Source organism: Pseudomonas sp. B21_DOA (genome assembly GCA_030544685.1).
GTDB lineage: Bacteria > Pseudomonadota > Gammaproteobacteria > Pseudomonadales > Pseudomonadaceae > Aquipseudomonas > Aquipseudomonas fluorescens_AO.
On sequence record CP086683.1, the window covers coordinates 749729 to 807399 of the forward strand.

At 60.4% G+C, this 57671-nt stretch carries 48 protein-coding genes and 9 pseudogenes (2 of these 57 running past the window's edge); 31 read left to right on the forward strand and 26 right to left on the reverse strand.

Going from position 1 to position 57671, the window contains the following annotated elements; all coding sequences use genetic code 11:
* A protein-coding gene (locus LJU32_03595; GenBank protein ID WKV89495.1) for an ammonium transporter crosses the window boundary here: on the reverse strand, positions 1-989 show its 5' portion. It extends 349 nt beyond the left edge of the window; 989 of the gene's 1338 nt are visible here — the first part of the coding sequence; its start codon is at positions 987-989; its stop codon lies off the left edge, out of view.
* 37 nt (positions 990-1026) lie between these two features.
* Positions 1027-1365: a P-II family nitrogen regulator gene (gene glnK / locus LJU32_03600; protein ID WKV89496.1), complete on the reverse strand. Its 339-nt coding sequence runs from the start codon at positions 1363-1365 to the stop codon at positions 1027-1029.
* 392 nt (positions 1366-1757) lie between these two features.
* Between glnK and LJU32_03605 the strand changes: the two genes are divergently transcribed.
* On the forward strand, positions 1758-2018 hold the full coding sequence (locus LJU32_03605) for an accessory factor UbiK family protein (protein WKV89497.1): 261 nt from the start codon (positions 1758-1760) through the stop codon (positions 2016-2018).
* A gap of 113 nt (positions 2019-2131) precedes the next feature.
* Here the strand turns inward: LJU32_03605 and LJU32_03610 are convergent, their stop codons facing one another.
* Together LJU32_03610 and LJU32_03615 are read right to left on the reverse strand one after the other, a co-directional pair.
* Positions 2132-2437: a HigA family addiction module antitoxin gene (locus LJU32_03610; GenBank protein WKV89498.1), complete on the reverse strand. Its 306-nt coding sequence runs from the start codon at positions 2435-2437 to the stop codon at positions 2132-2134.
* Between the two features lie 7 nt (positions 2438-2444).
* Positions 2445-2723, reverse strand: a complete 279-nt coding sequence (locus tag LJU32_03615; GenBank protein WKV89499.1) for a type II toxin-antitoxin system RelE/ParE family toxin — start codon at positions 2721-2723, stop codon at positions 2445-2447.
* A gap of 325 nt (positions 2724-3048) precedes the next feature.
* Here LJU32_03615 and LJU32_03620 point away from each other — a divergent pair, with 325 nt between their 5' ends.
* Entirely contained in the window at positions 3049-4542 is a 1494-nt protein-coding gene (locus LJU32_03620; protein ID WKV89500.1) for a YifB family Mg chelatase-like AAA ATPase, read from the forward strand.
* Here LJU32_03620 and LJU32_03625 read toward each other — a convergent pair.
* The 3 genes from LJU32_03625 to LJU32_03635 form a co-directional block, all read right to left on the reverse strand.
* A complete protein-coding gene (locus tag LJU32_03625; GenBank protein ID WKV89501.1) occupies positions 4539-5753 on the reverse strand; it encodes an aldose 1-epimerase family protein in 1215 nt (404 codons plus the stop codon). The two genes, LJU32_03620 and LJU32_03625, sit on opposite strands and share 4 nt — an antisense overlap.
* A gap of 195 nt (positions 5754-5948) precedes the next feature.
* Complete coding sequence (locus LJU32_03630) at positions 5949-7925, reverse strand: methyl-accepting chemotaxis protein (protein WKV89502.1); 1977 nt, start codon at positions 7923-7925, stop codon at positions 5949-5951.
* Positions 7926-8112: 187 nt separating this feature from the next.
* A complete protein-coding gene (locus LJU32_03635; protein ID WKV89503.1) occupies positions 8113-9033 on the reverse strand; it encodes a LysR family transcriptional regulator in 921 nt (306 codons plus the stop codon).
* Between the two features lie 159 nt (positions 9034-9192).
* Here LJU32_03635 and LJU32_03640 point away from each other — a divergent pair, with 159 nt between their 5' ends.
* Complete coding sequence (locus LJU32_03640; protein ID WKV89504.1) at positions 9193-10587, forward strand: NorM family multidrug efflux MATE transporter; 1395 nt, start codon at positions 9193-9195, stop codon at positions 10585-10587.
* A gap of 76 nt (positions 10588-10663) precedes the next feature.
* Here LJU32_03640 and LJU32_03645 read toward each other — a convergent pair whose 3' ends face one another.
* Positions 10664-12334: a bifunctional diguanylate cyclase/phosphodiesterase gene (locus LJU32_03645; GenBank protein WKV89505.1), complete on the reverse strand. Its 1671-nt coding sequence runs from the start codon at positions 12332-12334 to the stop codon at positions 10664-10666.
* Between the two features lie 271 nt (positions 12335-12605).
* On the opposite strand from LJU32_03645, the gene rep reads away from it, so the two are divergent.
* Positions 12606-14615, forward strand: coding sequence for a DNA helicase Rep (gene rep, locus LJU32_03650; GenBank protein WKV89506.1), 2010 nt, complete (start codon positions 12606-12608; stop codon positions 14613-14615).
* 77 nt (positions 14616-14692) lie between these two features.
* Positions 14693-15243, forward strand: a pseudogene (locus tag LJU32_03655) (xanthine phosphoribosyltransferase).
* Between the two features lie 122 nt (positions 15244-15365).
* Here the strand turns inward: LJU32_03655 and LJU32_03660 are convergent.
* The 6 genes and pseudogenes from LJU32_03660 to dadA form a co-directional block, all read right to left on the reverse strand.
* Positions 15366-17287: pseudogene (locus LJU32_03660) on the reverse strand (acetyl-CoA hydrolase).
* 167 nt (positions 17288-17454) lie between these two features.
* Positions 17455-17862 carry a c-type cytochrome gene (locus tag LJU32_03665; GenBank protein WKV91034.1) on the reverse strand — a complete coding sequence of 136 codons (408 nt, stop codon included), beginning with the start codon at positions 17860-17862 and terminating at the stop codon, positions 17455-17457.
* Between the two features lie 187 nt (positions 17863-18049).
* Positions 18050-18598, reverse strand: coding sequence for a cupin domain-containing protein (locus LJU32_03670; protein ID WKV89507.1), 549 nt, complete (start codon positions 18596-18598; stop codon positions 18050-18052).
* 88 nt (positions 18599-18686) lie between these two features.
* Positions 18687-19760, reverse strand: coding sequence for an alanine racemase (alr, locus tag LJU32_03675; GenBank protein ID WKV91035.1), 1074 nt, complete (start codon positions 19758-19760; stop codon positions 18687-18689).
* 93 nt (positions 19761-19853) lie between these two features.
* Entirely contained in the window at positions 19854-20207 is a 354-nt protein-coding gene (locus LJU32_03680; protein WKV89508.1) for a RidA family protein, read from the reverse strand.
* On the reverse strand, positions 20179-21483 hold the full coding sequence (dadA, locus tag LJU32_03685; GenBank protein WKV89509.1) for a D-amino acid dehydrogenase: 1305 nt from the start codon (positions 21481-21483) through the stop codon (positions 20179-20181). The genes LJU32_03680 and dadA overlap by 29 nt, the downstream gene beginning before the upstream one ends.
* 152 nt (positions 21484-21635) lie before the next feature.
* Here dadA and LJU32_03690 point away from each other — a divergent pair, with 152 nt between their 5' ends.
* On the forward strand, positions 21636-22124 hold the full coding sequence (locus LJU32_03690) for an Lrp/AsnC ligand binding domain-containing protein (protein ID WKV89510.1): 489 nt from the start codon (positions 21636-21638) through the stop codon (positions 22122-22124).
* Between the two features lie 111 nt (positions 22125-22235).
* Here the strand turns inward: LJU32_03690 and LJU32_03695 are convergent, their stop codons facing one another.
* Complete coding sequence (locus LJU32_03695) at positions 22236-22589, reverse strand: YkgJ family cysteine cluster protein (GenBank protein ID WKV89511.1); 354 nt, start codon at positions 22587-22589, stop codon at positions 22236-22238.
* Between the two features lie 146 nt (positions 22590-22735).
* Between LJU32_03695 and LJU32_03700 the strand changes: the two genes are divergently transcribed.
* Entirely contained in the window at positions 22736-24046 is a 1311-nt protein-coding gene (locus LJU32_03700) for an FAD-binding oxidoreductase (protein WKV89512.1), read from the forward strand.
* A gap of 119 nt (positions 24047-24165) precedes the next feature.
* On the opposite strand, the gene LJU32_03705 is transcribed toward LJU32_03700, so the two are convergent.
* Positions 24166-24408 (reverse strand): DUF1127 domain-containing protein, encoded by a 243-nt coding sequence (locus LJU32_03705; protein WKV89513.1) that lies wholly within the window; start codon positions 24406-24408, stop codon positions 24166-24168.
* 175 nt (positions 24409-24583) lie between these two features.
* Between LJU32_03705 and LJU32_03710 the strand changes: the two genes are divergently transcribed.
* Both LJU32_03710 and LJU32_03715 read left to right on the forward strand, forming a co-directional pair.
* On the forward strand, positions 24584-26005 hold the full coding sequence (locus LJU32_03710) for a PLP-dependent aminotransferase family protein (protein WKV89514.1): 1422 nt from the start codon (positions 24584-24586) through the stop codon (positions 26003-26005).
* Between the two features lie 61 nt (positions 26006-26066).
* The gene (locus tag LJU32_03715) at positions 26067-27635 is read left to right on the forward strand and encodes a phospholipase D family protein (GenBank protein ID WKV89515.1); all 1569 of its coding nucleotides are present in this window, start codon (positions 26067-26069) and stop codon (positions 27633-27635) included.
* Positions 27636-27668: 33 nt separating this feature from the next.
* Here the strand turns inward: LJU32_03715 and LJU32_03720 are convergent, their stop codons facing one another.
* Positions 27669-28814 (reverse strand): MFS transporter, encoded by a 1146-nt coding sequence (locus LJU32_03720; protein ID WKV89516.1) that lies wholly within the window; start codon positions 28812-28814, stop codon positions 27669-27671.
* A 262-nt stretch (positions 28815-29076) separates the two neighbouring features.
* Entirely contained in the window at positions 29077-30570 is a 1494-nt protein-coding gene (locus LJU32_03725; protein ID WKV89517.1) for an aldehyde dehydrogenase, read from the reverse strand.
* A 236-nt stretch (positions 30571-30806) separates the two neighbouring features.
* Here LJU32_03725 and LJU32_03730 point away from each other — a divergent pair.
* A pseudogene (locus tag LJU32_03730) lies at positions 30807-31168 on the forward strand (cupin domain-containing protein).
* A 205-nt stretch (positions 31169-31373) separates the two neighbouring features.
* Here the strand turns inward: LJU32_03730 and rpmG are convergent.
* A complete protein-coding gene (gene rpmG / locus LJU32_03735; protein WKV89518.1) occupies positions 31374-31529 on the reverse strand; it encodes a 50S ribosomal protein L33 in 156 nt (51 codons plus the stop codon).
* An 11-nt stretch (positions 31530-31540) separates the two neighbouring features.
* A complete protein-coding gene (rpmB, locus tag LJU32_03740) occupies positions 31541-31774 on the reverse strand; it encodes a 50S ribosomal protein L28 (GenBank protein ID WKV89519.1) in 234 nt (77 codons plus the stop codon).
* A gap of 446 nt (positions 31775-32220) precedes the next feature.
* On the opposite strand from rpmB, the pseudogene LJU32_03745 reads away from it, so the two are divergent.
* Positions 32221-33808, forward strand: a pseudogene (locus LJU32_03745) (ABC transporter substrate-binding protein).
* A gap of 91 nt (positions 33809-33899) precedes the next feature.
* On the opposite strand, the pseudogene radC reads toward LJU32_03745, so the two are convergent.
* Positions 33900-34575 (reverse strand): annotated as a pseudogene (gene radC / locus LJU32_03750) (DNA repair protein RadC).
* A gap of 132 nt (positions 34576-34707) precedes the next feature.
* Here radC and coaBC point away from each other — a divergent pair.
* From coaBC to LJU32_03785, 7 genes and pseudogenes are all read left to right on the forward strand, one after another.
* Positions 34708-35916, forward strand: a complete 1209-nt coding sequence (coaBC, locus tag LJU32_03755) for a bifunctional phosphopantothenoylcysteine decarboxylase/phosphopantothenate--cysteine ligase CoaBC (GenBank protein ID WKV89520.1) — start codon at positions 34708-34710, stop codon at positions 35914-35916.
* Positions 35917-35921: 5 nt separating this feature from the next.
* Positions 35922-36377, forward strand: coding sequence for a dUTP diphosphatase (dut, locus tag LJU32_03760; GenBank protein WKV89521.1), 456 nt, complete (start codon positions 35922-35924; stop codon positions 36375-36377).
* A gap of 308 nt (positions 36378-36685) precedes the next feature.
* A pseudogene (locus LJU32_03765) lies at positions 36686-38089 on the forward strand (phosphomannomutase/phosphoglucomutase).
* Positions 38090-38106: 17 nt separating this feature from the next.
* Positions 38107-39012: an acetylglutamate kinase gene (gene argB / locus LJU32_03770; GenBank protein WKV89522.1), complete on the forward strand. Its 906-nt coding sequence runs from the start codon at positions 38107-38109 to the stop codon at positions 39010-39012.
* A 208-nt stretch (positions 39013-39220) separates the two neighbouring features.
* On the forward strand, positions 39221-39451 hold the full coding sequence (locus tag LJU32_03775; GenBank protein WKV89523.1) for a hypothetical protein: 231 nt from the start codon (positions 39221-39223) through the stop codon (positions 39449-39451).
* A gap of 18 nt (positions 39452-39469) precedes the next feature.
* Complete coding sequence (locus tag LJU32_03780; protein WKV89524.1) at positions 39470-40042, forward strand: hypothetical protein; 573 nt, start codon at positions 39470-39472, stop codon at positions 40040-40042.
* Complete coding sequence (locus tag LJU32_03785; GenBank protein WKV89525.1) at positions 40029-40412, forward strand: hypothetical protein; 384 nt, start codon at positions 40029-40031, stop codon at positions 40410-40412. Before LJU32_03780 ends, LJU32_03785 begins: the two co-directional genes overlap by 14 nt.
* Before the next feature lie 136 nt (positions 40413-40548).
* Here LJU32_03785 and pyrE read toward each other — a convergent pair whose 3' ends face one another.
* The gene (gene pyrE / locus LJU32_03790) at positions 40549-41193 is read right to left on the reverse strand and encodes an orotate phosphoribosyltransferase (GenBank protein ID WKV89526.1); all 645 of its coding nucleotides are present in this window, start codon (positions 41191-41193) and stop codon (positions 40549-40551) included.
* An 81-nt stretch (positions 41194-41274) separates the two neighbouring features.
* Between pyrE and crc the strand changes: the two genes are divergently transcribed.
* The gene (gene crc, locus LJU32_03795) at positions 41275-42054 is read left to right on the forward strand and encodes a catabolite repression control protein Crc (GenBank protein WKV89527.1); all 780 of its coding nucleotides are present in this window, start codon (positions 41275-41277) and stop codon (positions 42052-42054) included.
* 69 nt (positions 42055-42123) lie between these two features.
* On the opposite strand, the gene gltS is transcribed toward crc, so the two are convergent.
* The 3 genes and pseudogenes from gltS to rph all read right to left on the reverse strand — a co-directional run bounded on the left by gltS (position 42124) and on the right by rph (position 44818).
* A complete protein-coding gene (gene gltS, locus LJU32_03800) occupies positions 42124-43332 on the reverse strand; it encodes a sodium/glutamate symporter (GenBank protein WKV89528.1) in 1209 nt (402 codons plus the stop codon).
* 370 nt (positions 43333-43702) lie between these two features.
* Positions 43703-44070, reverse strand: a pseudogene (locus tag LJU32_03805) (DUF4870 domain-containing protein).
* Positions 44071-44095: 25 nt separating this feature from the next.
* Positions 44096-44818, reverse strand: a complete 723-nt coding sequence (rph, locus tag LJU32_03810) for a ribonuclease PH (protein ID WKV89529.1) — start codon at positions 44816-44818, stop codon at positions 44096-44098.
* A 268-nt stretch (positions 44819-45086) separates the two neighbouring features.
* Here rph and LJU32_03815 point away from each other — a divergent pair, with 268 nt between their 5' ends.
* The 6 genes from LJU32_03815 (at position 45087) to LJU32_03840 (ending at position 50388) form a co-directional block, all read left to right on the forward strand.
* Positions 45087-45950, forward strand: coding sequence for a YicC family protein (locus LJU32_03815; GenBank protein WKV89530.1), 864 nt, complete (start codon positions 45087-45089; stop codon positions 45948-45950).
* A 12-nt stretch (positions 45951-45962) separates the two neighbouring features.
* On the forward strand, positions 45963-46583 hold the full coding sequence (gene gmk / locus LJU32_03820; protein ID WKV89531.1) for a guanylate kinase: 621 nt from the start codon (positions 45963-45965) through the stop codon (positions 46581-46583).
* A gap of 167 nt (positions 46584-46750) precedes the next feature.
* Complete coding sequence (gene rpoZ / locus LJU32_03825) at positions 46751-47014, forward strand: DNA-directed RNA polymerase subunit omega (protein WKV89532.1); 264 nt, start codon at positions 46751-46753, stop codon at positions 47012-47014.
* Between the two features lie 57 nt (positions 47015-47071).
* The gene (spoT, locus tag LJU32_03830; GenBank protein WKV89533.1) at positions 47072-49177 is read left to right on the forward strand and encodes a bifunctional GTP diphosphokinase/guanosine-3',5'-bis pyrophosphate 3'-pyrophosphohydrolase; all 2106 of its coding nucleotides are present in this window, start codon (positions 47072-47074) and stop codon (positions 49175-49177) included.
* Between the two features lie 24 nt (positions 49178-49201).
* Entirely contained in the window at positions 49202-49582 is a 381-nt protein-coding gene (locus tag LJU32_03835; GenBank protein ID WKV89534.1) for a RidA family protein, read from the forward strand.
* Between the two features lie 65 nt (positions 49583-49647).
* Entirely contained in the window at positions 49648-50388 is a 741-nt protein-coding gene (locus tag LJU32_03840) for a hypothetical protein (protein ID WKV89535.1), read from the forward strand.
* Between the two features lie 138 nt (positions 50389-50526).
* On the opposite strand, the gene LJU32_03845 is transcribed toward LJU32_03840, so the two are convergent.
* On the reverse strand, positions 50527-51384 hold the full coding sequence (locus LJU32_03845; protein WKV89536.1) for an SDR family oxidoreductase: 858 nt from the start codon (positions 51382-51384) through the stop codon (positions 50527-50529).
* A 187-nt stretch (positions 51385-51571) separates the two neighbouring features.
* Here LJU32_03845 and exbB point away from each other — a divergent pair.
* The 6 genes and pseudogenes from exbB to LJU32_03875 all read left to right on the forward strand — a co-directional run.
* Positions 51572-52524, forward strand: a pseudogene (exbB, locus tag LJU32_03850) (tonB-system energizer ExbB).
* Positions 52525-52530: 6 nt separating this feature from the next.
* Positions 52531-52959 (forward strand): TonB system transport protein ExbD, encoded by a 429-nt coding sequence (exbD, locus tag LJU32_03855; GenBank protein WKV89537.1) that lies wholly within the window; start codon positions 52531-52533, stop codon positions 52957-52959.
* The gene (locus LJU32_03860; GenBank protein ID WKV89538.1) at positions 52956-53702 is read left to right on the forward strand and encodes an energy transducer TonB; all 747 of its coding nucleotides are present in this window, start codon (positions 52956-52958) and stop codon (positions 53700-53702) included. The genes exbD and LJU32_03860 overlap by 4 nt, the downstream gene beginning before the upstream one ends.
* A 275-nt stretch (positions 53703-53977) precedes the next feature.
* Positions 53978-54907 carry a LysR family transcriptional regulator gene (locus LJU32_03865; GenBank protein ID WKV89539.1) on the forward strand — a complete coding sequence of 310 codons (930 nt, stop codon included), beginning with the start codon at positions 53978-53980 and terminating at the stop codon, positions 54905-54907.
* Between the two features lie 9 nt (positions 54908-54916).
* Entirely contained in the window at positions 54917-56992 is a 2076-nt protein-coding gene (recG, locus tag LJU32_03870; GenBank protein ID WKV89540.1) for an ATP-dependent DNA helicase RecG, read from the forward strand.
* A 79-nt stretch (positions 56993-57071) separates the two neighbouring features.
* Positions 57072-57671, forward strand: a pseudogene (locus tag LJU32_03875) (HDOD domain-containing protein) (it continues 800 nt past the right edge of the window).

The window sequence follows — 57671 nt, forward strand, 5'->3', positions numbered from 1 at the left end:
AGACCGATCACCAGTGCACCCATCGGGCCTACGGTGCCAGCGGCCGGAGTGATCGCGACCAGACCGGCGACCACGCCCGAAGCGATGCCCAGTGCACTTGGCTTGCCGTGGGTGACCCACTCGGCAAACATCCAGCCCAGTGCGGCAGCGGCAGTGGCGATCTGGGTAACCAGCATCGCCATACCGGCAGTGCCGTTGGCAGCAGCAGCGGAACCGGCGTTGAAGCCGAACCAGCCGACCCACAGCATCGCCGCGCCCATCAGCGTGTAGCCGAGGTTATGCGGAGCCATTGGTGTGGTCGGGAAGCCTTTGCGCTTGCCCAATACCAGGCACGCGACCAGGCCGGCGATACCGGCGTTGATGTGCACCACGGTGCCGCCAGCGAAGTCGAGCACGCCCCAGTCCCACATCAGGCCGCCGTTACCGGACCAGACCATGTGCGCGATCGGTGCATAAACCAGAGTGAACCAGACGCCCATGAAGATCAGCATCGCGGAGAACTTCATGCGCTCGGCGAACGCGCCGACGATCAGCGCTGGAGTAATGATCGCGAAGGTCATCTGGAAGGTGATGAATACCGCCTCAGGGAACAGCGCCGCCGGGCCGGTGATGCTCGAAGGCGTGACACCGGCGAGGAACGCCTTGCCCATGCCGCCGAAGAATGAATTGAAGTTGACGACGCCCTGCTCCATGCCGGTAGTGTCGAAGGCAATGCTGTAGCCATAAATGACCCACAGGATGCTGATCAGACCGGTAATGGCGAAGCACTGCATCAGCACGGAAAGAATGTTTTTCGAGCGAACCATACCGCCGTAGAACAGCGCCAGGCCGGGAATGGTCATGAACAGCACGAGCGCTGTCGAGGTGAGCATCCAGGCGGTGTCGCCGGAATTGAGGACTGGCGCTGCCACTTCGTCTGCCGCCATGGCGATGCCGGGCATTACGATGGACAACAGGGCGCCTAGCCCTGCGAATTTACGCAGAGTCATATAGTTTTCTCCTGGGGCGTTGGGTTTGTGGCGGCGCTTAGATCGCGTCGGTATCGGTTTCGCCGGTACGGATGCGGATCGCCTGTTCCAGATTGACCACGAAGATCTTGCCGTCACCGATCTTGCCGGTGTTGGCCGCTTTGGTTATCGCCTCGATAACCCGATCCAGATCCTTGTCGTCGATGGCCACGTCGATTTTCACCTTGGGCAGAAAATCGACCACATATTCCGCGCCGCGATACAGCTCGGTGTGACCCTTCTGCCGGCCGAAGCCTTTGACTTCAGTGACGGTAATGCCCTGCACGCCGATTTCGGACAGCGACTCGCGCACGTCGTCCAACTTGAACGGCTTGATGATGGCAGTGACTAGCTTCATGAAACTCTCTCCCGAATTGGTGGACTTGCCCCAGGAAAACAAACCCGTCTCAAGTCTAAGCGCAGTGCCTGGCTTTGTAACGCATCGTTGACGCCAGCTAACCGCATCAGACGAAACTCCCGCTTCGTCTGCCGCACTGCATTCGTCACAGCGACTGCATCAGTGCATGGGTCGAGGGTGACTAAGCAGAAACCTTGCCAGCTCGGCAAAAACCCTGCATTTCAATCTCTTGGCGCCTGTTGCACGCGCTCGGGCAGAACAGCGTTTGCCGATACGCACAACAACGGTGCGCCACCGTCCGCCCCCTGCGCGAAAAGCGTGCATCCGTGCAACGGGATTGACTATAGACACTGCGTGATACACTGCCGGCCATTGTTTCCAGGACATTTCCCATGCTCGCGCCCAAAGACTTCCTCGACGCCCTGAGCGGCACCGCCTCCCGCCTCTTCAGCGGCGATACCCCGCTGCCGAAAGCCGAAATCGAAAGCCAGTTCAAAATGCTGCTGCAAAGTGCCTTCAGCAAACTCGATCTGGTCAGCCGGGAAGAGTTCGATAGTCAGATGGTGGTGTTGGCGCGCACGCGGGCACGGCTTGAGAGTCTTGAAGCGAAGGTGGCGGAGATGGAGGCGAAACTGAATCCGCCGGCTGAATAGCATCACTACTGACAGTGAAGGTTGGGCACGCTCTTCAGCTTTAAAGGCGTCGAAAAAACACCTTCAAACGTTTTCCTTCAAGCAGCCTTCAGCTCCACTGCCTAGATTCACTATCAAGCGCAATGTGCCAGCCGCTCGACCTGATCACGGATTGCAGCTCCTCTTTCAATTTCGGCTTTTCGCAGATCGTAAGTCGATTGGAGGTTCAGCCAAAACTCAGGAGTGGTGTCCAGACAGATTGAAAGTCTTAAAGCCATGTCAGCGCTGATGCCCCGGCGCTGTAGAACGATATCGTTCACCGTCGGAGTAGACACGCTCAATGCTCTCGCCAACGCAGCGGCTGTGAGGCTCAAAGGCTCCAGATACTCCTCTTTGAGGATCTCGCCGGGATGGACCGGACGCATACCATTCTTGGTCATACTCACCTCAGTGATAATCGACGATTTCAACATCCTCGGGCCCATTCAGGCCCCAGACGAAGCAAATTCGCCATTGGGCGTTGATACGAATACTGTATTGCCCCTTCCGATCGCCTCCCAGAGACTCGAGCCGATTTCCGGGAGGAGATCGGAGATCAGCCAACGCAGCTGCCGCATCAAGCATCGTCAGCTTACGTTCCGCGACACTCAATATGGCTGACCAGAAACGGGTTTTACCACTTCGGAACAGGTATTCGGTTTCAGGACATCTGAAGCTAACGATCATAGTTTAAAGCTTAACGTTATGCATTAACGCTGAGTTTATTCGTGAAAATCATTAGCGCAAACAGATGATCTTGCGATTTGGGTGTTCTCTCAGGACTTTCAGAAACGGACTACGCATGCTTGCTGGTTCTTACTGAACCCGTTGCTATCTCCTACACAAACTCTCCCCTATTCCCGTTTGCCATGGCCTGGCAAGTTCCTGGCATTTCTTGCGGCAACATCCTGCGAAATTTTTGCGCTCCACTCACCCCACTAAAATGGCTTCGCCCTACTACCCTTCAAAAACCCGCAGGAAGCGGCTCCCCGATTCAGCTCAAGGAACGACCATGTCCCTCTCCATTGTCCACAGTCGCGCCCAGATTGGCGTGGAAGCCCCCGCTGTTACCGTCGAAGTCCATCTGGCCAACGGTCTGCCGTCGCTGACCATGGTCGGCCTGCCCGAAGCGGCGGTGAAGGAGAGCAAGGATCGGGTACGCAGCGCGATCATCAATTCCGGGCTGCAATTTCCGGCGCGGCGGATCACCTTGAATCTGGCGCCGGCGGATCTGCCCAAGGATGGCGGGCGCTTCGATCTGGCGATTGCCTTGGGGATTCTGTCGGCCAGTGTGCAGGTGCCCTGCCTGACCCTGGATGAGGTGGAATGTCTGGGTGAGTTGGCGCTGTCGGGTGCCGTGCGGCCGGTGCGTGGCGTGCTGCCGGCAGCATTGGCGGCGCGCAAGGCCGGGCGGGCGTTGGTGGTGCCTCGGGCTAATGCGGAAGAGGCGTGCCTGGCCTCGGGCCTCAAGGTATTTGCGGTCGATCATTTGCTGGAAGCGGTGGCGCATTTCAATGGGCACACGCCGGTCGAGCCTTACGTTTCCGATGGTTTGATGCACGCTGCCAAACCCTATCCCGACCTCAACGAGGTGCAGGGTCAGACAGCCGCCAAGCGCGCACTGCTGATTGCCGCCGCGGGGGCGCATAACCTGTTGTTCAGCGGGCCGCCGGGCACTGGCAAGACATTGCTGGCCAGTCGTTTGCCGGGGTTGCTGCCACCGCTTTCCGAATGCGAGGCGCTGGAAGTGGCAGCGATTCAGTCGGTCGCCAGCGGGGTGCCTCTGACTCACTGGCCGCAACGGCCCTTCCGCCAACCGCACCATTCGGCTTCAGGGCCGGCATTGGTCGGTGGCAGTTCGAAGCCGCAACCCGGTGAAATCACCCTCGCCCATCACGGCGTGCTGTTTCTTGATGAATTGCCGGAGTTTGATCGCAAGGTTCTCGAGGTGTTGCGCGAGCCCCTGGAGTCCGGGCATATCGTCATCGCCCGGGCCAAGGACCGCGTGCGTTTCCCCGCGCGGTTTCAGCTGGTGGCAGCAATGAATCCGTGCCCCTGTGGATATCTTGGCGAGCCCAGCGGCAAATGCTCGTGCACGCCGGACATGGTCCAGCGCTATCGCAACAAACTGTCAGGACCGCTGCTGGACCGGATCGATCTGCACCTGACTGTGGCGCGTGAAGCGACCGCATTGAATCCGGCAGCCAAGCCCGGCGAGGACAGCGCCAGCGCCGCAGCACTTGTGGCCGAAGCGCGGGAGCGCCAGCAGAAACGTCAGCGCTGTGCCAATGCGTTTCTGGATTTGCCGGAATTGAAGCGTCATTGCAAGTTATCCACAGCCGACGAAAAATGGCTGGAAGCGGCCTGCGAGCGATTGATCCTGTCGCTGCGCTCGGCGCATCGCCTGCTCAAGGTCGCGCGCACGCTGGCGGATCTTGAACAGGCCGATGCGATTACCCGCGAGCATCTGGCCGAGGCACTGCAATACCGGCCGGCGACACCTTAATGCTCAGTCAGATCAACCAGCGGTGCCTGGCGCACTTCGGTGTCGCGCCCGGCCTGAATCTCGGTCACGCGCTTCAAAGCGTTATCCACAGCCACCTTGTCCGCGAGGAGGGTGTAGCTGATCTGGAACTGTTTATGTTCTTTCGGGGCAATGGTCGGCACCAGGTTCAATGGCCGCTGATAGCGACGGTTGTAGGAAAAACTTGTCCCCGGCTCCAGTCCGGTGACGTAGCCCTGCCCTTGGGTATCAGTGTTTTTCCACAGCGAAAATACTGGCAACTGCTGAGTATTGAAGCCAACGGACACGCCGAGGCTGCCGGCCTTGTTGTGCAGCACGGTCAGCGTCTGCCCTTTGGCATCGGCATACGGCACGACGTTATAGACCGTTTCGTCGTAATCCTTGGTTGGCGCGCGATAGGTCTGCCAGTCGGGCAGATCGCCCTTGGCCTTGTCGTTGAACGGCGACACCTGCTTCACCGGCGCAGCGAATTTCGCGCCCTGCTCGAGAAACGGCGTGCTGAAATTGCTGTGATACAGCGCCTGATATTCCTTCGCATAATCGCCGTTGTTGGTCAGGGTGTCGTTGAGGGCGAAGCTTGCGCTGCCCGGTTCGGTGACCAGTTCGGTCGCTACCGAGAAATCGACTTTCTTGAATGCCTGCTCTTTCAGCTCGCCACGCAGCGTAATGGCATAGGGCGGCTTCTCGTCGATGTGCAGAGTAACGGCGCTGGCCGGTATGTTGGCGGCACGACCATGCAGAGTCAGCAGTTCACCGTTGTCCATACCGGGATGGCCAACCCACTCGTAGCCGCAACGGGTGACCAGTTCATTGAAGCCTTCCAGCCAACCCAGGCCACCGCGACCGTTGAGTTCGATGAACGCCGGGTTGACCACCTCTTTGACCGGCGAATCCCAGCCCATCCGAACGTCGCCCACCGAAGCCTGCAACACGTTCATGCCACGGGTCGGCACTACCGACAGCTTCATCGTGCCGTTATCGATATCGACAATGCTGACGCCCTCCTGACGACCGCCATGCAGAGTACGCAGGGTCACGGAAAACGCTTTGGCGGTTTTTACGCCGAGTTGCTCACTGGTGATCGTCCAGTTCTTTGCCGGAGTATTGGCGTCGAGCAGGACATAGTCCCAGGCCATGGCGTGGGAAGCGGCAGAGAACGCGCCGAGGGCGACGAGGAGTTTGAGCGGGGTCATGGCAGCAGCCTTTATTGGAGTTGTGCCATTTTTATAGCGCTGCGGAAACGTTTCAGCAAGTCCAAAGAAGCGGTGGGAGGAAAGCATTCGCAAGCAGGCTCGCTCCCACAGGGACATCTGGCCTTCACAATATTTGTGAATTACGCCGACTACTGTGGGAGCGAGCCTGCTCGCGATAGCTGTTTCAAAGATGCATCAACGGAAGCGGTCAACCTCGGAACGCAGATCCGCCGCCAGCTTCTCCAGCTCTTTAGCGGTGACAGCCAGGTTAGACACCACCTCACGCTGCTCGCTGTTGGCCATGGCAATGCTCTGCAAGTTGCTGCTCAGCAACGTTGCCGTGCTGCTTTGTTCCTGAGTGGCAGTGGTGATCGCGGCAAACTGCTGCCCTGCCGAACGGCTCTGCTCGTCGATCCGCGCCAGCGCCGAGGCGACATTGGCGTTGCGCGACAGGCCTTCCTGCATCAGCACGTTGCCCTGCTCCATGGTGCTGATCGCGTTGCCGGTTTCCTGCTGGATGCTGTGGATCATGCTGGAGATTTCATCAGTGGCCTGACGGGTACGCGAGGCGAGGCTGCGCACTTCGTCCGCGACCACGGCGAAACCGCGACCTTGCTCACCGGCACGAGCGGCTTCGATGGCAGCGTTGAGCGCCAGCAGGTTGGTTTGTTCGGCGATCGAGGTGATCACGCCGACGATGCCGCCGATTTCCTGCGAGCGTTGGCCGAGGGTGTTGATCACCGTGGCAGTGCTGTTCAGCGCACCGGCGATCTGCTCCAGCGACGACGATGCTTCTTCCATCGAGCTGCGGCCAATCTGCGTTTGCTGAGCGTTTTCCTGCGCCAGGCGCTGCGTCGCACCCATGTTGTCGGCAATGTTCAGCGACGTCGCGCTGAACTCTTCCACGGCGCCGGCCATGCTGGTGATTTCGCCCGACTGTTGCTCCATGCCTTCGTAAGCACCACCGGACAGACCGGACAGCGCCTGCGCACGGCTGTTGACCTCTTCCGAAGCGCGGCGGATGTGCTCGACCATGGTCGACAGCGCCTGGCTCATCTGGTTGAACGCACGGGACAGCTGACCGATTTCATCGTGGCTCGATACGTTCAGCCGCACACTCAGATCGCCCGCGCCCAACGCCTCGGCCTGACGCACCAGATCGCCCAGCGGGGCGAGTTTGCTGCGCAGCAGCCAGACCACGGAACCGACCGCGAGCAACATCGCCAGCAGGCTGCCGATCGCCAGTTGCGTACCGACGCTCCAGGTCACCGCGCGGATCTCGGCTTTCGGCATGCTCGCCACCACCGACCACGGGCCACCTTCGAACGGCACAGCGATGCTATAGAAGTCTTCGCCCTTGTCGCTCCAGAACTCACCTTTGCCCGGGGTTTTCACCAGGTTGTTGATGGTCGGTACTGCTTGGTCCAGAGCTTCGACGCCGGCAATCGGCACCAGCCATTTGTTCTGCTCGTCGAGGAGCGCCAGCGAGCCGGTCTGGCCGATGCGGAAGCGCTTGAGATTGGCGAACTGCGCGTTCTGCGCGTCGGTGTAGTCGAAGCCGACGTACAGCACCGCGATAATCTTGCCGCCTGCATCGCGTACCGGGGTGTACTGCGACATGTAGTAACGCTCGAACAGCAGCGAGCGGCCGACATAACTCTGCCCCGCCATCAGCTTTGCGTACGCCGGGTTGGCATGATCGAGCACGGTGCCAATGGCACGGGTGCCGTCCTGCTTGCTGACGTTGGTGCTGACACGAATGAAGTCTTCGCCGCTGCGCACGAATACCGTGGCCACACCGGCGGTCATCTGCTTGAACTCGTCAACTTCCTTGAAGTTGTTGTTCAGCACCTCGTTGCCCAGGTGCAGGCCCGGGGTCTGCACGCCGGCCACGGTCACTGGCTGATCCGGGTGCACACTCAAACCACTGCCGAAGCGCTTTTCGAACAGACCGCTCAAGCGCAGGGTGCTTTCGCGCAGCGTACCGTGGAAGGTACTCAGCTGATCGGCCAGCAGCCGGGCCTCACTGGCCAGATGCTCTTCACGGGTGGCGAGGTTGGCGGAATCCAGCGAACGCAAGGCGAACACCGTACTGCCGCTGATGACTATCGCCAGTATCACAGCAAGGGCGAGGCCCAACTGCGAGGCGATCCGAGCACGAGGTTGAGACATGAACAGCTCCTGGCCGAGCCACCGAATCCTCCTTGATCGCGGTAATTGCCCGGAAAATATTCTAATAATGGGGGTAGCGCAGAACCGGCACGACGGTTCCACATGCTCGTAGTCGGCGGTAAAACCGAATACTTGAGCACTTTGCGTGGGTATGGCGCAGTAGTGGCATTGTGCCGGCTCGAACGTTTCAGCTCAAGCGCTCTACCGTCGGCAGTTGCATGGCACGGACCTCGCCTTGCAGAAAGTCGCTGAGGCGGCGCAAACGTTCACCTCCCGGGCGTGGCTTTGGCCATACCAGGTAATAATTCAGGCCACTGGCGACGGCGGTCGGCCACGGCAGACTCAGGCGCCCCTGCGCGACATCTTCGGCAACCATCAGCAAATCGCCCATGGAGACACCGTAACCACGCGCCGCCGCAATCATGCCCAGCTCCAGCGTATCGAACACTTGTCCGCCCTTGAGCGAGACCTGATCGGACAGCCCCATGCGCTCCAGCCAACTGCGCCAGTCGCGGCGATCCGGGGTCGGGTGCAGCAGTTCAGCGCTCGCCAGGCGCGCCACGTCCCAAGGTTGATCATTGAGCAGGTTCGGCGCGCCGACCGGAATCAGTTCCTCGGGAAACAGCAGGCTCGCTTCCCAGTCCGGCGGGAAATGCCCGTCACTGAGCAACACCGCGCAATCGAATGGTTCGTTGTTGAAGTCCACCGAATCGATATCCATCCACGCACTGGTCAGTTGCACCTCATTGCCCGGCTGTAAATGGCGGAAGCGACTCAGCCGCGCCAACAGCCAACGCATGGTCAGGGTTGAAGGCGCCTTCATGCGCAGGATGTCGTCCTCGGCGCGCAAGGTATTGCAGGCGCGTTCAAGGGCGGCAAAGCCTTCGCGGATGCCGGGTAACAGCAGCCGCGCCGACTCGGTCAGTTGCAGGTTGCGCCCGCTGCGATGGAACAGCCGGCAGGCGAAATGTTCTTCAAGGGTGCGGATGTGCCGACTGACCGCGCTCTGAGTGATCGACAGTTCTTCCGCCGCGCGCGTGAACGAGCTGTGTCGCGCTGCCGCTTCGAATGCGCGCAGGGCATACAACGGAGGAAGGCGTCGGGACATACACAAAGCTCCAGTAGCGGGGATATAGCCAATCCGGCGGGTACGTTTCAGGATGAGTATTAATCATGCCACCCATCCTTTTTATCCCTTTGTGCAACGCCTGCCAAGCGCCGAGAATCGACGCTCTTCTGTTCCCTCTGAAATCAGGTGGTGATGACCATGCGGCATCCTGTGCGTACCGAACTCTGGGCCATCCTGCGGCTGGCGGGGCCGCTGATTGCTTCGCAGTTGGCGCACATGCTGATGGTGCTGACCGACACCCTGATGATGGCGCGCCTGAGTCCAGAAGCGCTGGCCGGAGGTGGCCTCGGTGCGGCGAGTTACTCGTTCGTGTCGATTTTCTGCATCGGCGTGATTGCAGCGGTCGGCACATTGGTGGCGATCCGTCAGGGTGCCGGTGACATCCTCGGCGCCGCGCGCCTGACCCAGGCCGGGTTGTGGCTGGCCTGGCTGATGGCCCTCGGCGCCGGGCTGCTGTTGTGGAACCTGAAACCGGTGTTGCTGCTGTTCGGCCAGACCGAAACCAACGTCAACGCCGCCGGGCAGTTTCTCATCGCCCTGCCCTTCGCCCTGCCCAGTTACTTGAGCTTCATGGCCCTGCGCGGTTTTACCAGTGCAATCGGCCGGGCGACGCCGGTGATGGTCATCAGCCTCGCCGGCACCGTGGCCAATTTCCTCCTCAACTACGCGCTGATCACCGGCATGTTCGGCCTGCCGCAATTGGGTTTGACCGGCATCGGTCTGGTCACGGCGATTGTCGCCAATTGCATGGCACTGGCGCTGGCCTGGCACATTCGCCGGCATCCGGCCTATGACGCTTATCCGCTGCGCGCCGGTCTGTCGCGGCCGAACCGGCAATACCTGAAAGAGTTGTGGCGCCTGGGTCTGCCGATTGGCGGCACCTATGCGGTGGAAGTCGGGCTGTTTGCCTTTGCCGCGTTGTGCATGGGCACCATGGGCAGTACGCAAATGGGTGCGCATCAGATTGCACTGCAGATCGTGTCGGTGGCCTTCATGGTCCCGGCCGGGATGTCCTATGCCATCACCATGCGCGTCGGCCAACACTACGGCGCCGGGCAACTGATCGACGCACGCATGTCCGGGCGTGTCGGCATCGCCTTCGGAGCAGTAGTAATGCTCGGCTTCGCCCTGGTGTTCTGGCTGTGGCCGAATCAGTTGGTCGGCCTGTTCCTCGACCACAACGACCCGGCGTTTGCCGAGGTGATCCGTCTGGCGGTGAGCCTGTTGGCGGTGGCGGCGTGGTTCGAGTTGTTCGACGGCACGCAGACGATTGCCATGGGCTGCATTCGTGGACTCAAGGATGCCAAAACCACATTTCTCGTGGGGCTCGCTTGCTATTGGCTGATTGGCGCACCGGCGGCGTGGTGGATGGCGTTCCACCTCAATTGGGGGCCGACGGGCGTGTGGTGGGGCCTGGCGCTGGGGCTGGCATGCGCGGCGGTGAGCCTGACGCTGGCGTTTGAATGGAAGATGCAGCGGATGATTCGGCGCGAGCCAGTTGCAGAGAGGTTCGAGGCCATCGGCGCGGATTAAGATCAAAGATCGCAGCCTTCGGCGGCTCCGACAAGGGAACACATTCCAAGGTAGGAACTGCCGAAGGCTGCGATCTTTAAATGGCTTCCACCGAAGCCTGCTGACTGGCTCCAAAGATCAGATATTCCACCAGATCCTCCAACGGCAACGGCCGGCTGATCAGATAGCCCTGCACCTGATCGCAACCGAACCCGCGCAACAAATCCAGCTGCTCTGGCGTCTCGACCCCTTCGGCAACCACTTCCAGATGCAGGTTGTGCGCGAGGTTGATCATCGCGTGTACCAGTTTGCGGTTCTCTTCGCGCTGTTCCATGCCGCCGACGAAACTCTTGTCGATCTTCAGCAAGGTGATCGGCAGGCTGTTGAGGTGCACGAACGACGAAAACCCGGTGCCGAAATCGTCCAGCGAGAAGCGCACGCCGAGGCGGCCGAGGGCGTCCATGGTCTGTTTGACCAGATCGCTGCGCCGCATCACCGCGGTTTCGGTCAGTTCGAACTCGAGCCACTGCGCCTCGACGCCGCGTTCGGCAATCAGACGGCTGAGCGTCGGCAGCAACTGGCTGTCCTGAAACTGCCGGAACGACAGGTTGATCGCCATGTGCAGCGGCGCCAGACCCTGTTCGCGCAACGCCTGCATGTCACGCAGCGCGCGAGCGATCACCCAGTAACCCAGCGGCACGATCAGACCGCTCTGTTCGGCCAGTGGCACGAATTCGCTCGGCGGCAACAGACCGCGTTCGCCATGACGCCAGCGCACCAGCGCTTCAAGGCCGACAATCTGGCCGTCCGCAAGATTCAGGCGTGGCTGGTAATGCAGTTCCAGTTCATCGCGGCGCAAGGCCCGGCGCAGTTCACTTTCGAGGTCGGCCATGCTGCGCGCGTTGCGGTTGATGCGTTCGTTGAAGATATGAAAAGTGCAACCCTGTGTGCTCTTGGCCTGCTGCATGGCGATGTGCGCGTGCCACATCAGCGGATCGGCGCCGCCATTGGCGCGGGCATGGGCGATGCCGAGGCTGGAACCGATCAGCAGACTCTCGCCGTCGACCCAATAAGGTTCGGCCAAGGCTTCGGTGATGCGTTCAGCCATCCACTCGGCGCGTTGCGGCGCGCGGCGGGTGTCGATCAGCAAAGCGAATTCATCACTGCCCAGCCGCGCCAGTTGATCGCCGGCCTCCAGCTGACTTTTCAGCCGCGCAACAACTTGCAGAATCAAGCGATCGCCAGCCTGATGACCAAGGGCGTCGTTGGCATGGCGGAAATTGTCGAGATCGAGGTGGCCGAGAGCGAGACCGCGACCGTCGCCTTCGGCAAGACGCGCGGTGAGCAAGGTCTGAAAGCCCTGACGGTTGGCGATGCCGGTCAGCGGGTCCTGTTCGGCCAGGCGCTGCAAAGTGTTTTCCAGCACGCCGCGTTCGCGCACATGGCGCAGGCAACGCTGGAGCATGCCGGCATCGAGGGCGTCGAACACCAGCCAGTCGCTGACACCGATCGGCGCGGTGGCCGGTTCGTGCTCCAGCAGCAGAACGGTCGGCAGGCTGCAGCGCCCGGGCGGCGGTTGCAACGCCGGCAGGGTCAGCAACACCGCGTGACGGTTGTCTTCGAACAGGCGGCTGACTGAATCCCAGTTCGGCGCGCTGATCAGCACCGCCGCGCTCCCCATCGGAGCCAGACACTCACGCAACAACGCTGTCCACGCCGGCTCTTCGGCCAGTAGCAGCAAACGCAAGGGTTCGACAGGCGTAGACAAGCTGACTCCCTAGACTCTGCAATGATGTAGGCGGGGCATTATGCCGTTGTGCTGAACAATGACCAATGTGTTGTCTGATGACAACGGCATCAAAACGTTATTTTGCGTCAGAAGGAGAACATTAGCCGCAAAATCCCCGCGCATCCTGCGTGAAAGTAACAAAACCGGCAAATCTGAATCGCGTGCTGCGTCACAAGTCGGACAGAGCAGCAGAAATCGCTGAGCCTGTTAAAATGCCGGCCCATTTCGTCAACGACTCCCGAATTTTCGTATGTCCCGACTCAATCCCCGGCAGCAAGAAGCCGTGAACTACGTCGGCGGCCCTCTATTGGTGCTCGCCGGTGCTGGCTCCGGCAAGACCAGCGTGATCACGCGCAAGATCGCGCACCTGATCCAGAACTGCGGCATCCGCGCCCAGTACATCGTCGCCATGACCTTTACCAACAAGGCCGCGCGCGAAATGAAAGAGCGGGTCGGCACCCTGTTACGTGCCGGCGAAGGGCGCGGCCTGACGGTCTGCACCTTCCACAACCTGGGCCTGAACATCATCCGCAAGGAGCATGCGCGGCTGGGCTACAAACCCGGTTTCTCGATCTTCGACGAGACCGACGTCAAAGCCCTGATGACCGACATCATGCAGAAGGAATACGCAGGCGACGACGGCGTCGACGAAATCAAGAACATGATCGGCGCCTGGAAAAATGACCTGATCCTGCCCGCTCAGGCCCTGGAGAATGCGCGCAATCCCAAGGAACAGACTGCCGCCATCGTCTACACCCACTATCAGCGCACGCTCAAGGCGTTCAACGCGGTGGACTTCGACGACCTGATCCTGCTGCCGGTAAAGCTCTTCGAGGAACACGCCGACATTCTCGAAAAGTGGCAGAACAAGGTGCGCTACCTGCTCGTCGACGAATACCAGGACACCAACGCCAGCCAGTACCTGTTGGTGAAGATGCTGATCGGCAAGCGCAACCAGTTCACCGTGGTGGGTGACGACGACCAGTCGATCTACGCCTGGCGTGGCGCGCGCCCGGAAAACCTGATGCTGCTCAAGGACGACTATCCGTCGTTGAAAGTGGTGATGCTCGAGCAGAACTACCGCTCCACCAGCCGCATCCTGCGATGCGCCAACGTGCTGATTTCGAACAACCCGCACGAATTCGAAAAGCAGCTGTGGAGCGAGATGGGCCACGGCGACGAGATCCGCGTGATCCGCTGCCGCAACGAGGATGCCGAAGCCGAGCGCGTGGCCATGGAAATCCTCAGCCTGCACTTGCGCACCGATCGTCCGTACAGCGATTTTGCGATTCTCTATCGCGGCAACTATCAGGCCAAGCTGATCGAATTGAAGCTGCAGCACCATCAGGTGCCGTATCGCCTGAGCGGCGGCAACAGCTTCTTCGGTCGCCAGGAAGTGAAGGACTTGATGGCCTACTTCCGCCTGATCGTCAACCCGGATGACGACAACGCCTTCCTGCGTGTGATCAACGTGCCGCGCCGCGAGATCGGCTCGACCACCCTGGAAAAGCTCGGCAACTACGCCACCGAGCGCAAGATCTCGATGTACGCTGCCACCGACGAAATTGGCCTCGGCGAACATCTCGACAGCCGCTTTACTGATCGCCTGGCGCGCTTCAAGCGCTTCATGGACAAGGTCCGCGAGCAGTGCGCCGGCGAAGATCCGATCTCGGCGCTGCGCAGCATGGTCATGGACATCGACTACGAGAACTGGCTGCGTACCAACAGCTCCAGCGACAAGGCCGCCGACTACCGCATGGGCAACGTCTGGTTCTTGATCGAGGCGTTGAAAAACACCCTCGAGAAAGACGAAGACGGCGAGATGACCGTCGAGGACGCCATCGGCAAACTGGTGCTGCGCGACATGCTCGAGCGCCAGCAGGAAGAAGAGGACGGCGCCGAAGGCGTGCAAATGATGACGCTGCACGCCTCCAAGGGCCTGGAATTCCCCTACGTGTTCATCATGGGCATGGAAGAGGAAATCCTCCCGCACCGCTCCAGCATCGAAGCCGACACAATCGAAGAAGAACGCCGCCTGGCCTACGTGGGCATCACGCGCGCCCGCCAGACCCTGGCCTTCACCTTCGCTGCCAAGCGCAAGCAGTACGGTGAAATCATCGACTGCGCGCCGAGCCGCTTTCTGGATGAGCTGCCGCCGGACGATCTGGCCTGGGAAGGCAACGACGACACCCCGACTGAGGTCAAAGCCGTGCGTGGCAATAGCGCATTGGCCGATATACGCGCGATGTTAAAGCGCTAGAATCGACTACTTTTTAATCTACCTTCGGCGCCCATCGCGCCAACAGAGGAAGCTGTTGTGGAAGCACTGCACAAAAAATCCGCGAAGAAGGCATCGTGCTTTCCGATCAAGTCCTGAAAGTCGACGCTTTCCTGAACCACCAGATCGACCCGGCCCTGATGAAGCTGATCGGTGACGAATTCGCAGCGCTGTTCAAGGATTCGGGGATCACCAAGATCGTCACCATCGAAGCCTCGGGCATCGCCCCGGCGATCATGACCGGGCTGAACCTCGGCGTGCCGGTGATCTTCGCCCGCAAGCAACAGTCCCTGACCCTGACTGAAAACCTGCTCTCGGCGACCGTATACTCGTTCACCAAGAAGACCGAAAGCACCGTGGCCATTTCCCGCGCCACCTGACCAGCAGCGATCGCGTGCTGATCATCGACGACTTCCTGGCCAACGGTAAGGCCTCGCAAGCGCTGATTTCGATCATCAAACAGGCCGGCGCCACCGTGGCCGGTCTGGGCATTGTCATCGAGAAGTCGTTCCAGGGCGGCCGCGCCGAACTGGACTCGCAGGGCTACCGCGTTGAATCGCTGGCTCGCGTGCAATCGCTGAAGGATGGCGTCGTTACCTTCATCGAGTAACCATGCAATATCCTTGTGGGAGCGGGCTTGCTCGCGAAGGCATTGTCTCAGTCACCCTGTTGAGTGAATGACACACCGCTTTCGCGAGCAGGCTCGCTCCCACATTGGGTTCTGGGGTGGAGTTATTGCGCGGTGGCTTTGAGGCCGGTGAGCAGCAGGCGCTGAAACAGGTCCTCCTTCAAGCCTTCCGGGTTCGTCAGCTGCATCCGCTCAAGGTGTTCCGGGAACGCCGACGCCTCCGGCGCATCCAGCGCTGCCTTGCCCAATTCCAGAATCTCGGTCAGCTTGAACTTGCTCTTCAGCCAGTTCAGCGCGCGCAGCAGATCTCGTTCGATCGCGGTGAAATCACAGCCCAGCGGATACTCCGGAAACAGGTTCGGATGCCGTGCGGCAATCGCCTGCAAGCGCTGCGGTGTGTTGTCGGCGAAACGTGGATCGAGGCGAAAATCCTTCGGCAGCTTGCCAACTTTTTGCGCCTGTTCGATCAGTCCCGGCTGGAAGCGTGAATCACTGATATTGAGCAGCGCTTCGATCACCGCTGCGTCGGATTTGCCGCGCAGGTCGGCGATGCCGTACTCGGTAACGACGATGTCACGCAGATGCCGCGGAATCGTGCAGTGGCCGTAATCCCAGACGATGTTGGAGCTGACCTCGCCGCCCGACTCACGCCAGCTGCGCAGGATCAACATCGATCTCGCGCCCTCCAGCGCGTGACCCTGGGCAACGAAGTTGTACTGCCCACCGACACCGCTGAGCACGCGTCCGTCTGCCAATTGATCAGCCACGCCGGCGCCGAGCAGAGTCATGGTGAACACGGTGTTGATGAAGCGCGCATCGATGCGCTGCAAGCGCTTGAGCTCTTCCTGGCCGTACAGCTCGTTGATATAGCTGATGCGGGTCATGTTGAATTCCAGCAGCTTGCTTTGCGGCAACTCGCGCAGCCGCTCGTAGAAACTGCGCGGGCCAAGGAAGAAGCCGCCGTGCACCGAGATACCGTCGGGCTGCGCGGCTTCGTCGAGGGTACCGGCGTTGGCCTGCTCCTGGGTCGGCACATCCGGATAGACCTTGCGCCGAATGATCCCGGCATCCGCCAATACCAACAGCCCGTTGACGAACATCTCGCTGCAACCGTAAAGGCCTTTGGCAAATGGCGCGGTGCCGCCCTCGCGCTGAATCAATTGCGCCCATTGGCTGAGGTTGATGTCATCGAGCAACGCCTGATAGCCGGCGTTATCGGCCTGCCGCGCGAGTAACGCGGCGGTCAACGCATCGCCCATCGAACCGATGCCGATCTGCAACGTGCCGCCATCGCGCACCAGCGTGCTCGCATGCAAGCCAATGAAATGATCCTGAAACCCCACCGGCATGTTCGGCGTTGAAAACAGCGTGCTGCTGTCCTTCTCGTCGATCAGCAGATCAAAGGTGTCGATGTCGACTTCCGCATCGCCGGGCATGTACGGCAGATCCGTATGCACCTGGCCGACCAGCACGATGGTCTCCCCGCCTCACGGCGCTTGGCGATCATCGGCAACAGGTCGAGGGTGATGTCCGGGTTGCAGCTCAGGCTCAGACGATCGGGATGTTCGCTGCTGCTGGCCAGTAATTGCGCCACCAGGTTCAGGCCCGCGGCGTTGATGTCGCGGGCGGCATGGCTGTAATTGCTGCTGACGTAATCCTGCTGCGCCGGCGCGCTGTTGAGCAGACTGCCCGGCTGCATGAAGAACTGTTGGATGCGGATGTTGGCGGGCAGGCTGTCGCGCTGCAGATCAGCGAGGAAATCGAACTCAGGATAGTCACCAAACACGCGCTCGACGAAGGGCTCGATAAAACGCTTCTGCAAGCCATCGCCCAGATTCGGCCGACCGAGGCACAACGCGGTATAGATCGTTAGCTGCCGTTCGGGCAGCTCCTTGATCCGCCGGTACAGCGCGTTGACGAAGTGATTCGGCTTGCCCAGCCCCAGCGGCAGGCCCATGTGGATGTGCGCCGGCAAACGCGCCAGCACATCGTCCACCGCCTGTTCGATCGAACACAACTGCACCATCTGAAGCCTCCCGCCCGTTCCGTTGATAGGGGTAGACCGAGATTGCCTTGAGTTTGCTGCAAAGGACAGCATTTGGTTTGGAGGGATCAGGGCCTGAATGAATCGGAAACCAGAAACCACAGGCACAAAAAACCGTCCGAAGACGGTTTTTTCAAAGCCGGCGCTGATTACAGACCGGACATCTCTTTGATCGCGCCCTTGAGCTCTTCATCGGAGCAATCGGCGCAGGTGCCTTTCGGCGGCATGGCGTTGATGCCGGTGATGGCCTTGGCGAGAATGCCGTCCAGACCACCCTGATGATCGGCCCGCTCCTTCCAGGCTGCCTTGTCGCCGATCTTCGGCGCGCCAAGCAGGCCCGTGCCGTGGCAAGCGTTGCAGTGCTTGGCGATCACGTCTTTAGGTGCCTTCGCCCCGCCACCGCCGCCAGCCGTCGCGGCCACTTCCATACCCTTGCATTCCTGCCCTTGGACACACACCTGGCCGACGGGCTCGAGGCGTTTGGCGATGTCGTCATTTGTCGCAGCTTGAGCGCTGACAGCCCAGAGGGCCAGTACGGTTGCTGGTGCGGCCAGCATTTTCATAATTAGGTTCACGCGTTCACCCTCAATGGTGGCTATTCACGCCTGCGGCCACGGTTCGCAGGCGGGCGCAAGTATAGCGGGTAGGCCGCTGTACTGAAACAACCCCATGGTTAGAGGGGTCTTGTAGCGCATCGGTAAATCGTTTCGGGGGCCTCTGCCGTATTGGCCTGGCGCCTTCTGCTTAGAAATTCGCCGGCGTGGCTGCGCTGATTAGTCGCGCCGGTACGTCGAACGGGTTACGGAAACGATGCGGCTTGGTACTTTCAAAATAGTAGCTGTCGCCAGCTTCGAGGATAAAAGTTTCCAGCCCTACCACCAGCTCGAGGCGACCTTCCACCAGAATCCCGGTTTCCTCGCCCTCGTGGGTGAGCATTTCTTCGCCGGTGTCGGCGCCCGGCGGGTAGATTTCGTTGAGGAAGGCGATGGCGCGGCTCGGATGGGCCCGGCCGACCAGTTTCATGGTCACGGCGCCGTCGGAGATGTCGATCAGCTCGTTGGCCTTGTAGACGATCTGGGTCGGTTGGTCCTGCAGGATCTCTTCGGAAAAGAACTCGACCATCGACATGGGAATGCCGCCGAGCACCTTTCTCAGCGAACTGATCGAAGGGCTGACGCTGTTCTTTTCGATCATCGAAATGGTGCTGTTGGTGACGCCCGCGCGTTTGGCGAGTTCACGCTGGGAAAGCCCTTTGAGCTTGCGGATCGATTGCAGTCGTTCACCGACGTCCAAGGCGGGAGCCTCCTGATGTTGTAAGAATATTGAGCGTTATCATGGCGACAGCGTTCAGTATTTACAACACTTGGCCCCCGCAGCGGCGTCAACCCTCGGAATAGAGCCTTGGCACCCGTTTCAGGTTGCAGAAGATCTGATACGGGATGGTATCGGCCCACTTTGCCACGTCGCTGGCGAGGATGTTTTTACCCCACAGCTCGACAGTTGAACCAAGCCCCGCTTCCGCTACGTCGGTCAGATCGATGCAGAGCATGTCCATCGACACGCGCCCCAGCAGGCGACTGGATTTGCCGGCCACCAGTACCGGCGTGCCGGTCGGCGCCTGGCGCGGGTAGCCGTCGGCGTACCCCATGGCGACCACACCGATGCGCATCGGCTTGTCGGTGATGAATCTGGCGCCATAGCCGATCGGTTCGCCGGCCGGCAATTCACGCACACTGATGACTTTCGATTCGAGGGTCATCACTGGTTGCAGGCGTTCAGCGACGGCGTTGGCTTCTTCGAACGGGGTCGCGCCGTAGAGCATGATGCCCGGGCGGACCCAATCGCTTTGGATTTCTGGCCAACCGAGCACGGCTGGCGAGTTGCGCAGGCTGACTTCCGCCGCCAGCCCTTGACGCGCCGCTTCGAACACCGCGACCTGCTCGGCGCTGCTTTGCGCGTGCAATTCATCGGCGCGGGCGAAGTGGCTCATCAACACGATTTTCGCCACCTTGCCGCTGGCCAGCAGACGTTGATATGCCGCAGGGTAGTCTTTCGGATGCAGACCGACGCGGTGCATGCCGGAATCTAGCTTCAGCCAAACAGTAATCGGCTTGCTCAGCGCTGCCTGTTCGATCGCTTCGAGCTGCCACAGCGAATGCACCACGCACCAGAAATCATGCTCGACGATCAACGCCAGCTCGTCGGCTTCGAAGAAGCCTTCCAGCAGCAATACCGGCGCGCGAATCCCAGCGGAACGCAGCTCCAGTGCTTCTTCAATGCAGGCCACCGCAAATCCGTCAGCCTCGGCTTCCAGCGCCTGGGCGCAACGCACCGCGCCATGGCCATAGGCGTCCGCCTTGATCACCGCGAGCGCCTTGGCGCCGGTGACTTCACGGGCAATTCGGTAGTTGTGACGCAGGGCTTGAAGGTCGATCAGGGCACGGGCAGGACGCATGGCGGCAGACTTCTGGGCGGTCATGGGAAGAAAAACCGGCGCTGACTGACGGCGTGAACCGCCAACAGCACCGGGAGAGGGATCTTGGAACCGTTATGGCAGCGCGGCGACGATGGAGATCTCCACCAGAATGCTCGGCTTGGCCATCTTCGCTTCGACGGTGGCGCGGGCCGGAGCAGCGCCTTTTGGCAACCACTGGTCCCACACCGCGTTCATCCCGGCGAAGTGCGCTTCGATGTTGTTCAAATAGATTGTCGCCGACAACAGATGCTGCTTGTCGGTCCCGGCCAGATCGAGCAAGCGCTCGATATTGGCGAGCACGTCGCGGGTCTGCTGTTCAATTCCGGCGTCGAAGTCGTCGCCGACCTGCCCGGCCAGATACACGGTGCCGTTGTGGCTGACGATCTGACTCATGCGCTCATTGGTGAGCTGGCGCTGGATTGACATGTTTTGCGGACTCCTGGGTCTGGTTGCCGTAACGGGAAATATCGAGGCCTTCGGCGCTGATCTGCGGCTTTTTCTTCGCCATCAGGTCGGCGAGCAAACGGCCGGAACCACAGGCCATGGTCCAGCCGAGCGTACCGTGACCGGTGTTGAGGAACAGATTCTTGAACGGCGTGGCGCCAACGATCGGCGTACCGTCCGGCGTGGTCGGGCGCAGGCCGGTCCAGAAACTCGCTTCGGCCAGATTGCCGCCCTGAGGATAAAGGTCGTTGACGATCATCTCCAGGGTTTCGCGCCGACGCGGGTTCAGCGATAGGTCAAAACCGGCGATCTCGGCCATGCCGCCGACGCGGATGCGGTTGTCGAAACGGGTGATCGCAACCTTGTAGGTCTCGTCGAGAATGGTCGACGTCGGCGCCATGGCAGGATCGGTGATCGGCACGGTCAGCGAATAGCCCTTGAGCGGATACACCGGAGCCTTGATGCCCAACGGCTTGAGCAACTGCGGCGAGTAGCTGCCGAGCGCCAGCACGTAGCGGTCAGCGGTTTCCAGCTTGCCGTCAATCCACACACCGTTGATGCGATCACCGGCGTAGTCGAGTTTCTGGATGTCCTGGCCGAAACGGAATTCCACACCGAGCTTGCGCGCCATTTCGGCGAGACGGGTGGTGAAGATCTGGCAGTCGCCGGTCTGGTCGTTGGGCAGACGCAGCGCGCCAGCGAGAATATCGGTCACGCCGGCCAGAGCCGGCTCGACGCGGGCGATGCCGGCGCGGTCGAGGACTTCAAACGGCACGCCGGACTCTTTCAGCACGGCGATGTCTTTGGCGGCGTTATCCAGTTGCGCCTGAGTACGGAACAACTGCGTCGTGCCGAGGCTGCGGCCTTCGTAGGCGATACCGGTTTCGGCGCGCAATTCATCGAGGCAGTCACGGCTGTACTCGGACAGACGCACCATGCGCTCCTTGTTCACCGCGTAACGGCTGGCGGTGCAGTTGCGCAGCATTTGCGCCATCCACAGGTATTGGTCGATATCGGCGGTGGCCTTGATCGCCAATGGCGCATGGCGTTGCAGCAGCCACGTGATGGCCTTGAGCGGCACGCCCGGCGCGGCCCACGGCGAGGCGTAACCCGGCGAGACCTGGCCGGCGTTGGCGAAACTGGTCTCCATGGCCGCAGCAGGCTGCCGGTCGACCACCACCACTTCGAACCCGGCACGCGCCAGATAGTAAGCACTGGCGGTACCGATGACGCCGCTACCCAAGACCATGACGCGCATTTTCAATCCCTCATCGCGGCTTTCCGCCGAACTGTTTGTTAGAGCAATGATGGGCGCAGTGTAAAAAGAAATGCCAGTGCTTTTCACTATATAAGCGCCTATATTTGGCGACAATTCTCGGTAAAAACCCTTTTCGCGGAGGCGCATCCCCTATGCGTACCAACACTCAGACCAAACGTGAGCTGGACAAGATCGACCGCAACATCCTGCGCATCCTCCAGGCGGACGGGCGGATTTCCTTCACTGAGCTCGGGGAAAAGGTCGGTCTCTCGACCACGCCGTGCACCGAGCGCGTGCGGCGCCTGGAGCGCGAAGGGATCATCATGGGCTACAACGCCCGGCTCAATCCGCAGCACTTGAAGGGTAGCCTGCTGGTGTTTGTCGAAATCAGCCTCGACTACAAATCCGGCGACACATTCGAAGAATTCAGACGCGCGGTGCTGAAGCTGCCGCATGTGCTGGAGTGTCATTTGGTGTCGGGGGATTTCGACTATCTGGTGAAGGCGCGGATTTCCGAGATGGCCTCGTACCGCAAACTGCTCGGCGACATTCTCTTGAAGCTGCCACATGTACGTGAATCGAAGAGCTATATCGTCATGGAAGAGGTGAAAGAAAGCCTGTGCCTGCCGATTCCGGACTGAAATCGGCGGCGTCCTTCGCGAGCAGGCTCGCTCCCACATTTGAAATGCAATCTCCTGTGGGAGCGAGCCTGCTCGCGAAGACGTCGACTCGGTCTGAACTGAACGCAACAGCTAAACCAACACCTGCCGATTCGCCGCCATGTACTGGAAAATCTGCTTCTCGACCCGCGGATGAATCAGCTCCACCGGCCGCCGCTCGTTCGGGCATGGCAGGCTATTGGTCGTACCAAACAGTCGACAGATCAGCGGCCGCTCTTCATACACAGTGCAACCATTCGGCCCCAGATGCACACAGTTGAGTTCTTCCAGCGCGGCATCCTGCTCGGCGCGGGTCTTGCGCGGCAGCCGGGCCATTTCCTCGGGCGAAGTGGTCACCGGCCCGCAGCAGTCGTGGCAGCCCGGCACGCAGTCGAACGTGGGAATCTGCTGACGCAGGGTGCGGATTTTCTGGCTGTTGCAGCTCATTGAAACGGTGACCAAAGTGGCGGGCTGATGATTGTGCCGCAAAAGCCCGGATCCAGACACCGCAGGCCGACCGATGTTGCCCACGTTCGGGCGTGCGGCTTATGCTCCGTCAAATTTTCTCGACACTCAGCCGTTGGATGATGCCCATGACCGCCCGCGCCCCGACCACCGCGAGCCAACCCCACGTTGCCTCTTATTACGCCGCCAGCAGCCTGCCGCAGCCTGACCATCCCGTGCTGCAAGGCGAGGTGGTGGCGGATGTCTGCGTGGTCGGCGGTGGCTTTTCCGGGCTGAATGCCGCGCTGGAACTCGCCGAACGCGGTTTCAGCGTGGTTTTGCTGGAAGCGCACCGGATCGGCTGGGGCGCCAGCGGTCGCAACGGCGGGCAGTTGATTCGCGGTGTCGGCCATGGCCTGGATCAGTTCGCCAACGTCATCGGTGCCGAAGGCGTGCGCGAGATGAAACTCATGGGCCTGGAAGCGGTGGAGATTGTCCGCCGGCGCGTCGAGCGTTTCGGCATTGCCTGCGACCTGACCTGGGGTTACTGCGACCTCGCCAACAAGCCTTCCGATCTCGACGGTTTTGCCGAAGACGCCGAAGAGTTGCGCGGCCTCGGTTACCGCTACGAAACCCGTCTGTTGCAGGCCAGTGAAATGCACACCGTGGTCGGTTCCAAACGCTATGTCGGCGGCTTGATCGACATGGGCTCCGGGCATCTGCATCCGCTGAATCTGGCGCTGGGCGAAGCGGCAGCGGCGCAGCAACTGGGCGTGCAGTTGTTCGAGCGTTCGGCCGTGACGTGCATCGATTACGGCCCCGAAGTGAAGGTACACACCGCGCAAGGCTCGGTGCGAGCGAAGACGCTGGTGTTGGGCTGCAATGCCTATCTCAATGACCTCAACCCGCAACTGACCGGCAAGGTCCTGCCCGCCGGCAGCTACATCATCGCCACCGAACCGCTCAGCGAAGAGCAGGCGCACAACCTGCTGCCGCAGAACATGGCGGTCTGCGACCAGCGGGTAGCGCTGGATTACTACCGGCTCTCGGCGGATCGACGTTTGCTGTTCGGCGGCGCGTGTCATTACTCGGGACGCGATCCGAAAGACATCGGCGCCTATATGCAGCCGAAGATGCTTGAAGTGTTCCCGCAACTGGCCGGGGTGAAAATTGATTATCAGTGGGGCGGAATGATCGGCATCGGTGCCAACCGCCTGCCGCAGATTGGCCGGCTCGCCGAGCAGCCGAACGTGTATTACGCCCAGGCGTATTCCGGGCATGGAGTGAATGCCACTCACCTGGCCGGCAAGCTGCTGGCCGAGGCGATCAGTGGGCAGCATGGCGGCGGCTTTGATCTGTTCGCCAGGGTGCCGCACATCACCTTTCCCGGCGGCAAGCACTTGCGCTCGCCGTTGTTGGCGTTGGGGATGTTGTGGCATCGGCTGAAAGAGTTGGTCTGACGAATCAGGATCGTTCCCACGCTCCGCCTGGGAATGCATCCAGTGACGCTCTGCGTCACAGCGGACGCAGAGCGTCCGGGCGGCGTTCCCACGCAGAGCGTGGGAACGATCTGTGTTATTCAGATCCGCCAAAACGGCTTCAACCCCTCCTCCCTTGCCTGCTCTCGCGTCAGCCCGACATCCCTGAGTTGCTCCGGTGTCAGGCCGAGCAACGCCTTGCGCGTTTGCAGACGATGCCAGAACAGGCCCCAGCGACTGAGGCCGGACGGTGCGTTACGCAGCAGATTACGCGCGCTGTCCTTCTGCCCTGCCGCCAGTTCCTGACTGTGTAACGTCAGCCGCACATCGCTCAAGCCGTTCATTTTCGTTGCTCCTGTTTACTTGGGTAGCCAGAGATTCCATGATGCGCGGGCGAGCAAAACCATTACAGACTCAAAGAAACTGTATTAACTCCATACAGATTTGCTGATTTGCCGACTGAATGATCGATTTTTTCCGCATCTGTACTGGTTTTCATCAATACACACCGAGACCACCATGACTCTGTATGTCAATCTCGCCGAATTGCTCGGCACCCGCATCGAACAAGGCTTCTATCGCCCCGGTGATCGCTTGCCGTCAGTGCGTGCCTTGAGTGTCGAGCACGGTGTCAGTCTGAGCACGGTGCAGCAGGCGTATCGCGTGCTTGAAGACAGCGGTCTGGCCACGCCGAAACCCAAGTCTGGCTACTTTGTGCCAGTCGGCCGCGAGTTGCCGGAGCTCCCCGCCGTAGGCCGCCCCGCGCAGCGGCCAGTCGAGATTTCGCAATGGGATCAAGTGCTGGAACTCATTCGCGCGGTACCGCGCAAGGATGTCGTGCAATTGGGCCGTGGCATGCCCGATGTCGGCTCACCCACCATGAAGCCGCTGCTGCGCGGACTGGCGCGAATCAGCCGCCGGCAGGACATGCCCGGTCTGTATTACGACAACATCCACGGCAACCTAGAACTGCGCGAACAGATCGCGCGTCTGATGCTTGATTCCGGCTGCCAGTTGAGCGCCAGCGAGCTGGTGATCACCACCGGTTGCCACGAAGCGCTGTCCACCAGCATCCACGCGATCTGCGAGCCGGGCGACATCGTCGCGGTGGACTCGCCAAGTTTCCACGGCGCCATGCAGACCCTCAAAGGCCTGGGCATGAAAGCTCTGGAAATCCCCACCGACCCGCTCACCGGGATCAGCCTCGACGCCCTTGAACTGGCGCTGGAACAGTGGCCGATCAAGGCCATTCAGCTCACGCCGAACTGCAACAACCCGCTCGGCTACGTCATGCCCGAATCGCGCAAACGCGCGCTGTTGACGTTGGCCCAGCGTTTCGACGTGGCGATCATCGAAGACGATGTGTACGGCGAACTGGCCTACACCTATCCGCGTCCGCGGACGATCAAATCCTTCGACGAAGACGGCCGCGTGCTGCTCTGCAGCTCGTTCTCCAAGACCCTGGCGCCGGGGCTGCGCATCGGCTGGGTGGCGCCGGGCCGATATCTCGAGCGGGTGTTGCACATGAAATACATCAGCACCGGATCCACCGCGCCGCAACCGCAGATCGCCATCGCCGAATTCATCAAGGCCGGCCATTTCGAGCCGCACTTGCGGCGCATGCGCATGCAGTACCAGCGCAATCGTGACGCGATGATCGACTGGGTGACGCGCTACTTTCCCGCCGGCACTCGCGCCAGTCGCCCGCAGGGCAGCTTCATGCTCTGGGTGGAACTGCCGGAGGGTTTCGACACCCTGAAACTGAATCGCGCGCTGCACGATCAAGGCGTACAGATTGCCGTCGGCAGCATCTTTTCCGCCTCGGGCAAATACCGCAATTGTCTGCGCATGAACTACGCTGCCAAACCAACAGCACAGATCGAAGAAGCGGTGCGCAAGGTCGGCGCCGCGGCGATCAAATTACTCGCTGAGACCGACTGACCTTTTTTGCGACCCTGGCGTCCAAAATGCCGACCTCAACCGCCAACCGGAACGATCCTACGTGAGCTTCAGACAGCCCCTACTCGCTTTACTGATACTCGCCTCGTTCCTCAGCGGCTGCGCCAGCCTCGATGTACCGCGCGAGCCGAGCCAGGCCTTGCCGGCGTCGGAATCCAGCTTCGGCCGTTCGATTCAGGCTCAGGCCGCGCCCTACAAAGGGCAGTCGGGGTTTCGTCTGCTCTCCGACAGTGGCGAGGCGTTTACCGCCCGGGCCGAGCTGATTCGTCATGCCCAGGTCAGCCTCGATTTGCAGTACTACATCGTCCATGACGGCATCAGCACGCGGATGCTGGTGGAAGAAGTGCTCAAAGCGGCCGACCGTGGCGTGCGCGTGCGCATCCTGCTCGACGACACCACCAGCGACGGCCTCGACCAGATCATCGCGACCCTGGCGGCGCATCCGCAGATCCAGATTCGTTTGTTCAATCCGTTGCACCTGGGTCGCAGCACCGGCGTAACACGCGCGGCCGGGCGACTGTTCAATCTGTCCGTGCAGCACCGGCGCATGCACAACAAACTGTGGCTGGCGGACAACAGCGCGGCCATCGTCGGCGGGCGCAATCTGGGCGATGAATATTTCGACGCCGAACCCAACCTGAATTTCACCGACATCGACATGCTCAGCATCGGCCCGGTCGCCGAGCAGCTCGGGCACAGTTTCGACCAGTACTGGAACAGCGCGCTGAGCAAGCCGATCGACGAATTCCTCTCCAGCCAACCGACCGCCGCCGACCTGCAAAACACCCGCACGCGCCTGGAAGAATCACTGGAAGAAACCCGCAAGCAGAACCACGCGCTGTATCAACAGTTGATGAAATTCACCACCGACCCGCGCATGGATATCTGGCGCAAAGAACTGATCTGGGCCTGGAACCAGGCGTTGTGGGATGCGCCGAGCAAGGTGCTGTCCAAGGGCGAACCCGATCCGCATCTGTTGCTGACCACACAACTGGCGCCGGAACTGACCGGTGTGAGCAAAGAGCTGATCATGATTTCCGCATACTTTGTGCCGGGCCAGCCGGGACTGGTCTACCTGACCGGGCGCGCCGATGCCGGGGTCTCCGTGAACCTGCTGACCAATTCACTGGAGGCCACTGACGTGCCGGCGGTGCACGGCGGTTACGCGCCCTATCGCAAGGCATTGCTTGAACACGGGGTGAAACTCTATGAACTGCGCCGCCAGCCTGGGGATAACTATGGCAGCGGGCCGCGGGTGTTCTACAGCAAGTCGTTTCGCGGTTCGGATTCGAGTTTGCACAGCAAGGCGATGATCTTCGACCGGCGCAAATCGTTTATCGGTTCGTTCAACTTCGACCCGCGCTCGGTGCTGTGGAACACCGAAGTCGGCGTCCTGGTCGATAGCCCGGAACTGGCCGAGCATGTGCGCGCACTGGCATTGCAAGGCATGGCGCCGACCTTGAGTTATCAGGCGAAACTCGAGGACGGCAAGGTCGTCTGGGTCACCGAGGACAACGGCCAGATGCACACTCTGACCAAGGAGCCGGGGAGCTGGTGGCGGCGCTTCAACTCGTGGTTCAGCACCAACGTTGGCCTGGAGCGGATGTTGTAAGTCCGTCTGTTGATGATCCCTTGTGGGATGCGCTCAGGCTGCTTCTGCTGTTGTGCCAAAGGCGCCTTGGCGCAACAACAAAAGCACCAGGCCAAACGCCCCAGCCGCCATCAACAGCGGCAACGCATGCCCGTTGATCCACTGACTGCCCGCCCCTGCCGCCAACGGCCCGACCAGACAACCGACACCCCACAACTGGGCAATATGCGCATTGGCGCGGACCAGCGCATCGTCACGGTAGCGCTCGCCAATCAGAATCAGTGACAAGGTAAACAAGCCGCCAGCACTGGCGCCGAACAGCACCCACAGCGGCCAGATCAGCAGCGTGTCGAGCAACATTGGAATGGCCAGACTCGACAGCATCAACACCACCGCGCATCCAGCGAACAGCGTGCGTCGCGACAGATAATCGGCCAATGCGCCGATCGGCAATTGCAGCAGCGCATCGCCGACCACCACGGTGCTGACCATTGCCAGCGCGATTTCGGCGGTGAACCCTTGTTGCAGGCAATACACCGGCAGCAGCGTCAGAATCATCGCCTCGAACGCGGCGAACAACGACACCGCCCAGGCAATCGCCGGCAGCTCTCGGGCAAAACCCCACAGAGCGCCAAACGTGACGCTGTTGGCCTCGCTACTCGGGGCGCCACTGCGACCCAGCAGCAGAAAAGGCGAGAGCGTCAGCAGACCGACCCCGACCCAGAAACCGTAATCATGCTCGGTGCCCAGCGCGCCCAACAGCAACGGACCGGACAGTTGGCTCAGCGCATAGCTGCTGCCATACAGCGCTACCAGACGTCCGCGCCACTGCTCGACCACCAGTTGATTGATCCAGCTCTCGCCGAGGATGAACACGATGGTCAGGATCACCCCGATCAGCAGGCGCAGCAGCAACCAGATCGGATAACTCGGCAGCAGCGCCAGCAGGCCGATCGACAGTGCCCCGGCCCACAGGCACAGACGCATCAGGTTCGCCGTGCCGAAATACGCGGCGAGATGGCTGGAAATCTTCGCCCCCAGCAGCACACCGATTGCCGGCATGGCTGCCATCACACCGATGGCGAACGAGCCGTAGCCCCAGCCCTCCAGACGCAACGACACCAGCGGCATGCTGACCCCCAGGGCCAGGCCGACACTCAAGACAGACGCCAACACGGCGAAATACGTCGCCCACCGCATGTTCCACGCTCCTGTGGATATTCTTTTTGTGTTCATCCAAAACACTGTGGGAGCGAGCCCCTGTGGCGAGGGGATTTATCCCCGCTGGGTCGCGCAGCGGCCCCAAAACCTGCAACCACGATGTACCAGGTACACCGCGTGCAATGGTTTAGCGACTGCTTCGCAGCCGAACGGGGATAAATCCCCTCACCACAGAGGCTCGCTCCCACAGGGATCTCTGTTTGCTCAGGCAGCCCGGAGCGGCCGGGCTGCCGTTAACGGCTTACAGCTTGATCCACGTCGCTTTCAGCTCGGTGTACTTGTCAAAGGCGTGCAGCGATTTGTCGCGACCGTTGCCCGACTGTTTGAAGCCACCGAACGGCGCGGTCATGTCGCCGCCGTCGTACTGGTTGACCCACACGCTACCGGCGCGCAGGGCCTTGGCGGTCAGGTGGGCCTTGGAGATGTCCTGGGTCCACACCGCTGCAGCCAGACCGTATGGCGTGTCGTTGGCGATCTGGATGGCTTCTTCGGCGCTATCGAAAGCGATCACCGACAACACCGGGCCGAAAATCTCTTCCTGGGCAATCTTCATCGCATTGCTCACACCATCGAAAATGGTTGGCTCGACGTAGGTGCCGCCGGTTTCCTGGAGGATGCGCTTGCCGCCGGCGACCAGTTTGGCACCATCGCTATGGCCGGACTCGATGTACGACAGCACGGTGTTCATCTGCTGGGTATCGACCAGAGCGCCGACATTGGTCGCCGGGTCGAGCGGATTGCCGGGCTTCCAGGTTTTCAGCGCTTCGATCACCATCGGCAGGAATTTGTCCTTGATCGAACGCTCGACCAGCAGACGCGAACCGGCGGTGCACACTTCGCCCTGGTTGAAAGCGATGGCGCTGGCAGCGGATTCAGCGGCGGCCTGCAGGTCCGGCGCATCGGCGAAGACGATGTTCGGGCTCTTGCCACCGGCTTCCAGCCAGACACGCTTCATGTTCGATTCGCCGGCGTAGACCATCAGTTGCTTGGCAATCTTGGTCGAGCCGGTGAACACCAGCGTGTCGACATCATTGTGCAGACCCAGCGCCTTGCCGACGGTGTGGCCATAGCCCGGCAGCACGTTGAGAACGCCTTTGGGAATACCCGCCTCAATGGCCAGCGCAGCGATGCGGATGGCAGTCAGCGGCGACTTTTCCGACGGCTTGAGGATCACCGAGTTACCGGTCGACAGCGCCGGGCCGAGCTTCCAGCAGGCCATCATCAGCGGGAAGTTCCACGGCACGATAGCGCCGACTACGCCCACTGGCTCGCGAGTCACCAGACCCAGTTGATCATGTGGAGTCGCGGCGACTTCGTCGTAGATCTTGTCGATCGCTTCGCCGCTCCAGCTCAACGCCTGGGCCGCGCCCGGTACGTCGATGTACAGCGAATCGCTGATCGGCTTGCCCATGTCGAGGGTTTCCAGCAGCGCCAGTTCTTCGGCGTGCTGTTTCAGCAGGCTGGCGAAGCGAATCATGGTGGCTTTGCGTTTGGTCGGTGCCAGGCGCGACCAGACGCCTGAATTGAAAGTAGCGCGGGCGTTTTCTACAGCACGGTCAGCATCGGCGGCGTCACAACTGGCGATCTTGCCGAGCAGGCGGCCATCGACCGGGCTGATGCACTCGAAGGTTTCGCCGGAGACGGCGTCGGTGTATTCGCCATTCAGGAAGGCGCGGCCTTCGATTTTCAGATCGCGGGCGCGTTGTTCCCAGTCGGCACGAGTCAGGGTGGTCATTCGGGTGTCCTCCTCTTATTGAATACGAGCACCGCAAGCGCTGCGGCGCTGTTCAAGAATTCTGCCCGGCCAGCCTGCACTTTCGGCCCGAGGCACCCGCCACCCTAAACCAGCGGCCGGGTTTGTTTCAATATATTTGACATAAGCCGGCCATACCGCCTTGCGGTGTTCATTTTAATAAACATAGACTTTGGCCCATTCCAGCCAACGCGCCGTCACTAGCGGAGAAAACAACAATGAACATCCAGAACGTCGTCGATATCAGCCTCGCCAGCAGCGAAGCCGAGCGCTATCGCCCGGACCCGGCGAAGGTGCTCAAGGGCGATCCTGAGCAGGCGGTGTTTCATCAATACGACAGCCCTTGTGGGCAAATGGGCGTGGGTGTGTGGGAAGGCGCGGTGGGTCAGTGGACGGTGAATTACACCGAGCATGAGTACTGCGAGATTTTGCAGGGGTTTCGGTATTGCGTGACAGCGATGGCAATGCAAAGACCTTGCGCGTTGGCGATCGCTTCGTGATTCCGGCGGGGTTTCGCGGAACCTGGGAAGTGCTGGAGGCTTGCCGCAAGGTTTATGTGATCTTTGAACAGAAGGCTTGAGATGTTTGCTGACTGATCGGCCCTCATCGCTGGCAAGCCAGCTCCCACAGGTTTTGTGCATGACACAGGTTCTTTGAAGACCGGCAATCAATGTGAGAGCTGGCTTGCCAGCGATGAGGCCCAACCGGTCACCGCAGAATCCACGGCAAACAAAAAAGGCCCGTATCTCACGATACGGGCCTTTTTCGCAGTCAGGAAAAATCAATTACTTGATTTTGCCTTCCTTGTACATCACGTGCTTGCGAACAACCGGATCATATTTCTTGATCTCGATTTTGTCCGGGGTAGTACGCTTGTTCTTGTCGGTAGTGTAGAAGTGACCAGTACCGGCGCTCGAGATCAAACGAATCAATTCACGCATGATTAGCTCCCTTAAATCTTGCCATCGCGGCGAAGTTCGGCGAGCACGACAGTGATGCCACGCTTGTCGATGATACGCATGCCTTTGGCAGATACGCGCAGACGCACAAAACGTTTCTCTTCTTCAACCCAGAAGCGGTGATGCTGCAGGTTCGGCAGGAAACGACGACGGGTTTTGTTGTTTGCGTGGGAAATGTTATTCCCAGTCACCGGACCCTTACCGGTAACTTGACATACTCTCGACATGCCTCAGCCCTCTAAAACCACATGCCCAACCCGGCATGGGTTGGCCGCTTAATCTCTCAGTCATTTGGCGCCAGGCGCCGCGTTTCTTTAGAGGTCTTACCGGCTACACCTACAGTGAAGGAACCGGGCCCCTAGAAAAGAGCGCTGCTTTATACCAGAAAGACCGGGGTGCAACAACAATCGCTGTGCAATGAATCAATAAAATGCCGCTTTTTCGGCCTGCGAACGCTTTGAACAAAGGCCGCGACCGGTTTTGACCACTCGTCGCAGAAATCCGCTCCTACAGGCAATTCGGACTTTTCATTTCGCTGCCCATGCTCGAAACCGCGCAAGAGTGCGCCTGAAAATGCAAAAAGGGGATAGTCATTTGCAATTCAGAGCTCTAGGGTAGGACTTTTCCAGACTGCACTTGCAGATGGGCCTTCGATCTGTAAAGGAAACCGACCATGCGCCTCGCTGCCCTACCCCTGTTACTCGCTCCGCTGTTGCTGAGCCCCTCGCCCAGGCCGCCGCGTTGAGCGTTTGTACCGAGGCCAGTCCCGAAGGGTTCGACGTGGTGCAGTACAACTCGCTGACCACCACCAATGCTTCGGCTGACGTACTGATGAACCGCTTGGTGGATTTCGATACCGCCAGTGGCAAGGTCATCCCGAGCCTTGCTGACAGCTGGGAAGTCAGCACCGACGGCCTGACGTATGTATTCAAACTGCACCCGCAGGTGAAATTTCATACAACCGAGTACTTCAAGCCGAGCCGCGAGCTGAGCGCTGAAGACGTCAAATTCAGCTTCGACCGCATGCTCGACCCGGCCAACCCGTGGCACAAGGTCGCCCAGAGCGGCTTCCCCATGCGCAGTCGATGCAACTGCCGACCCTGATCAAGAAGATCGACGCCCTCGACCCGCTCACCGTGCGTTTTACTCTCGACCATCCGGATTCGACTTTCCTCGCGACCCTGAGCATGGGCTTCGCCTCGATTTATTCCGCCGAATACGCCGACAAACTGATGAAGGCCGGCGCCACCGACAAACTCAACAGCCAGCCGATCGGCACCGGCCCGTTCGTGTTCAACCGCTTTCAGAAAGACGCAGCGATCCGCTACAAGGCAAACCCGGAATATTTCCGTGGCAAGCCTGCCGTCGACCCGTTGATCTTCGCTATCACGCCGGACGCCAACGTGCGCCTGCAAAAGCTGCGGCGCAATGAATGCCAGATCGCCCTGTCGCCAAAACCACTGGACGTACAGGCTGCGCTGAAGGAGCCGACGCTGAAAGTCGAAAAGACTGAGGCTTTCATGACCGCTTTCGTGGGCATCAACAGCCAGCATCCGCCACTGGACAAACCGGAAGTGCGCCAGGCGATCAACCTCGCTTTCGACAAGGCCAACTACATCAAAGCCGTGTTCGAAGACACCGCCGAGGCGGCCAACGGCCCGTACCCGCCGAACACCTGGAGCTACGCGAAGAACCTGCCGAGCTATCCGCACGACGTGGCCAAAGCCAAGGCGCTGCTCGCCAAGGCCGGCTTGAAGGAGGGTTTCCAGACGACGATCTGGACGCGGCCATCGGGCAGCCTGCTCAACCCGAACCCGAGCCTCGGCGCGCAGATGCTGCAGTCGGATCTGGCCGAGATCGGCATACAGGCTGAGATCCGTGTGATCGAATGGGGCGAACTGATTCGACGCGCCAAGGCCGGCGAACATGACCTGCTGTTCATGGGCTGGGCCGGCGATAACGGCGACCCGGACAACTTCCTCACCCCACAGTTTTCCTGCGCGGCGGTGAAGTCCGGCACCAACTTCGCGCGGTACTGCAACGCCGATCTGGACAAGCTGATCAGCGCCGGCAAGACCACCAGCGAGCAAGGCGTACGGACCAAGCTGTATGAACAGGCACAGGCGCAGATCCAGCAGCAGGCACTGTGGCTGCCCCTGGCGCACCCGACGGCCTACGCTTTGACGCGCAAGGATGTTCAGGGTTATTCCGTCAGCCCGTTTGGCCGGCAGGATTATTCAAAAATCAGCCTCAAGCCCTAAGCGGCAAGCGGCAAGCGGCAAGCGGCAAGCTAGAGCACTCCGCGCACGGCTCCAGCTTGCCGCTTGCAGCTAGAGGCTTGCCGCTGCTCTTTTACATCCAGCCACACTCGGCCATCGACAGCGGTTCGCCGTCTCCGATGATGAAGTGATCGAGCACTCGCACGTCAATCAGCTCCAGCGCTTTCTGCAGGCGCTTGGTCAGCAGCCGATCGGCCTGACTTGGATCGGTATTGCCGGACGGGTGGTTGTGACAGAGGATCACCGCTGCGGCGTTATTGGCCAGCGCGCGCTTCACCACCTCCCGAGGATGCACGCTGGTGTTGTCGATAGAGCCGCGAAACAGCGCCTCGAAATTCAGCACCTGGTGCTTTGAATCGAGAAACAGGCAGCCGAACACCTCGTGCGGCTCATGCCGCAGCATTGCCTTGAGGTAATCGCGGACGACCTGAGGGTTCTTCCAGGGCCGGTTTCTGTCGTGAACGCTCGGCCAGATGGCGCTTGCTCATTTCCTGAGCGGCTTGCAACTGGGCGAACTTGGCCGGGCCGAGGCCCATTTGTTTGCTGAATGCGTCCTGATCGGCCTCGAGCAACAAACGCAGGCCACCGAATTGCGTCAGCAGATGTCTGGCGAGGTCAACAGCGCTTTTTCCGGGCAATCCGGTGCGCAGAAAAATCGCCAACAGCTCAGCATCCGAAAGACTCCCTGCCCCATGCTCCAACAGCCTTTCCCGCGGCCGTTCCGCCGCCGGCCAATCGCGAATACTCATAGCACCTCCTTGTCTGTGGGCGCCGCTGTTCCGTAGCGGTCGCTGTGATATCGTAGCCCATCTTTTTGGCGGTCGATTCAACCCTGGGGAGGGTATCGCGCCGCCGTCATCAACGAAATGAAAGGCAGACCTATGCAGCGGCTGTATCGGAAACGCATCGTTCTGGGCGTCGGCGGCGGCATTGCGGCCTATAAGAGCGCCGATCTGGTTCGCCGCCTGATCGATCAGGGTGCGGAAGTGCGCGTGGTCATGACCCATGGCGGCGCCGAATTCATTACCCCGCTGACCATGCAGGCCCTCTCGGGGCACCCGGTTCACCTCGACTTGCTCGACCCTGCCGCCGAAGCCGCCATGGGCCATATCGAGCTGGCGAAATGGGCCGATCTGGTACTGATCGCCCCGGCCACCGCCGACCTGATCGCTCGTCTGGCCCAAGGCATAGCCAATGATCTGCTGACCACACTGGTGCTGGCCACCGACGCCGTGGTTGCCGTCGCGCCGGCGATGAATCAGGCGATGTGGCGCGATCCGGCGACCCAGGCCAACCTGCAACTGCTGGAAAGCCGTGGCTTGAAGACTTTCGGCCCGGCCTCGGGCAGTCAGGCCTGCGGCGACGTCGGCATGGGCCGCATGATGGAAGCCACCGATCTGGCGCTGCTCGCCGCCGATTGCTTCCAGCGCCTGGCCCTCACCGGCAAGCATGTGGTGATCACCGCCGGCCCGACTCAGGAAAACATCGACCCGGTGCGCTACATCACCAACCATAGCTCGGGAAAAATGGGCTTTGCCCTCGCCGAAGCAGCCGTGGAAGCCGGCGCCCGGGTGACATTGATCAGCGGCCCGGTGCACCTGCCGACGCCTGATCGCGTGACGCGGATTGACGTGGTCAGCGCCCGCGACATGCTCGCCGCCTGCGAATCGGCCATACCTTGCGATGTGTTCATTTCGTCGGCAGCGGTGGCGGACTACCGCCCCGAAGTCGTCGCCCCGCATAAACTCAAGAAAGATCCTACGAGCGGCGACGGCTTCGTCCTGCAAATGGTGCGCAATCCGGACATTCTCGCCACCATCGCGACCCGTCCCGACCGTCCGTTCAGTGTCGGCTTCGCTGCCGAAACCGAACACCTGCTCGACTACGCTGCACGCAAGCTGAAGGACAAGAATCTCGATCTGATCGTCGCCAACGACGTCGCCAACCCGAGCATCGGTTTCAACAGCGAAGAAAACGCCTGCAGCGTCATCGACCGTGAGCTGCACGCCACGGTTTTCGCCCAGACCAGCAAGAGCAAGATCGCTCGCCAACTGGTCACTTTTATCGCCGAACGTCTGAACCAGGTTTAATTTACATGCACGCTTTGCAAGCCAAGATCCTCGATCCACGCATCGGTACCGAATTCCCGCTGCCGCAATACGCCACACCGGGCTCCGCCGGCCTCGATCTGCGCGCCATGCTGGAACAGGACATCGTGATCAAACCGGGTGAAACCGTGTTGATCCCCACCGGGCTGTCGGTGTACATCGGCGACCCGAATCTCGCCGCGCTGATCCTGCCGCGCTCGGGCATGGGCCACAAACACGGCATCGTGCTGGGCAATCTGGTCGGCCTGATCGACTCCGATTACCAGGGTCCGCTGATGGTGTCCTGCTGGAACCGTGGCCAGAGCGATTTCACCATGACCGTCGGCGAGCGCCTGGCGCAATTGGTGCTGGTGCCGGTGGTGCAGGCGCATTTCGAGATGGTTGAAGAGTTCGTCGAGACCGAGCGCGGCACCGGCGGCTTTGGCCACACTGGCACCAAATGATTGGCACCGCCCTGTAGGAGCTGCCGAAGGCTGCGATCTTTTGATCTTGATCTTAAAAAGCAAAATCAAAAGATCGTCCGATCGCGGCCCGAGCCTGCGGCAGCTCTTACACGGAAATTTGTGCAGATTCACCAGAACGGTTAAGCGCGGAAAATCAAGGTTTTGCCGGCCGCGAGCCCGGCCAGGCGAGGCGTCATGGCCCTTTCATAGCACGAACTCTCTGTGGAAAACGCCGTCATACCCTTCAGTTTGAGCCTGCCGTCGAAGATTTCGCCGGTCTGTCCCGCCCTTTTCGAGATGGAGCATTTCCGCAGATGAATACCCCCGCCAAGATCGCCCCGAAGCTGCCTGACAGCATTTTCCGCGCCTACGACATTCGCGGCACCGTGCCGGAATACCTCAACGGTGAAACCGCCTACTGGATCGGCCGCGCCATCGGCTCGCAGAGCCTGGCCCAGGGCGAACCGAATGTGTCGGTCGGTCGCGACGGTCGCCTGTCCGGCCCGGAGCTGGTCGCGGAACTCATTCGCGGCATCGCCGAGAGCGGTTGCCACGTCAGCGATGTCGGCCTGGTGCCAACGCCGGCGCTGTACTACGCCGCCAATGTGCTGGCCGGCAAATCCGGGGTGATGCTCACCGGCAGCCACAATCCGTCGAACTACAACGGCTTCAAAATCGTCATCGCCGGCGACACTCTCGCCAACGAACAGATTCAGGTGCTGCACGGACGCATCAAGAACAACGACCTGAGCACTGGCCAGGGCAGCGTCACCCAAGTCGAAATCCTCGACCGCTACAACACCGAAATCGTCCAGGACATCAAACTCGCTCGTCGCCTGAAAGTCGTGGTCGACTGCGGCAACGGCGCTGCCGGTGTGATCGCTCCGCAATTGATCGAAGCGCTGAACTGCGAAGTCATCCCGCTGTTCTGCGAAGTCGACGGCAACTTTCCGAACCATCACCCGGATCCGGGCAAACCGGAAAACCTCGTCGACCTTATCGCCAAGGTCAAGGAAACCAACGCCGATATCGGCCTGGCCTTCGACGGTGACGGCGACCGCGTCGGTGTGGTGACCAACACCGGCAGCATCGTCTACCCGGACCGTCTGCTGATGCTGTTCGCCCGCGACGTGGTGGCACGCAACCCGGACGCGGAAATCATCTTCGACGTTAAATGCACCCGCCGTTTGGTGCCGCTGATCAAGGAATACGGCGGTCGGCCGCTAATGTGGAAGACCGGTCACTCGTTGATCAAAAAGAAAATGAAACAATCCGGCGCGCTGTTGGCCGGCGAAATGAGCGGGCACATCTTCTTCAAGGAGCGCTGGTTCGGTTTCGACGACGGCATCTACAGCGCCGCACGTCTGCTGGAGATCCTCAGCAAGGAAAAATCCACTGCGGAAGAGCTGTTTGCGACCTTCCCGAACGATATTTCCACGCCGGAAATCAATATCCATGTGACCGAAGAGAGCAAATTCAGCATCATTGATGCACTGCACGATGCTCAGTGGGGCGAAGGCGCCGACCTGACCACCATCGACGGCGTGCGGGTCGATTACGCCAAAGGCTGGGGCCTGGTGCGCGCATCCAACACCACACCGGTGCTGGTGCTGCGCTTCGAGGCCGATGACGAGGCTGAATTGCAGCGCATCAAGGATGTGTTCCACGCCCAACTGAAACGCGTTGCACCTGATCTCCAACTACCGTTCTGATCCACCCGGAGCCCTGAATGACCCTCGAACGCGAAGCCGCCGCCAACACTGCCAAGGTCCTGTCCGAAGCGCTGCCTTACATCCGACGCTATGTCGGCAAGACCCTGGTGATCAAATACGGCGGCAACGCGATGGAAAGCGAGGAGCTGAAAACCGGCTTCGCCCGCGACATCGTGCTGATGAAAGCCGTGGGCATCAACCCGGTGGTCGTGCACGGTGGCGGCCCGCAGATCGGTGACCTGCTCAAGCGTCTGTCGATCGAAAGCCATTTCGTCGACGGCATGCGCGTCACCGACGCGGCGACCATGGACGTGGTGGAAATGGTCCTTGGCGGTCAGGTCAACAAAAGCATCGTCAACCTGATCAACCGCCATGGCGGCAGCGCCATCGGCCTGACCGGTAAAGATGCCGGGCTGATCCGGGCGAAGAAGCTCACCGTCTCCCGTCAGACCCCGGAGATGACTCAGCCGGAAATCATCGACATCGGCCACGTCGGCGAAGTCGTCGGCATCAACACCGAACTGTTGAACCTGCTGGTCAAAGGCAACTTCATCCCGGTCATCGCACCGATTGGCGTCGGTGAGAACGGTGAGTCGTACAACATCAACGCCGATCTGGTGGCGGGCAAGGTTGCCGAAGCACTGAAAGCTGAAAAGCTGATGCTGCTGACCAACATCGCCGGCCTGATGGACAAGTCGGGCACCGTGCTGACCGGCCTGAGCACGCAGCAGGTCGACGATCTGATCGCTGACGGCACGATCTACGGCGGCATGCTGCCGAAGATCCGTTGTGCACTGGAAGCGGTTCAAGGTGGGGTTGGCAGTTCGTTGATCATCGATGGTCGTGTGCCGAATGCGATCCTGCTGGAAATCTTCACCGATACCGGCGTGGGCACGCTGATCAGTAATCGCAAGCGTCCTTGATCGCCAATCGCTGAAGCAAAAGATCGCAGCCTTCAATAGCTCCTACAGGGATTTCGCACACGCGAGAATCCGCTTTTGTAGGAACTGACGAAGGCTGCGATCTTTTTTGTGCGCGCAGGAAAAGCCTGACTCGACACAGCGAAACGTCCGACATCCCTCCAGAACAAATCTCCATAGGATCTTCCTCTCATCCAACGGAGATTCACTCATGCAGAAAGATTACGTTCCTTACGGCAGCGATGTTTCAGCAGGCACCTACGAATGCGTGGACTGCGGCCATCGTTATTCCAATCAAGCCAAGACTTCAATGCCGCCCTGCCCGCAGTTTCGCAAATCGGCGCATGTCCTGAACGGCTGGAAAACCCTCACCGGCCAAGGTGACGCGCCACAGGATCCGTACCCGGAGAAATCCGAAACACCAGCCGCCAGCAAAAAATAATCCCGGAGCGCCTGAGCCATGCAGATCTCGTTCACGATCGACGCCGACGCTTTCGAGCAGGAACAGAAGGAACCGGTGAAAAAGACCTTGCGCATCGGCGACGCTGAAATCGCCCATGCGCTGGAGCGCATCGCCAAGGCCAGCCTGACCGAGTACCTGAAAATGCTGGTCGAGGGCGGCATGCCCAGCCGGGCTGATGAAGCCAAACAGGATCGCCTGCTGTATTTGATACAGAGTTACTTCGGGCAAACCCTGCCGACCGAATCGCAGATATCGACGATCTTTCAACTGACCCAGAGCCAAAGCAAAACCCTGCTGAAGAACACCGTTTCGCGCTTTCGCAACCAACTCGACGACATCTTGCAGCACAGTATGCGCGCGGTGATCGAGTCCGCCGAACATGCGCAAAATGTGTATCTGGTGGTGATCAGCTCGGACGTGATTCGCGACGAACTGAACATGCTCATTACCCAAAACGAGCCGACCTTCAAACCCATCACCAAACGCAAGGGCAGCGCCGGACAGTTCGAAATCAGCGAAGATTCCCACGCATTGCTCTGCGCAACGCTGGGGCTGAATGCCGTTCAGTGACATTGTCGCGGTCAGTGGCTTGCTGCTGACCCTGACCACGTTCATGTTCAATCTGGCGTGGCCAGCGCTCAACGAAGCGTTGGCTGAGGATGAATATCAAAAGGGTTCGCAGGCTCGAAAACGTAGTCGAGACAGGATTCTGGCCACTGTCTACTGGCGAGCATTGCCGTTGACGTGTGCTTTTGTGGCGCTGTTTTACGTTAACTTGCCGGCGGCAGTCGGAATCGTGCGCAGCAGCACGCTGGATCTGTGGGATTTCGATGTGGATCGCACGCTGTACGTCATGGTGGTAGTTGCGCTGCTGGTGTTTGCGCTGGTCAATATCGGATTGGCGCTGAGGCTGCTCATGAAATGGCGAAGTCTGCGTTGATCGCCAACAAAAAGACCCGGTTCAGCCTGACTGAACCGGGTCTTTTACTGTGGGAGCGAGCCTGCTCGCGAAAGCGTAATTTGCCTCACCGCTGATAGGTGACGGCCATTCGCGAGCAGGCTCGCTCCCACATTGGTCAAACGCCAAATTGGGCGCGATACGCTTCCACGGCTGGCAGATGCTGCTTGAGCTGCGGATCATCGGCGAGGAACTCCAGCACCTGATTCAGCGAGACGATGCTGATCACCGGAATACCGAAGTCGCGCTCGACTTCCTGGATCGCCGACAGTTCGCCGTTGCCACGCTCCTGACGGTTCAATGCGATCAGCACACCGGCGGCCTTGGCGCCGTCCTGGGAAGCGATGATCTGCATCACTTCGCGAATGGCAGTGCCAGCGGTGATCACGTCGTCGATGATCAAGACTTCGCCAGTCAGCGGTGCGCCGACCAGGCTGCCGCCCTCGCCGTGGGCCTTGGCTTCCTTGCGGTTGAAGCACCATGGCAGGTCACGGCCGTGATGTTCGGCCAGCGCAACGGCGGTCGTGGCCGCCAGCGGAATGCCTTTATAAGCCGGGCCAAACAGAACGTCGAAGGGGATACCGCTTTCGGCGATGGCCGCAGCGTAGAAACGTCCCAGTTGCGCCAGGGCCGAACCCGAGTTGAACAGGCCGGCGTTGAAGAAGTAGGGACTGGTGCGCCCGGACTTCAGGGTGAACTCACCGAAGCGCAAAACGCCGCGATCGATGGCAAAACGAATGAAATCGCGCTGATACGCTTGCATGAAAAAACCCCAAATACCACGGATTTAGCTAATTAGCTTGACGCCGTGTATCATACACGCACGCGATTTTTGGGGCCATTTATGCGGATCATCAGTGTGAACGTCAATGGTATTCAGGCGGCAGTCGAGCGCGGTTTGCTCAGTTGGCTGCAAGCCCAGAATGCCGACGTCATCTGCCTGCAGGACACCCGTGCCTCCGCCTTTGAACTGGATGACCCAGCCTTCCAACTGGATGGCTACTTCCTTTATGCCTGCGATGCTGAAGTCCCTGCCCAAGGCGGCGTGGCTTTGTACTCGCGGTTGCAACCGAAGGCTGTCATCAGCGGTCTCGGTTTCGAGACGGCCGACCGCTACGGGCGCTACCTGCAAGCAGATTTCGACAAAGTCAGTATTGCCACCTTGCTGTTTCCTTCGGGGATGAACGGCGATGAGGACTTGAACCAGAAGTTCAAGCTCATGGACGATTTCGGCAAGTACCTGGACAAACAGCGACGCAAACGTCGCGAGTACATTTATTGTGGCTCGCTGTACGTTGCGCAGCAGAAACTCGACATCAAGAACTGGCGCGACAGCCAGCAATCTCCAGGCTTCCTGGCGCCGGAACGCGCCTGGATGGATGAGATTGTCGGCAACATGGGCTATGTCGATGCGCTGCGCGAAGTCAGTCGCGAAGGCGATCAGTACAGCTGGTGGCCGGATAACGAACAGGCCGAGATGCTCAATCTGGGCTGGCGTTTCGATTATCAGATCCTGACCCCGGGCCTGCGTCGCTCGGTGCGCAGTGCGCGCCTGCCGCGTCAGCCACGGTTTTCACAGCACGCGCCGTTGATCGTCGACTACGACTGGACGCTGACCATCTAAGCGTCGTATCGCAGCCAAAGAAAATGCCCGCATCGTGAGATGCGGGCATTTTTTATGTGCTGTCCTTTTCTAGATCGCAGCGAAGAATGGCAGGGTCAGGTACAGCTTGATCACAATGACGTTGACGATATCGATGAAGAACGCTCCTACCATCGGCACTACCAGAAACGCGATTTGCGATGGCCCATAGCGCTGCGTCACCGCTTGCATGTTGGCAATCGCCGTCGGCGTGGCGCCCAGACCGAAGCCGCAATGTCCTGCAGCCAGCACTGCGGCATCGTAGTTGCTGCCCATCACCCGGAACGTCACGAAAATCGCGAACAGCGCCATGACCAGCGCCTGCACGGCCAGAATGATGAAGATCGGCAATGCCAGCGCCGCCAGATCCCACAACTTCAGCGACATCAGCGCGATTGCCAGAAACAGCGAGAGGCTGACATTGCCGAGCACAGACACTTCACGCTCGAATACCTGATACAAGCCAAGCGCTGACAGACTGTTGCGCAACACCACACCCACAAACAGCACGCAAACAAACGTCGGCAGTTCGAACGCAGTGCCATGCAGCAAGCCATTCAAGAGATTGCCAGCGAGCAGGCTGACGGCAATCAGCGCCAGCGTCTCGACGAACGAAAACGGCGTGATCGAACGTTCCTTGTTCGGCTGTTCAAAACCTCTTGGCAGTCGCGGCGCTTGCTGGGGTGTGCAGCCCGGCACTTGCACGCGCTTGATCAGCAACCGGGCGACGGGCCCACCGATCAGCCCACCGAGCACCAGACCGAACGTCGCTGAGGCCAGCGCCAGCTCCGAAGCCGAGGCCAGGCCATATTTCTCGCTGAATACCGCGCCCCATGCGGCGCCAGTACCGTGGCCGCCGGCCAATGTGATCGAACCCGTCAGCAAGCCCATCAAAGGATCGAGACCGAGCAGGGTCGCCAATCCGATGCCCATGGCGTTCTGCACCACGAGCAAGCCAATGACCGCCAGCAGGAAGATACCGACTATGCGGCCGCCCTTTTTCAGACTGGCAAGGTCGGCACTCAAGCCAATCGTGGCAAAGAAAGCCAACATCAAGGGTGTTTGCAATGATGTATCGAAGCGGACTTCAATATCGAAAGTACGCAATATCAACAGGAGCATGGCAACCACCAGGCCGCCCGCTACCGGTTCAGGAATATTGTAACTTCGCAGAAAGCCAACACGCGCAACAAGTCCGCGTCCGAGCAGTAGTACTAAAGAAGCGGCCACGAGCGTGCCGTAGAAATCGAGCTCAATCATGTGGATTATTCTTGGCTAAGTATTCACTAGGCGAGCGTTTACCTGGGCTTGACTGGTGAACCGGCTGATTTTCTCAACACTGATTACTGGGGAATTCAAGTGCCATCGATGCCTTGAACATATCGAAATGTTTCAATCGAAACATTGCGTCGGGCAACTTTAACAACCAGCTCGCGCGAATAACAAGGACAGGGATATACACTTGCCCACTTAGTTGTGACCAAAGATGTAATAGAGAAATATCAGCAAATAAATGCCAAACCGCACATCGCTAACAGACTAGTCCTACAACAAAAACCAATTATTAAGTTGCACAAATAAAAATACCCCGATAAGTCGGGGCATTTTCATATTGCGATACAACAAACTTTCACTTGATCAGTCGCCAAGTGAACGGATATCTGTACGGAAACCTTCGTTGGCTTTGACCCCTGCAATGATCGTCAGGACCAGTGCGGCGATCGCCAGCAAACCAAACAGGAAGAAACCGATGATCAGCAGCATGAGCAAGAAGCAGATCATTGAGGCTATCGCCACCGTGATCTGAAAATTCAGCGCCTCTTTGCCCTGCGCATCGATGAAAGGGTCTTTCTCGCGCTTCATCTGCCAAAGGATCAGCGGCCCGATCAGATTGCCGAACGGAATCCAGATCCCCAGCAAGGCGGACAAGTGACAGAACATCGCCCACTGGCGAACCTCCTGGCTCGGCTTGGGCAGCAATTCTTGCTCTTCACTCATCACGCTCTCCTTGTGGTCAAGAACCTCAGTCGGCCAGTGCGGCCTTCTGCAATTCGAAGATTTCGTTCATACCCTGCTTGGCCAGCTCCAGCATGGCATTGAGCTCGTCAGGCTGGAACGGCGCACCTTCAGCGGTGCCCTGCACTTCGATGAAACCGCCGGTGCTGGTCATCACCACGTTCAGGTCGGTTTCGGCTGCGGAATCTTCAAGATAGTCCAGATCCAGCACCGGCTCGCCCTGGTACATGCCCACCGAGACCGCGCCGATCATCTGCTTGAGCGGATCGCCGCCTTTCAGGCCGCCGCGCTTCTTGATCACTTTCAGTGCATCGACCAGCGCAACCATGGCGCCGGTGATGGACGCGGTGCGGGTGCCGCCATCGGCCTGGATCACGTCGCAATCGACGTACAGGGTCACGTCGCCAAGCTTGGACATGTCCAGCGCTGCGCGCAGGGAGCGGCCGATCAGACGCTGGATTTCCAGCGTACGACCGCCCTGCTTGCCACGGCTGGCTTCACGCTGGTTACGCTCGCCGGTGGCGCGCGGCAGCATGCCGTATTCGGCAGTCAGCCAGCCCTGGCCCTGGCCTTTGAGGAAGCGCGGTACGCCATTCTCGACGCTGACGGTGCAGATGACTTTGGTATCACCGAATTCGACCAGTACGGATCCCTCGGCGTGTTTGGTGTAGTTGCGGGTGATGCGGATCGAGCGGAGCTGATCGGCAGCGCGACCACTTGGACGTTTCATAGGGATACCTGTACTGAGGACGGAAAACTGCCGAGCATTATAGAGCGCGGCACCGCGAGTGGGCACTGGTTAAAACCGCCGGCCGACGACCGAAACCCCTCAAACGCGCATAACCGACGGGCTGCAGCGCTTTGTCACACCGTGTGTTTGGGCGCATTCGCCGCACTGCGCTACAATCCTGCGCCTTTGCTGCCAGTCGGCTTATATTCATTGGAATCGCGCCTGCGAAACAGCGTTTCGCGCCGATCTGCATTACGAGGTCACCGCCATGGTGCATAGCATGACCGCCTTCGCCCGCGTCGAGAAAGCCGGCGTTCAGGGCACCCTGAGCTGGGAACTGCGCTCGGTCAACAGCCGCTATCTGGAGCCGCACCTGCGCTTGCCCGAATCGTTTCGCGACCTCGAAGGTGCCGTGCGTGAAGCGCTGCGTCAGGGCCTGTCGCGGGGCAAACTGGAATGCACGCTGCGCTTCACCGAAGAAAGCACCGGCAAACCGCTGCAAGTGGACCGCGAGCGCGCCGCGCAACTGGTTGCCGCTGCGGAAACCGTTGCCGGGCTGATCAAGAATCCGGCTGCGCTGAATCCGCTGGAAGTGCTGGCCTGGCCCGGCGTGCTGGTCGCCGATGCGTCCGACCCGCAAGCGCTGAACGCCGAAGCGCTGGCGCTGTTCAATCAGGGCTTGAAGGATCTGAAGGCTGGCCGCGAGCGCGAAGGCGCGGAGCTGGCTCGCTTGATCAACGACCGCCTGACTTCCATCGAAGAAGACGTGGTAACCCTGCGTGAACTGGTGCCGCAGATGCTCGCCACCCAGCGCCAGAAAGTCCTCGATCGCTTCGCCGACATGAAGGCCGAGCTCGATCCGCAGCGCCTGGAACAGGAGATGGTCATTCTCGCGCAAAAAAGCGACGTGGCCGAAGAACTGGATCGCCTGAGCACCCACATCATCGAAGTGCGCCGGGTACTCAAGTCCGGCGGCGCGGCCGGTCGGCGCCTCGACTTCCTGATGCAAGAGCTCAACCGCGAAGCCAACACATTGGGCTCCAAAGCCTTCGACCCGCGCAGCACCCAGGCCGCCGTCAACCTCAAAGTGTTGATCGAGCAGATGCGCGAACAAGTGCAGAATATTGAGTAAGGCTACCCTGACATGACCCAACACACCGGCACCCTGTACATCATTTCTGCGCCGTCGGGCGCGGGCAAGAGCAGTCTGGTCAAGGCGTTGACCGACGCCGATCCGGAGATCCGCGTTTCCGTTTCGCACACCACCCGCGCCATGCGCCCGGGTGAAGTGGACGGCGTGAACTACCACTTCGTGAGCCGCGAAGAGTTCGTGAAGATGGGCGAGCATGGCGACTTTCTTGAGCGCGCCGAAGTCTTCGGCAACTTCTACGGCACCTCGCAAAGCCGCCTGCAGCAGACACTGGACGAAGGACACGACCTGATTCTGGAAATCGACTGGCAAGGCGCCGAGCAAGTGCGCAAGCTGATGCCGCAGGCGCGCTCGATCTTCATCCTGCCGCCGTCGCTGCAAGCCTTGCACCAGCGCCTGACCAACCGCGGCCAGGACAGCGACGAAATCATCGACGGCCGCATGCGTGAAGCAGTCAGCGAGATGAGCCACTACGTCGATTACGACTACCTGATCATCAACGACGATTTCGCCCACGCGCTGGACGATCTCAAGGCAATTTTCCGCGCCAATCAGCTGCAACAGAAACGTCAGCAAGTACGTTTCGGCAAATTGCTGGCTGAACTGCTCGGTTAAATCAACACTTCCCAAAATGCCCGCAGCCGCTTTACATTGGTGCTTGCAGCGCGTTGAAGGGTCTGGTCAAAAAATCAGCGCTTCCCTAATCGCTGGTGATTTTTAAACTGCTCAGTCCGCTCGCCCAACCGGGCAGCGCGCATATTGCATTCGCTCCGAGGAATACCATGGCCCGCGTAACCGTTGAAGACTGCCTAGAACACGTGGAAAACCGCTTTGAGCTGGTCATGCTCTCTACCAAGCGTGCCCGTCAACTGGCCACCGGCGGCAAAGAGCCACTGGTTCAGTGGGAAAACGACAAGCCGACTGTTGTCGCGCTGCGTGAAATTGCTGAAGGCGTGATGAGCTACGAGTACATCGCCGAGCAGGAAATCGTCCAGGATGAACCGCTGTTCGCAGCGTTCGAGGACGAGTCGAACGAGGCCGTCTAAGCCTATGCCTGGTCGACGTAGCACGGCGCGGGGTCACAGCTTTCGGCAGGATTCATCATGCCGAGCATAGACGCCCTCGCCGACCGCTTATCGACCTACCTCGGCAATGACCAGGTCAACCTGGTCCGCCGAGCGTATTTCTACGCCGAACAAGCCCATGACGGTCAACGCCGTCGCAGTGGCGAGGCGTACGTCACGCATCCTCTTGCCGTGGCCAATATTCTTGCCGACATGCACATGGACCATCAGAGCCTGATGGCTGCGATGCTGCATGACGTGATCGAAGACACCGGTATCGCCAAGGAAGCGCTGCAAGCGCAGTTCGGTGAAACTGTGGCCGAACTGGTCGACGGGGTCAGCAAACTGACCCAGATGAATTTCGAGACCAAGGCCGAAGCCCAAGCCGAAAACTTCCAGAAGATGGCCATGGCCATGGCGCGCGACATTCGCGTGATCCTGGTCAAACTCGCCGACCGCCTGCACAACATGCGCACGCTGGAAGTGCTGTCCGGCGAAAAACGCCGGCGCATCGCCAAGGAAACCCTCGAAATCTACGCGCCCATTGCCAACCGCCTGGGCATGCACGCGATCCGCATCGAATTCGAAGACCTCGGTTTCAAGGCCATGCACCCGATGCGTTCCGCGCGGATCTACCAGGCGGTCAAACGCGCCCGGGGCAACCGCAAGGAAATCGTCAACAAGATCGAAGAGTCCCTCGGCCACTGCCTCGCCATCGACGGCATCCAGGGCGAAGTCAGCGGTCGGCAGAAACACCTCTACGGTATCTACAAGAAAATGCGCGGCAAGCGTCGGGCCTTCAACGAGATCATGGACGTCTACGCGTTCCGGATCATCGTCGACAAGGTCGATACCTGCTACCGCGTACTGGGTGCTGTGCATAATTTGTACAAACCGTTGCCGGGACGCTTCAAGGATTACATCGCGATTCCCAAGGCCAACGGCTACCAGTCGCTGCACACCACGCTGTTCGGCATGCACGGTGTACCGATCGAGATCCAGATCCGCACCCGCGAAATGGAAGAGATGGCCAACAACGGCATTGCCGCTCATTGGCTGTACAAATCCAGCGGCGACGAGCAGCCCAAAGGCACGCACGCACGCGCTCGCCAATGGGTCAAAGGCGTGCTGGAAATGCAGCAGCGCGCCGGCAACTCGCTGGAATTCATCGAAAGCGTGAAGATCGACCTGTTCCCGGACGAGGTCTACGTGTTCACGCCCAAAGGCCGGATCATGGAGCTGCCAAAAGGCTCCACGGCAGTCGACTTTGCCTACGCGGTACACACCGACGTCGGCAACAGCTGCATCGCCTGCCGTATCAACCGTCGTCTCGCGCCACTGTCCGAACCGCTGCAAAGCGGCTCCACGGTCGAGATTGTCAGCGCTCCCGGCGCACGGCCGAACCCGGCGTGGCTCAACTTCGTGGTCACCGGCAAGGCGCGTACGCACATTCGTCACGCCTTGAAGCTACAGCGCCGCTCCGAGTCCATCAGCCTCGGCGAACGCCTGCTGAACAAGGTGCTCAACGGTTTCGACAGCTCGCTGGAAAAGATCCCGGCCGAGCGGGTCAAGGCGATGCTCACCGAATACCGCCTCGAACTGATCGAAGACCTGCTCGAAGACATCGGCCTGGGCAACCGCATGGCCTATGTGGTCGCCCGCCGTCTGCTTGGCGAAGGCGAGCAGCTGCCGAGCCCGGAAGGCCCGCTGGCGATTCGCGGCACCGAAGGTCTGGTGCTCAGCTACGCCAAGTGCTGCACGCCGATCCCGGGCGACCCGATCGTCGGGCACCTGTCGGCGGGCAAAGGCATGGTCGTGCACCTGGACAACTGCCGCAACATCAGCGAAATCAGGCACAACCCGGAAAAGTGCATCCAGCTCTCATGGGCCAAGGATGTCACCGGCGAATTCAACGTCGAGCTGCGGGTCGAGCTGGAACATCAGCGCGGCCTGATCGCCCTGCTGGCCAGCAGCGTCAACGCGGCCGACGGCAACATCGAGAAAATCAGCATGGACGAACGCGATGGTCGCATCAGCGTCGTGCAGTTGGTGGTCAGCGTCCACGACCGTGTGCACCTGGCCCGCGTGATCAAGAAACTGCGCGCCTTGACCGGGGTGATCCGCATCACCCGCATGCGTGCATAACCTGCCTATTACAAGGAGTCCTACATGACCAAAACCGTCATCACCAGCGACAAGGCCCCGGCCGCCATCGGCACTTACTCCCAGGCGATCAAGGCAGGCAACACCGTTTACATGTCGGGCCAGATTCCTCTGGACCCGAAAACCATGGAACTGGTTGAGGGCTTCGAAGCCCAGACCGTCCAGGTCTTCGAGAACCTCAAAGCCGTGGCCGAAGCCGCCGGCGGTTCGTTCAAGGACATCGTCAAACTGAACATCTTCCTCACCGACCTGAGCCACTTCGCCAAGGTCAACGAGATCATGGGCAAGTACTTCGACCAGCCATACCCTGCCCGCGCCGCCATTGGCGTGGCCGCCCTGCCGAAGGGTGCGCAGGTTGAAATGGATGCCATTCTGGTCATCGAGTGATGCGCACGGCGCGGCCTCCACGCCGCGCCGACTGCTGCAAGAAAAGGTTTTGAAAGGATTCCACCATGCGCAAAGCGCTAGCTCTCTCGCTGCTCGCCCTGTTTCTCGGCGGCTGCGCCAGCGACCCTGCCGACCGTGACATCAGCGGCACCTGGATCAACCAGGTGGCGATCGATGCCGCCGCCAAGGGCGGTCCCCTGCGTGAAGCGCTGCAGGCTTACGGCCCGAATCTGGAATGGGACGTCAACACCAAGGCCGGTCAGGCCCGCTACACCAACGGTTTTGAGAACGTCGAAGGACGGCTGCTGGGCGAAGAGTCCGGCGCCTGGAAAGTCGACTTCTACGGCAGCTCCGCCAGCGAACTGAAACGCGATGGCGGGCGCCTGCGGCAAGCTGCCAGCGACAACGAACCCGAACAACTCTTCGATCGCGCACAGATCCCCGTGCCCGAAGGCGCGCCAATCGGGGCCAGCTTCGAACGCGCGCTGTATTCGGCATATCTGGGCGGTAACTGGATCATCGCCAGCGGCCAGGGTGAAGGCGGCACCGTGCAGTTCCAGGCCGACGGCCAGGTGACCGGCCTGCCGGGCGTTGATCGTTATGCGTTGTGTCTGGCTGGTGATTGCGCATCGATGAGCAATGGCAACGACAGCATGTGGCTGCAACTCAACGGTCAAGGCAACAACTGGATCTTTGTGCGCAAGGGCAAAGAGCTGGAGATTCTGCAGGCAGTGAATGCTGCGCTGGCGGATGAGCAACCGCAGTTTGCCGCGGGTGAGCGCAAGTGGTTGCTGGAAAAGCAGTAACCCGGTTCTGAATTCACATAGAACCCATGTAGGAGTGAGCCTGCTCGCGATAGCGGTATGTCAGACACATTGATGTCGACTGACACAACGGTATCGCGAGCAGGCTCACTCCTACAGCTGTTTTGTGAAGGCAGAAAGTCAGCACTTACCTTCCAGGATCGCTGCATAGCCTTCGCGATAACTCGAATACTTCGGCACCCACCCCAACGCTTTCGCCCGCGCATTGCTGCAACGCTTGCTGCCTGTGCGGCGCACGCTGGCGTCTTCCGCCCATTCAGTCACCCCCAGATACTCGCGCAACCAGCCCACCACCTCAGCCAACGGCGCCGGCGCGTCATCCACACCGATATAGAGCTGGTCCAGCTTGACGCCCTCACGGTCTTTTTCCAGCAAGAACGCCAGCAGCCCCGCTGCATCATCGGCATGAATCCGGTTGCCATAAAGCGGCGGCTCGACTGCCACGCGATAGCCACGACGCACCTGGGTCAACAGCCACTCGCGGCCCGGGCCGTAAATCCCGGTCAGGCGCAGCACGCTGGCAGGGATGCCGCTATTGAGCGCGACCTGCTCGGCTTCGAGCATCAAGCGACCTGAATATCCGGCCGCGACAGTCTCGGAGGTCTCATCCACCCATGCTCCGTCCTGCTGGCCGTACACGCTGCTGCTCGACACGAAGATCAGTCGCTCGGGCACTTGCCCATAGTCGTCCAGCCAGCTCAGCACGTTCTGCAAGCCTTGCACGTAGGCCTTGCGATAGCCCTCTTCATCGTGGTCGGTGGCCGCAGCGCAATACACCAGATAATCCACGGCACCCACCGGCCAGGTCGCCGGGCATTCTTCGTTGAACAGATCGCCAGCGACGCCGATGACGCCGTTCGGCAGCTTGGAAACGTCGCGGCGCAGGCCATGGACTTGCCAGCCAGCCGCCAGCAATTGCGTGGCCAGACGACTGCCGACATCACCACAACCGGCAATCAAAACAGAAGGCGCGGACATCAGAAAACTCCCATCGGAAAGGCACAGACTAGCTCTGGCACAGGACGAACGGCTAGCAATGAAGGAAAAAAGATACTCTATTACTTTTGTTAACAAGAATTACTTGCAATAATGCACGCCACTTTTGTTCTCGGCCTCACGAGGCCTGGAAGAGCAACAACGTTTTTCTATCTCAGGTCCGGCCAGCATGACACGTAATCAAACTCCCGCTTCGCCAACCACTCGACCTCGCGCCTGGAGCGCCGTCGCGGCTCTGTTGCTCAGCCTGATGCTGGCACCGACCGCCGCCTTCGCCGACGCTCAAGCGCCAGCCACCCCAGCCGCCACCGAGCAGAGCGCACCCGCTGCCGCTCCGGCTGCACCGGCCGCCACCGATCCGGTGCAGGCTGTCGACGCCGCCGAGGCACCTGAAGTTCTCGAAGCCGATAACTCCCTGGGCATGGCCCATGACCTGTCGCCGTGGGGTATGTACCAGAACGCCGACATCATCGTGAAAATCGTGATGATCGGTCTGGCCATCGCTTCGATCATCACCTGGACCATCTGGATCGCCAAAGGCTTCGAGCTGATGGGCGCCAAGCGTCGTCTGCGTGGCGAGATTGCCGCACTGAAAAAGCCACCACCCTCAAGGAAGCCAGCGCCACGGCCGGCAAGGAAGGCACCCTCGCCAACCTGCTGGTGCATGACGCGCTCGAAGAGATGCGCCTGTCGGTCAACAGCCGCGAGAAAGAAGGCATCAAGGAACGCGTCAGCTTCCGCCTCGAGCGCCTCGTCGCGGCCTGCGGTCGCAACATGAGCAGCGGCACCGGTGTCCTCGCCACCATCGGCTCCACCGCGCCGTTTGTCGGCCTGTTCGGTACCGTGTGGGGCATCATGAATTCCTTCATCGGCATCGCCAAAACCCAGACCACCAACCTCGCCGTCGTTGCCCCGGGTATCGCTGAAGCGCTGCTGGCCACCGCGCTGGGTCTGGTTGCGGCGATCCCAGCGGTGGTGATCTATAACGTCTTCGCCCGTTCCATCGCCGGTTACAAGGCGCAGGTCTCCGATGCCTCGGCAGAAGTCCTGCTGCTGGTCAGCCGCGATCTCGACCACCAGCCTGAGCGCAGCTCGCAGCCGCACATGGTTAAAGTGGGGTAATCGGCCATGGGCCTGCATTTGAAAGAAGGCGCAGACGACGATCTGGCCGAGAACCACGAAATCAACGTCACGCCGTTCATCGACGTGATGCTGGTGCTGTTGATCATCTTCATGGTGGCCGCGCCGCTGGCCACTGTGGACATCAAAGTCGACCTGCCCGCCTCGACCGCCAAACCGGCGCCGCGGCCAGAGAAACCGGTGTTCCTCAGTGTGAAAGCTGACCAACGCCTGTTCCTCGGTGACGACGAAGTGAAAGCCGAAACCCTCGGCGCCACCCTCGACGCCAAGACCCAGGGCAAGAAAGACACCACCATCTTCTTCCAGGCCGACAAAGGCGTGGATTACGGCGACCTGATGAGCGTGATGGACAGCCTGCGCGCCGCCGGTTACCTGAAGGTCGGTCTGGTCGGTCTCGAGACGGCAGCCAAGAAATGATCACGACGCGCCATAAGCTGACGCGTTACAGCGGTAGCCTGGCCGTGGTGCTGGGTGTGCATGCGCTGGCCATCGCGCTGGCGCTGAACTGGACTGCCCGCCCGCCCATCGAATTGCCGCCGCAGGCAATGATGGTCGAGCTGGCTCCATTGCCTGCCCCGCCACCGCCGGCTCCGCCGAAAGTCGTCACACCGCCGCAGCCACCGGCTCCGGTTGAAGAGTTGCCGATCCCGAAACTGGCTGAAGCACCGAAAGCGGAAATCGCGGTACCCAAACCCAAGCCAAAGCCCAAGCCAAAACCGCCGAAGCCGGTCGAGAAAAAGCTGCCCGAGCCGCCGAAGGAGAAACCTTCCGAGGAGAAACCGGCCGATACGCAACCGACTCAGGCGCCAACGGAGAAATCCGCCCAGCCTGCGCCGGGTCCGTCGCCGGCTCAGTTGGCGGCCAAGGCCAGTTGGCAAGGCACCCTGCTCGCGCATCTGGCCAAGTACAAGAAGTACCCGCAGAGTGCGCAGTCGCGGGGCAAGGAGGGCTTGAATCGTCTGCGCTTCGTGGTCGATGGCGAAGGTAATGTACTGTCGTTCGAGCTGGTGGGCCGCTCTGGCAACGCTGATCTGGACCGGGCCACCCTGGACATGATCCGCCGCGCGCAACCGCTGCCCAAACCACCGGCCGACATGCTCAACAACGGCTCGATCGAAATTGTTGCGCCGTTTGTTTACTCACTCGAACGCCGCCGTTAAGCAACATCGCAATACCTGTGGGAGCTGGCTTGCCAGCGATAGCTGTGTGTCAGAGAAGGATTTATCAACTGACCCACCGCAATCGCTGGCAAGCCAGCTCCACAAGGTTCTTCGCCAGCCGAGAGAACCAATCAAAAAAGGCACCGAAAGGTGCCTTTCGCGTATCTGCCTGCGGCAAACCGACATCGCCCGGTGTCGCACTCAGCCCGCAGTCTGATAACGTGCGTCTATCGATTGCAGCCGGTATGCTTGGCGCATCTTCATGGACGCTCGCTATGACCCTCACAGAATTACGCTACATCGTTACCCTCGCCCAAGAGCAGCACTTCGGCCATGCCGCCGAGCGTTGCCACGTCAGTCAGCCGACGCTGTCGGTGGGCGTGAAAAAACTTGAAGACGAACTCGGTGTGCTGATTTTCGAGCGCAGCAAAAGCGCCGTGCGCCTGACCCCGGTCGGCGAAGGCATCGTCGCCCAGGCGCAAAAGGTGCTGGAACAGGCTCAGGGCATCCGCGAACTGGCGCAGGCCGGCAAGAACCAGCTGACCGCACCGCTGAAAGTCGGCGCCATCTACACCGTCGGCCCGTACCTGTTCCCGCACCTGATTCCACAACTGCACCGGGTCGCCCCGCAGATGCCGTTGTACATCGAAGAAAACTTCACCCACGTTCTTCGCGACAAACTGCGCAATGGCGAGCTCGATGCAATCATCATCGCCCTGCCGTTCAACGAAGCCGATGTGCTGACCCTGCCGCTATACGACGAGCCGTTCTACGTCCTGATGCCGGCCCAGCATCCGTGGACCAAGAAAGAATCCATCGACGCCGGCCTGCTCAACGACAAGAGCCTGCTGCTGCTCGGTGAAGGCCACTGCTTCCGCGATCAGGTTCTCGAGGCCTGCCCGACCCTGACCAAAGGCAACGACGGCGCCAAGCACACCACGGTCGAGTCCAGCTCGCTGGAAACCATTCGCCACATGGTCGCGTCCGGCCTGGGTATTTCGATCCTGCCACTGTCGGCAGTGGACAGCCATCACTACGCCCCGGGCGTGATCGAAGTGCGTCCATTGACCGCGCCAGTGCCGTTCCGCACCGTGGCGATCGCCTGGCGCGCCAGCTTCCCACGGCCAAAAGCCATCGAGATTCTTGCCGACTCCATTCGCCTGTGCTCGGTAGCCAAGCCTGCCGCGCCGGTTACGGCCGGTTAAGCGAGCGTCATGACGGAGCTGTCGCAAGTGTCGGTGACGGCACTCAAGGGTGTCGGCGAGGCCATGGCCGAGAAACTGGCCAAGGTCGGTCTGGAGAATCTGCAGGACGTGCTGTTCCACCTGCCGCTGCGTTATCAGGACCGCACCCGCGTGGTGCCGATCGGTGCGTTGCGGCCGGGGCAGGACGCCGTGGTCGAAGGCACCGTCAGCGGTGCCGACGTGGTCATGGGTCGGCGTCGCAGCCTCGTCGTGCGCTTGCAGGACGGTACGGGCGGACTGAGTCTGCGCTTCTACCATTTCAGCAACGCGCAGAAAGAAGGGCTCAAGCGTGGCACGCGGGTTCGCTGCTACGGTGAAGCCCGACCCGGCGCCTCAGGCCTGGAAATCTATCACCCGGAATACCGCGCGATCACCGGCGATGAACCGCCGCCAGTGGATGAAACCCTGACCCCGGTCTACCCGCTCACCGAAGGCCTGACCCAGCAGCGCCTGCGCCAGTTGTGCATGCAGACCCTGACGCTGCTCAAGCCGAGCACCCTGCCCGACTGGCTGCCGACCGAACTCGCCCGCGACTATCAACTGGCGCCGCTGGCCGATGCGATCCGCTACCTGCACAACCCGCCCGCCGATGCCGACGTCGACGAACTCGCCCTCGGCCATCACTGGGCGCAGCATCGCCTGGCGTTCGAAGAACTGCTCACCCATCAACTGTCGCAACAGCGTCTGCGCGAAAGCATGCGTTCACTGCGCGCGCCGGCAATGCCGAAAGCCACGAAACTGCCACCGAAATACCTGAAAAACCTCGGCTTCAACCCGACCGGTGCGCAACAGCGAGTCGGCAACGAAATCGCCTACGACCTCAGCCAGCACGAACCGATGCTGCGGCTGATTCAGGGTGACGTGGGCGCGGGTAAAACCGTGGTCGCCGCCCTCGCTGCGCTGCAAGCGCTGGAGGCCGGTTATCAGGTCGCGCTGATGGCGCCGACCGAGATTCTCGCCGAACAGCACTTCATCACCTTCAAGCGCTGGCTCGAACCGCTGGGCATTGAAGTCGCGTGGCTGGCCGGCAAGCTCAAAGGCAAGAACCGCGTCGCCGCGCTGGAACAGATCGCCAGCGGCACACCGATGGTGGTCGGCACTCACGCGCTGTTTCAGGACGAAGTGCAGTTCAAGAACCTCGCGCTGGTGATCATCGACGAACAACACCGCTTCGGCGTGCAGCAGCGTCTGGCCCTGCGGCAGAAAGGCGTCGGCGGGCGCATGTGCCCGCATCAACTGATCATGACCGCCACACCGATTCCACGCACGCTGGCGATGAGCGCCTACGCCGACCTCGACACTTCAATCCTCGACGAACTGCCGCCCGGCCGAACCCCGGTCAACACCGTGCTGGTCACCGATACCCGCCGCGTCGAAGTCATCGAACGGGTGCGCAGCGCCTGCGCCGAGGGGCGTCAGGCCTATTGGGTGTGCACGCTGATTGAAGAATCCGAAGAGCTGACCTGCCAGGCCGCCGAAACTACTTTCGAGGACCTCACTGCAGCCCTCGGCGAATTGAAGGTCGGGCTGATCCATGGGCGCATGAAGCCGGTTGAAAAAGCTGCGGTGATGGCCGAGTTCAAGGCCGGCAACCTGCAACTGCTGGTCGCCACCACGGTGATCGAAGTCGGCGTCGACGTACCCAACGCCAGCCTCATGATCATCGAAAACCCTGAACGCCTCGGCCTCGCACAGCTGCACCAGTTGCGCGGCCGCGTTGGGCGGGGCAGTGCCGCCAGCCATTGCGTGCTGCTTTACCATCCGCCGCTGTCGCAGATCGGCCGCCAGCGCCTGGGCATCATGCGCGAGACCAACGACGGCTTCGTCATTGCCGAGAAAGACCTCGAACTGCGCGGTCCCGGGGAAATGCTCGGCACCCGCCAGACCGGCCTGCTGCAATTCAAGGTCGCCGACCTGATGCGCGACGCCGACCTGCTGCCCGCCGTCCGTGACGCCGCGCAAGCCTTGCTGGAACGCTGGCCGACTCACGTCAGCCCATTGCTCGACCGTTGGCTGCGGCATGGGCAGCAATACGGCCAAGTGTGAGCACCGTCGCAGTTTGTGCAGGATCGTTCCTACAGAGCTGGTTATACTCCTGCCATTGTTTCAAAAACGGATACAGACCATGACCGAAGCTGCTCTCGTCCCCGAATCTCCGCAAGCTCCGTCTGTTATTCGGCTGCTGCTCAACAAGCTGGGCGTTGCCTACGAAGAAGTGCTCGACCACCACGGCCTCAATGCCTCGCGCAAAGTGCAGGCCGTGTTGCTGGACGACGCCGTGGGCGCGTTGATGGTGCTGTTTCCACAGAGCCAGTTGCTGGATCTCAATCGCCTCGCCGAACTCACTGGTCGCCGACTCACAGCCGTGTCCACCGAGCGCCTGGAAAAGATGCTCGGCAAACACAATCTGAGTCTGCTGCCGGGCCTGCCGGCGCTGACCAGTTCGCCGTGCCTCTACGAAGAAAGCCTGCTGCGCGAGCCGAAGCTGCTGATCAACTCCGGCGAACCGGGCCTGCTGCTGGAAATCAGCAGCGAAGACTTCAAATCGATGCTGACCAAAGCCAGCGCCGCCAACTTCGGCGAAGCCCTGAGCAGTATCCGCCCCAACCTCGACCGCCCGGACGATGACCGCGAGGAAATCACCCAGGCCGTGCAGGCGTTCACCGCGCGCCGGATTCAGCAGCGCCTGGAAGCGACCATCGAGATTCCACCGCTGGCCGAAACG

Coding starts and splice junctions, on each gene's coding strand:
- LJU32_03845 (WKV89536.1), bottom strand. CDS start 51,384: ATGTCCGCGCCTTCTGTTTTGATTGCCGGTTGTGGTGATGTCGGCAGT.
- coaBC (WKV89520.1), top strand. CDS start 34,708: ATGCAGCGGCTGTATCGGAAACGCATCGTTCTGGGCGTCGGCGGCGGC.
- LJU32_03695 (WKV89511.1), bottom strand. CDS start 22,589: ATGAGCTGCAACAGCCAGAAAATCCGCACCCTGCGTCAGCAGATTCCC.
- LJU32_03635 (WKV89503.1), bottom strand. CDS start 9,033: ATGTCCCGACGCCTTCCTCCGTTGTATGCCCTGCGCGCATTCGAAGCG.
- LJU32_03860 (WKV89538.1), top strand. CDS start 52,956: ATGATCACGACGCGCCATAAGCTGACGCGTTACAGCGGTAGCCTGGCC.
- rph (WKV89529.1), bottom strand. CDS start 44,818: ATGAAACGTCCAAGTGGTCGCGCTGCCGATCAGCTCCGCTCGATCCGC.
- LJU32_03605 (WKV89497.1), top strand. CDS start 1,758: ATGCTCGCGCCCAAAGACTTCCTCGACGCCCTGAGCGGCACCGCCTCC.
- gltS (WKV89528.1), bottom strand. CDS start 43,332: ATGATTGAGCTCGATTTCTACGGCACGCTCGTGGCCGCTTCTTTAGTA.
- LJU32_03690 (WKV89510.1), top strand. CDS start 21,636: ATGCGTACCAACACTCAGACCAAACGTGAGCTGGACAAGATCGACCGC.
- LJU32_03630 (WKV89502.1), bottom strand. CDS start 7,925: ATGTCTCAACCTCGTGCTCGGATCGCCTCGCAGTTGGGCCTCGCCCTT.
- dut (WKV89521.1), top strand. CDS start 35,922: ATGCACGCTTTGCAAGCCAAGATCCTCGATCCACGCATCGGTACCGAA.
- LJU32_03680 (WKV89508.1), bottom strand. CDS start 20,207: ATGTCAATCCAGCGCCAGCTCACCAATGAGCGCATGAGTCAGATCGTC.
- pyrE (WKV89526.1), bottom strand. CDS start 41,193: ATGCAAGCGTATCAGCGCGATTTCATTCGTTTTGCCATCGATCGCGGC.
- gmk (WKV89531.1), top strand. CDS start 45,963: ATGACCCAACACACCGGCACCCTGTACATCATTTCTGCGCCGTCGGGC.
- rpmB (WKV89519.1), bottom strand. CDS start 31,774: ATGTCGAGAGTATGTCAAGTTACCGGTAAGGGTCCGGTGACTGGGAAT.
- spoT (WKV89533.1), top strand. CDS start 47,072: ATGCCGAGCATAGACGCCCTCGCCGACCGCTTATCGACCTACCTCGGC.
- argB (WKV89522.1), top strand. CDS start 38,107: ATGACCCTCGAACGCGAAGCCGCCGCCAACACTGCCAAGGTCCTGTCC.
- LJU32_03815 (WKV89530.1), top strand. CDS start 45,087: ATGGTGCATAGCATGACCGCCTTCGCCCGCGTCGAGAAAGCCGGCGTT.
- LJU32_03615 (WKV89499.1), bottom strand. CDS start 2,723: ATGATCGTTAGCTTCAGATGTCCTGAAACCGAATACCTGTTCCGAAGT.
- LJU32_03835 (WKV89534.1), top strand. CDS start 49,202: ATGACCAAAACCGTCATCACCAGCGACAAGGCCCCGGCCGCCATCGGC.
- crc (WKV89527.1), top strand. CDS start 41,275: ATGCGGATCATCAGTGTGAACGTCAATGGTATTCAGGCGGCAGTCGAG.
- recG (WKV89540.1), top strand. CDS start 54,917: ATGACGGAGCTGTCGCAAGTGTCGGTGACGGCACTCAAGGGTGTCGGC.
- LJU32_03625 (WKV89501.1), bottom strand. CDS start 5,753: ATGACCCCGCTCAAACTCCTCGTCGCCCTCGGCGCGTTCTCTGCCGCT.
- rpmG (WKV89518.1), bottom strand. CDS start 31,529: ATGCGTGAATTGATTCGTTTGATCTCGAGCGCCGGTACTGGTCACTTC.
- glnK (WKV89496.1), bottom strand. CDS start 1,365: ATGAAGCTAGTCACTGCCATCATCAAGCCGTTCAAGTTGGACGACGTG.
- LJU32_03665 (WKV91034.1), bottom strand. CDS start 17,862: ATGCTGGCCGCACCAGCAACCGTACTGGCCCTCTGGGCTGTCAGCGCT.
- LJU32_03640 (WKV89504.1), top strand. CDS start 9,193: ATGCGGCATCCTGTGCGTACCGAACTCTGGGCCATCCTGCGGCTGGCG.
- LJU32_03610 (WKV89498.1), bottom strand. CDS start 2,437: ATGACCAAGAATGGTATGCGTCCGGTCCATCCCGGCGAGATCCTCAAA.
- exbD (WKV89537.1), top strand. CDS start 52,531: ATGGGCCTGCATTTGAAAGAAGGCGCAGACGACGATCTGGCCGAGAAC.
- LJU32_03700 (WKV89512.1), top strand. CDS start 22,736: ATGACCGCCCGCGCCCCGACCACCGCGAGCCAACCCCACGTTGCCTCT.
- rpoZ (WKV89532.1), top strand. CDS start 46,751: ATGGCCCGCGTAACCGTTGAAGACTGCCTAGAACACGTGGAAAACCGC.
- LJU32_03785 (WKV89525.1), top strand. CDS start 40,029: ATGCCGTTCAGTGACATTGTCGCGGTCAGTGGCTTGCTGCTGACCCTG.
- LJU32_03775 (WKV89523.1), top strand. CDS start 39,221: ATGCAGAAAGATTACGTTCCTTACGGCAGCGATGTTTCAGCAGGCACC.
- LJU32_03710 (WKV89514.1), top strand. CDS start 24,584: ATGACTCTGTATGTCAATCTCGCCGAATTGCTCGGCACCCGCATCGAA.
- LJU32_03720 (WKV89516.1), bottom strand. CDS start 28,814: ATGCGGTGGGCGACGTATTTCGCCGTGTTGGCGTCTGTCTTGAGTGTC.
- LJU32_03705 (WKV89513.1), bottom strand. CDS start 24,408: ATGAACGGCTTGAGCGATGTGCGGCTGACGTTACACAGTCAGGAACTG.
- rep (WKV89506.1), top strand. CDS start 12,606: ATGTCCCGACTCAATCCCCGGCAGCAAGAAGCCGTGAACTACGTCGGC.
- LJU32_03725 (WKV89517.1), bottom strand. CDS start 30,570: ATGACCACCCTGACTCGTGCCGACTGGGAACAACGCGCCCGCGATCTG.
- LJU32_03620 (WKV89500.1), top strand. CDS start 3,049: ATGTCCCTCTCCATTGTCCACAGTCGCGCCCAGATTGGCGTGGAAGCC.
- LJU32_03865 (WKV89539.1), top strand. CDS start 53,978: ATGACCCTCACAGAATTACGCTACATCGTTACCCTCGCCCAAGAGCAG.
- LJU32_03840 (WKV89535.1), top strand. CDS start 49,648: ATGCGCAAAGCGCTAGCTCTCTCGCTGCTCGCCCTGTTTCTCGGCGGC.
- LJU32_03780 (WKV89524.1), top strand. CDS start 39,470: ATGCAGATCTCGTTCACGATCGACGCCGACGCTTTCGAGCAGGAACAG.
- alr (WKV91035.1), bottom strand. CDS start 19,760: ATGCGTCCTGCCCGTGCCCTGATCGACCTTCAAGCCCTGCGTCACAAC.
- dadA (WKV89509.1), bottom strand. CDS start 21,483: ATGCGCGTCATGGTCTTGGGTAGCGGCGTCATCGGTACCGCCAGTGCT.